Source organism: Actinomadura sp. WMMA1423, from assembly GCF_006547145.1.
Lineage (GTDB): Bacteria > Actinomycetota > Actinomycetes > Streptosporangiales > Streptosporangiaceae > Spirillospora.
This window is the reverse complement of the sequence record NZ_CP041244.1, coordinates 7,840,799-7,898,469: the sequence shown is the minus strand read 5'-3', so window position 1 is coordinate 7,898,469 and position 57,671 is coordinate 7,840,799. Positions and strand designations below refer to the sequence as shown.

The 57,671-nt window shown below is 74.7% G+C and carries 38 protein-coding genes and 1 other RNA gene (2 of these 39 running past the window's edge); 16 read left to right on the top strand and 23 right to left on the bottom strand.

Annotated features, from left to right (window positions below; all coding sequences use genetic code 11):
• Together FKD65_RS36585 and FKD65_RS36580 are read left to right on the top strand one after the other, a co-directional pair.
• Positions 1–781: the 3' end of a serine/threonine-protein kinase gene (locus FKD65_RS36585; RefSeq protein ID WP_141583490.1), read on the top strand. 908 nt of this gene lie to the left of the window's left edge; the window shows 781 of its 1,689 coding nt (coding positions 909–1,689); its start codon lies off the left edge, out of view; its stop codon occupies positions 779–781.
• 16 nt (positions 782–797) lie between these two features.
• Positions 798–3,530, top strand: coding sequence for an ABC transporter substrate-binding protein (locus tag FKD65_RS36580; protein WP_141583488.1), 2,733 nt, complete (start codon positions 798–800; stop codon positions 3,528–3,530).
• Between the two features lie 69 nt (positions 3,531–3,599).
• On the opposite strand, the gene FKD65_RS36575 is transcribed toward FKD65_RS36580, so the two are convergent.
• Both FKD65_RS36575 and FKD65_RS36570 read right to left on the bottom strand, forming a co-directional pair.
• The gene (locus tag FKD65_RS36575) at positions 3,600–4,964 is read right to left on the bottom strand and encodes a cell wall metabolism sensor histidine kinase WalK (RefSeq protein WP_240809771.1); all 1,365 of its coding nucleotides are present in this window, start codon (positions 4,962–4,964) and stop codon (positions 3,600–3,602) included.
• The gene (locus FKD65_RS36570) at positions 4,961–5,614 is read right to left on the bottom strand and encodes a response regulator transcription factor (protein ID WP_141583486.1); all 654 of its coding nucleotides are present in this window, start codon (positions 5,612–5,614) and stop codon (positions 4,961–4,963) included. Before FKD65_RS36570 ends, FKD65_RS36575 begins: the two co-directional genes overlap by 4 nt.
• Positions 5,615–5,889: 275 nt before the next feature.
• Here FKD65_RS36570 and FKD65_RS44585 point away from each other — a divergent pair, with 275 nt between their 5' ends.
• Positions 5,890–6,066 carry a hypothetical protein gene (locus FKD65_RS44585; protein WP_168221295.1) on the top strand — a complete coding sequence of 59 codons (177 nt, stop codon included), beginning with the start codon at positions 5,890–5,892 and terminating at the stop codon, positions 6,064–6,066.
• 107 nt (positions 6,067–6,173) lie between these two features.
• On the opposite strand, the gene FKD65_RS36565 is transcribed toward FKD65_RS44585, so the two are convergent.
• Genes FKD65_RS36565 through FKD65_RS46415 form a run of 3 tightly spaced genes read right to left on the bottom strand, consistent with a single transcriptional unit; the run spans position 6,174 to position 9,216 of the window.
• Complete coding sequence (locus FKD65_RS36565) at positions 6,174–6,983, bottom strand: inositol monophosphatase family protein (protein ID WP_141583484.1); 810 nt, start codon at positions 6,981–6,983, stop codon at positions 6,174–6,176.
• The gene (locus FKD65_RS36560) at positions 6,980–7,888 is read right to left on the bottom strand and encodes a ferrochelatase (RefSeq protein ID WP_141583482.1); all 909 of its coding nucleotides are present in this window, start codon (positions 7,886–7,888) and stop codon (positions 6,980–6,982) included. Before FKD65_RS36560 ends, FKD65_RS36565 begins: the two co-directional genes overlap by 4 nt.
• A gap of 47 nt (positions 7,889–7,935) precedes the next feature.
• Positions 7,936–9,216, bottom strand: coding sequence for a lytic transglycosylase domain-containing protein (locus FKD65_RS46415; protein WP_141583480.1), 1,281 nt, complete (start codon positions 9,214–9,216; stop codon positions 7,936–7,938).
• 142 nt (positions 9,217–9,358) lie between these two features.
• Here FKD65_RS46415 and FKD65_RS36550 point away from each other — a divergent pair, with 142 nt between their 5' ends.
• Positions 9,359–10,669 (top strand): D-arabinono-1,4-lactone oxidase, encoded by a 1,311-nt coding sequence (locus tag FKD65_RS36550; RefSeq protein ID WP_141583478.1) that lies wholly within the window; start codon positions 9,359–9,361, stop codon positions 10,667–10,669.
• Here FKD65_RS36550 and FKD65_RS36545 read toward each other — a convergent pair.
• Positions 10,666–11,604: a hypothetical protein gene (locus FKD65_RS36545; RefSeq protein ID WP_141583476.1), complete on the bottom strand. Its 939-nt coding sequence runs from the start codon at positions 11,602–11,604 to the stop codon at positions 10,666–10,668. The two genes, FKD65_RS36550 and FKD65_RS36545, sit on opposite strands and share 4 nt — an antisense overlap.
• A gap of 435 nt (positions 11,605–12,039) precedes the next feature.
• On the opposite strand from FKD65_RS36545, the gene sepH reads away from it, so the two are divergent.
• Positions 12,040–13,869, top strand: a complete 1,830-nt coding sequence (gene sepH, locus FKD65_RS36540) for a septation protein SepH (RefSeq protein ID WP_205718375.1) — start codon at positions 12,040–12,042, stop codon at positions 13,867–13,869.
• Here sepH and FKD65_RS36535 read toward each other — a convergent pair.
• Positions 13,841–15,283, bottom strand: coding sequence for a PH domain-containing protein (locus FKD65_RS36535; RefSeq protein ID WP_141583474.1), 1,443 nt, complete (start codon positions 15,281–15,283; stop codon positions 13,841–13,843). The two genes, sepH and FKD65_RS36535, sit on opposite strands and share 29 nt — an antisense overlap.
• Entirely contained in the window at positions 15,280–15,840 is a 561-nt protein-coding gene (locus tag FKD65_RS36530) for a PH domain-containing protein (protein ID WP_240809770.1), read from the bottom strand. The genes FKD65_RS36535 and FKD65_RS36530 overlap by 4 nt, the downstream gene beginning before the upstream one ends.
• A 317-nt stretch (positions 15,841–16,157) precedes the next feature.
• Here FKD65_RS36530 and FKD65_RS36525 point away from each other — a divergent pair, with 317 nt between their 5' ends.
• Together FKD65_RS36525 and FKD65_RS36520 are read left to right on the top strand one after the other, a co-directional pair.
• A complete protein-coding gene (locus tag FKD65_RS36525; protein ID WP_141583471.1) occupies positions 16,158–17,150 on the top strand; it encodes an ATP-binding cassette domain-containing protein in 993 nt (330 codons plus the stop codon).
• Positions 17,147–17,956: an ABC transporter permease gene (locus FKD65_RS36520; RefSeq protein WP_141583469.1), complete on the top strand. Its 810-nt coding sequence runs from the start codon at positions 17,147–17,149 to the stop codon at positions 17,954–17,956. The genes FKD65_RS36525 and FKD65_RS36520 overlap by 4 nt, the downstream gene beginning before the upstream one ends.
• 193 nt (positions 17,957–18,149) lie before the next feature.
• Here FKD65_RS36520 and FKD65_RS36515 read toward each other — a convergent pair whose 3' ends face one another.
• Positions 18,150–19,523 carry an NAD(P)/FAD-dependent oxidoreductase gene (locus tag FKD65_RS36515; RefSeq protein WP_141583467.1) on the bottom strand — a complete coding sequence of 458 codons (1,374 nt, stop codon included), beginning with the start codon at positions 19,521–19,523 and terminating at the stop codon, positions 18,150–18,152.
• Positions 19,524–19,917: 394 nt separating this feature from the next.
• On the opposite strand from FKD65_RS36515, the gene FKD65_RS36510 reads away from it, so the two are divergent.
• The 3 genes from FKD65_RS36510 to FKD65_RS36500 all read left to right on the top strand — a co-directional run bounded on the left by FKD65_RS36510 (position 19,918) and on the right by FKD65_RS36500 (position 25,013).
• Positions 19,918–20,502: a YbhB/YbcL family Raf kinase inhibitor-like protein gene (locus FKD65_RS36510; protein ID WP_141583465.1), complete on the top strand. Its 585-nt coding sequence runs from the start codon at positions 19,918–19,920 to the stop codon at positions 20,500–20,502.
• A gap of 268 nt (positions 20,503–20,770) precedes the next feature.
• Complete coding sequence (locus tag FKD65_RS44575; protein ID WP_168221294.1) at positions 20,771–22,651, top strand: hypothetical protein; 1,881 nt, start codon at positions 20,771–20,773, stop codon at positions 22,649–22,651.
• A 103-nt stretch (positions 22,652–22,754) separates the two neighbouring features.
• On the top strand, positions 22,755–25,013 hold the full coding sequence (locus FKD65_RS36500; protein ID WP_141583463.1) for a bifunctional SulP family inorganic anion transporter/carbonic anhydrase: 2,259 nt from the start codon (positions 22,755–22,757) through the stop codon (positions 25,011–25,013).
• A 44-nt stretch (positions 25,014–25,057) separates the two neighbouring features.
• Here the strand turns inward: FKD65_RS36500 and FKD65_RS36495 are convergent, their stop codons facing one another.
• From FKD65_RS36495 to FKD65_RS36460, 8 genes are all read right to left on the bottom strand, one after another.
• Complete coding sequence (locus tag FKD65_RS36495; protein WP_141583461.1) at positions 25,058–25,261, bottom strand: hypothetical protein; 204 nt, start codon at positions 25,259–25,261, stop codon at positions 25,058–25,060.
• 250 nt (positions 25,262–25,511) lie between these two features.
• A complete protein-coding gene (locus FKD65_RS36490) occupies positions 25,512–27,953 on the bottom strand; it encodes a glycoside hydrolase family 5 protein (protein WP_141583459.1) in 2,442 nt (813 codons plus the stop codon).
• Positions 27,954–28,068: 115 nt separating this feature from the next.
• Complete coding sequence (locus FKD65_RS36485) at positions 28,069–29,097, bottom strand: hypothetical protein (protein ID WP_141583456.1); 1,029 nt, start codon at positions 29,095–29,097, stop codon at positions 28,069–28,071.
• 66 nt (positions 29,098–29,163) lie between these two features.
• An RNA gene (rnpB, locus tag FKD65_RS36480) (RNase P RNA component class A) lies at positions 29,164–29,561 on the bottom strand.
• 80 nt (positions 29,562–29,641) lie between these two features.
• Entirely contained in the window at positions 29,642–30,985 is a 1,344-nt protein-coding gene (locus FKD65_RS36475) for a TrpB-like pyridoxal phosphate-dependent enzyme (RefSeq protein WP_141583453.1), read from the bottom strand.
• A 51-nt stretch (positions 30,986–31,036) separates the two neighbouring features.
• On the bottom strand, positions 31,037–32,140 hold the full coding sequence (locus FKD65_RS36470) for a bifunctional RNase H/acid phosphatase (RefSeq protein WP_141583450.1): 1,104 nt from the start codon (positions 32,138–32,140) through the stop codon (positions 31,037–31,039).
• The gene (locus tag FKD65_RS36465) at positions 32,137–32,880 is read right to left on the bottom strand and encodes a zinc ribbon domain-containing protein (protein WP_141583448.1); all 744 of its coding nucleotides are present in this window, start codon (positions 32,878–32,880) and stop codon (positions 32,137–32,139) included. The genes FKD65_RS36470 and FKD65_RS36465 overlap by 4 nt, the downstream gene beginning before the upstream one ends.
• The gene (locus FKD65_RS36460; protein WP_141583446.1) at positions 32,877–33,698 is read right to left on the bottom strand and encodes a Nif3-like dinuclear metal center hexameric protein; all 822 of its coding nucleotides are present in this window, start codon (positions 33,696–33,698) and stop codon (positions 32,877–32,879) included. The genes FKD65_RS36465 and FKD65_RS36460 overlap by 4 nt, the downstream gene beginning before the upstream one ends.
• 195 nt (positions 33,699–33,893) lie before the next feature.
• Between FKD65_RS36460 and FKD65_RS36455 the strand changes: the two genes are divergently transcribed.
• From FKD65_RS36455 to FKD65_RS36440, 4 genes are all read left to right on the top strand, one after another.
• Complete coding sequence (locus FKD65_RS36455; protein WP_240809769.1) at positions 33,894–34,364, top strand: pyridoxamine 5'-phosphate oxidase family protein; 471 nt, start codon at positions 33,894–33,896, stop codon at positions 34,362–34,364.
• A gap of 45 nt (positions 34,365–34,409) precedes the next feature.
• On the top strand, positions 34,410–34,754 hold the full coding sequence (locus tag FKD65_RS36450) for a DUF6191 domain-containing protein (protein ID WP_141583442.1): 345 nt from the start codon (positions 34,410–34,412) through the stop codon (positions 34,752–34,754).
• A gap of 52 nt (positions 34,755–34,806) precedes the next feature.
• A complete protein-coding gene (locus FKD65_RS36445) occupies positions 34,807–35,205 on the top strand; it encodes a hypothetical protein (RefSeq protein ID WP_141583439.1) in 399 nt (132 codons plus the stop codon).
• 1,176 nt (positions 35,206–36,381) lie between these two features.
• Positions 36,382–37,377 carry a M48 family metalloprotease gene (locus FKD65_RS36440; RefSeq protein ID WP_141583437.1) on the top strand — a complete coding sequence of 332 codons (996 nt, stop codon included), beginning with the start codon at positions 36,382–36,384 and terminating at the stop codon, positions 37,375–37,377.
• A 4-nt stretch (positions 37,378–37,381) separates the two neighbouring features.
• On the opposite strand, the gene FKD65_RS36435 is transcribed toward FKD65_RS36440, so the two are convergent.
• Entirely contained in the window at positions 37,382–39,559 is a 2,178-nt protein-coding gene (locus FKD65_RS36435; protein ID WP_141583434.1) for a hypothetical protein, read from the bottom strand.
• Between the two features lie 243 nt (positions 39,560–39,802).
• Between FKD65_RS36435 and FKD65_RS36430 the strand changes: the two genes are divergently transcribed.
• Positions 39,803–42,517, top strand: coding sequence for an ATP-binding protein (locus FKD65_RS36430; protein ID WP_205718374.1), 2,715 nt, complete (start codon positions 39,803–39,805; stop codon positions 42,515–42,517).
• Here FKD65_RS36430 and FKD65_RS36425 read toward each other — a convergent pair.
• The 5 genes from FKD65_RS36425 to FKD65_RS36405 form a co-directional block, all read right to left on the bottom strand.
• Entirely contained in the window at positions 42,501–42,914 is a 414-nt protein-coding gene (locus tag FKD65_RS36425; RefSeq protein WP_141583429.1) for a RidA family protein, read from the bottom strand. The genes FKD65_RS36430 and FKD65_RS36425 overlap by 17 nt on opposite strands.
• Before the next feature lie 44 nt (positions 42,915–42,958).
• The gene (locus FKD65_RS36420) at positions 42,959–43,690 is read right to left on the bottom strand and encodes a DinB family protein (protein WP_141583426.1); all 732 of its coding nucleotides are present in this window, start codon (positions 43,688–43,690) and stop codon (positions 42,959–42,961) included.
• Between the two features lie 56 nt (positions 43,691–43,746).
• Entirely contained in the window at positions 43,747–44,970 is a 1,224-nt protein-coding gene (locus FKD65_RS36415) for a glycosyltransferase (RefSeq protein ID WP_141583424.1), read from the bottom strand.
• A gap of 61 nt (positions 44,971–45,031) precedes the next feature.
• Complete coding sequence (locus FKD65_RS36410) at positions 45,032–49,318, bottom strand: beta-ketoacyl synthase N-terminal-like domain-containing protein (RefSeq protein ID WP_141583421.1); 4,287 nt, start codon at positions 49,316–49,318, stop codon at positions 45,032–45,034.
• Positions 49,315–56,136 carry a type I polyketide synthase gene (locus FKD65_RS36405; RefSeq protein WP_141583419.1) on the bottom strand — a complete coding sequence of 2,274 codons (6,822 nt, stop codon included), beginning with the start codon at positions 56,134–56,136 and terminating at the stop codon, positions 49,315–49,317. The genes FKD65_RS36410 and FKD65_RS36405 overlap by 4 nt, the downstream gene beginning before the upstream one ends.
• A gap of 275 nt (positions 56,137–56,411) precedes the next feature.
• Here FKD65_RS36405 and FKD65_RS36400 point away from each other — a divergent pair, with 275 nt between their 5' ends.
• On the top strand, positions 56,412–57,671 hold the 5' portion of the coding sequence (locus tag FKD65_RS36400; protein ID WP_240809768.1) for a bifunctional (p)ppGpp synthetase/guanosine-3',5'-bis(diphosphate) 3'-pyrophosphohydrolase. It continues 519 nt past the right edge of the window; the window shows 1,260 of its 1,779 coding nt (coding positions 1–1,260); it begins with the start codon at positions 56,412–56,414; its stop codon lies off the right edge, out of view.

The following is a 57,671-nucleotide window of genomic DNA, read 5'->3' as shown; positions in this document are numbered from 1 at the left end:
GGTGCCGCCCGCCCCGCGGCCCCAGCCGCACCAGCAGCCGCACCAGCCGATCACCCCGCCGCCGATGCCGCTGCACCAGGGCGGCATGGGCGGGATGGGCGGGATGGGCGGCCCGTCCACGCCGCCACCGCAGCCGATCACCCCGCCGCCCATGGCCATGTACCAGGGCGGGGCGATGCCGCCCCAGCCGCACACGCCGCCGCCGATGCAGATGCCGCCCGGCCCGCAGTACGGGCCGCCGCCGAAGCAGTCCAGCTCGGCCGGGCCGATCATCGCGATCGGCTGCGGCGCGCTGGCGCTGATCGTGATCCTGGTGGTCGTGGTGCTCGCCATCATCGGCGCCAACAGCGACGACGACCCGCCCGTGACGCCCACCTACTCCCCGCCGAACACCTACACGCCGAGCGAGACGCCGACCACGAGCACCACGGGCGGGCTGCTCGGGAACTTCACCGGCGACGGCAACCAGCCGGCCGCCAAGGCGGGCCACACCCGGTTCAACGCGAAGTTCTCGCTGCTCTACTCCAGCGGCGTCGCGACCTACAGCTACCCCTCCGGCGCGCAGGACAACTGCTACACCCGGCTGTCGCTGATCTCCGGCGACGAGAGCAGCTCGAAGGTCGAGTACCGGGAGACGCCGATGGCGGGGATGAACCCGTCGGAGTGCGCGTCCGGGTACGTCACGTTCATCCCGTCGTCCAGCACCACGCTGCGGTGGGAGTGGCGCCAGCTCCAGTCCGAGACGACCCCGACCGCGTACGGGACCGTGTCCAAGTCATGACCGAGACCTCCAGGGCATGACCGAGGTCGCCCCTCTCCGCAAGGGCGATCCCGAACGGCTCGGCGCGTACCGGCTGACCGGCCTCCTCGGGGAGGGCGGTCAGGGCGCCGTCTACCTCGGGGAGGACGAACCGGGCCACCGGGTCGCCGTGAAGCTGCTGCACGCGCGCTTCAGCGGCGACCCGAAGGCCCGCTCGCGGTTCGCGGCCGAGGTCGCGGTCGCCAAGCGCGTGTCGGCGTTCTGCACGGCCCGCGTCCTGGACTCCGACGTCGAGGGCGACCGCCCGTACATCGTCAGCGAGTACATCGACGGTCCGGCGCTGTCGCGGGTGCTGGCGCAGGACGGCCCGCGGCGCGGCGCCGACCTGGACCGGCTGGCGATCGGCACGATGACGGCGCTCGCGGCGATCCACCAGGCGGGGGTCGTGCACCGCGACTTCAAGCCCGCGAACGTACTGCTCGCGCCGGACGGCCCGCGGGTGATCGACTTCGGTATCGCGCGGGCGCTGGACGCCACCGGGACCATGTCGAGCACGGCGGTCGGCACGCCCGCCTACATGGCCCCGGAGCAGATCTCCGGGGCGCGGGTCGGCCCGCCCGCCGACGTCTTCGCGTGGGGCGCCACGATGGTGTTCGCGGCGAGCGGGCGGCCGGCGTTCGGGCAGGACTCGATTCCCGCGGTGATGCACCGCATCCTGAACATGGCGCCCGACTTCGGCGAGCTTCCCGAGCCGCTGCGCGGCATCGTGGCGAACTGCCTCAGCAAGGACCCGGCGCTGCGCCCCGCCTCCCAGCAGGTCCTGGCGCACCTGCTGGCGCTGGCGGGGAGCCTGCCCCAGCCCGGCGGCCCGCGCGACGGCGCGGACGCCGTGATGCTCACCCAGGGGGTACGGACGGCGGCCGCGGAGTCGGCGCGGCTGCGGGCCCGGACGCCACCGCAGGCGGCAGCGCCCTTTCAGGTCGGACCGCCGGTGCCGCAGACGCCGCCGCCCATGCCCGGCCCGGCCTGGCCCTCCCCCGTCCCGCCCCACGACGGGAGCACGCCCAACACGTGGCCGTCCGTCTCCGCTCCGGGCGTCGACTTCACCAAGCCGTCCGGAACCGGCAAGCGGCCCGGCATCGGCGTCCTCGCGAGTGTCGGCGGCGCCGCGCTGGCCGTGCTGACGCTCGCCGCGGCCTTGGCCTGGGTCCAGTTCCGCGGTGACGGCGACGACCGCGGCACGACGGCCACGGGCGGACGGGTCGGCGGGACGCTGCCGGTCGCGATGGGGACGCCGGGCACCGCGAACGGCGAGATCGACCCGTCCCACGCCGTCGCCGGCACCGAGCGCTTCCTCGCCAAGCAGCTGTTCACGGGCCTGACCGAGGTCGGCGCCGACGGCGTCGCGCGCAACCGGCTCGCGGCGGCGCTCAAGCCGGACGCGCAGTGCCGGACATGGGACATCACGATCAAGGGCGGGACGACCTTCAGCGACGGCGAGCCGGTCGACGCGCAGGCGTTCGCCCGCGGCTGGGCGCGCAGCGCGGCGGAGAAGACCGGCGCCGCGGCCTACCTGATGAACGACATCGAGGGGTACTCCTCGGTGGAGGGCGGCGGGAGCGAGGGGCTGTCGGGGGTCAAGGTGGTCTCGCCGACCGCGCTGTCGGTCACGCTCACCGCTCCCAACTGCGACTTCGGGGGCCGGCTGTCCGAACCGGCGTTCATGCCCGCGCCGCAGGCGGCGGGCAGGCCCGACAACGCCGCTTTCAACACCCGTCCCGTCGGCAACGGCCCGTTCAAGGTGCAGGACTACCGCACCGGGGCGTCGGTCTCGCTCGTCCGCAACGACTCCTGGGCGTTCGGCAGGACCAAGCTGGACGGCGTGACCGTGACGCTGAGCGGCGACGCGGCCAAGAACCACGTCATCTACACGGCCGGGCAGTCGGACTGGTACACGGTCGGGACCGAGGACCTGGCCACGGTCCCGAGAACGGGGCTCGTCTCCGGTCCCCTGCCGTACACGCGGATGCTCGTCCCGATCACCGCGCGGGGCCCGATGGCGTCGAAGGAGGCCCGGCAGGCCGTCTCCTACGCCCTCGACCGCGGCAGGCTCGGCCAGGCGCTCGGCGGCTTCCCGAAGGTCGCGCACGGCATCGTCCCGGTGGCCGTCCCCGGATTCGGCAAGCCCGGCGTCTGCCCGTCCTGCGACGCGACGGACCCGGTGAAGGCCAAGGCGCAGGCCGCGTCGGCCGGGTTGAGGACGGGGTCCGCCATCCGGCTCTACTACCGCGAGTCGCCCGTCGACCAGCGCCTCGCCCAGGTCGTCAGCACGCAGCTCAAGTCGGTGCTAGGCCTCCGGGTCGAGATGAAGTCCTACCCCTTGGCCGAGTTCACGAAGTACCGCGACGATGTCGCGTCCAAGGACGCCTCAGGGCTGGCCTTCCTGCCCTACGGCCCTGACTACCCGGGCGCCTACACGATGCTGTGGCCGCTTCTGGGCGGCGCCAAGAGCACCGGCGCGGACTTCTACAACCTCGGCAAGTGGAGGAACGCCGCCTTCGACGGGACGATCTCCCAAGCGCTCAGGACCCCGGCGCCCGCCGAGCGGACCCGGCTGTTCGGGCAGGCCGAGAAGACCGCGCTGGACGACATGGCGCTCATCCCGCTCCTGAACGACGCCCGGGTCGCCGTGGTCCGGCCGGGCAAGTACGTCGGGCTCGGGCTGGACTACGACGGCGACCCGACCGTGGCGGCAGCCGCGCTCAAGTAGCCGTGGCGGCAGCCGCGCTCAAGTAGCCGTGGCGCCGCCGCTCCTGTGCGGGTCAGGACGGCGCCGGGCTCACACGGCCGGCTGGCCCGGCGGGAGCCGGACGGTGACGATCAGCCCGCCGCCGGGCCGCGGGACCGCGTAGACGGCGCCGCGGTGCGCCAGCACCACCGACCGGACGATCGACAGGCCGAGGCCCGCGCCCTTGGCCGACTCGACGCGGTCGGCGTTCAGCCGCCGGAACGGCTCGAACAGCCGCTCCACCTCGTAGGCGGGCACGACGGGCCCGGTGTTCTCCACCTGGACGGTCGCGTAGCCCTCCAGCATGCCGGTGCGCACCCAGAGCTCGCCGCCCTCCTCGACGTTGTGCTTGATCGCGTTCTCGACGAGGTTGGAGACCAGGTGCTCCAGCAGCACGGGGTCGCCGAGGGCCGTCCCCGACGTCAGCTCGGGGTGGACGGCGACGTCGTTGTCGTGGTCCCGGCGCGCCGACTGCTCCAGCACCGTCGCCGCCACCTCGGCCAGGTCGACCGGCGTGCGCGCGGTCAGCTCCCGCTCGCTGCGGGCGAGCAGCAGCAGCCCCTCGATGAGGCGCTCGTGCCGGGCGTTGGTCGCCAGCAGCGTCCGGCCGACGGCGCGCAGGTCGTCGGAGACCTCCGGATCGCCGAGCGCCACCTCCAGCAGCGTCCGGTTGATCGCGAGCGGGGTGCGCAGCTCGTGCGAGGCGTTGGCGACGAACCGGCGCTGGGTGTCGAACGCCTGCCCGAGCCGCTCCAGCATCGCGTCGAAGGTGTCGGCCAGCTCCTTGATCTCGTCGTCCGGGCCCTCCAGGGCGATCCGCTCGTGCAGCGTGCTCTCCGACAGCCGGCGCGCGGTGGTGGTGACCCGCTGGAGGGGGCTGAGGGCGCGGTCGGCGACGAACCAGCCGAGCACCAGCGTGATCACGCCCACCCCGCCGAGCGCGAGCAGCGACCGCCCGACGAGCTGCCTCATCGTCTGCTCGACGAACTGGCGCTGGAGCTCGGCCGACTCCTCGGCGGAGATGCCGAGGCCGATCACCTTGACGTTGCCGAGGATGTTGGCCATCAGGACCGACATCACGAACAGCAGCAGCGCGCCCGCCATGAAGAACAGCAGCCCGTAGAGGAGGGTGAGGCGCAGCCGCACGCTCATCCGGCCGGGCAGGGCGGACACCTGGCCGAGCGGCCCGCCGCCCTCGCCGCGCCACATGCCCTTCGGGGCCGGGTACGGCTGGGGGACCTGCTGCGGGCCGGGCCGCCGCCAGCGGCCGCCGCGCCGCGACCCGGCGTCCCCGGCGTCGCCTGCGACGGCGGTCGGCTGGGTGGCGCGAGCGTCGCCCTCCCCGGGCGGGTTCGGGCGGGCTCCGTTCCCGGCCGGGCCGCCGGGACGGTTCTGGGGTGCGGTCTCCTCGGTCACAGCCGGTATCCCACCCCTGGCACGGTCTCGATCACCGGTGGGTCGCCGAGCTTCTTGCGCAGGGTCATCATCGTGACCCGGACGACGTTGGTGAACGGGTCGATGTGCTCGTCCCATGCCTTCTCCAGCAGGTGCTCGGAGCTGACGACGGCGCCCTCGGCGCTCAGCAGCACCTCCAGCACCGCGAACTCCTTGCGGGTGAGCTCCACGGGGCGGCCGTCGCGCGAGACCTCGCGGCGGGCGGGGTCGAGGGTGATCCCGGCGCGCTCCAGCACGGGCGGGAGCGGCGCCGCCGCGCGCCGGCCGAGGGCCCGCACCCGGGCGATCAGCTCGGCGAACGCGAACGGCTTGGCCAGGTAGTCGTCGGCGCCGATGGACAGCCCCTCGACCCGGTCGTCCAGCTCCCCCGCCGCCGTCAGCATGATGATCCGGGCCGGGTAGCGCTGCGAGACCAGCTGCTTGCAGACGTCGTCGCCGTGCACCTTGGGCAGGTCGCGGTCCAGCACGATCACGTCGTACTCGTTGACCCCCGCGCGCTCCAGCGCGCCCGCCCCGTCGTAGGCCACGTCCACGGCCAGCGTCTCGCGGCGCAGGCCGGTGGCGATCGCGTCGGCGAGCACGCGCTCGTCCTCGACGACTAGAACACGCAAGGGTCCCCCTCCCGGTCGGGGCACGGCCGGCCCCGGCTTCGAACACGCCGTGCTCCGAGCATGCCCGCGCTTCGCGCATGCCCGGTCCACCGCGTCCGCCGTGCCCGCTTCAGATATGCCATGGAAGCCGTAAGACGCCCGTAAGCAGGTGTTCCTCTTCTGGTACGCCAGATCGTGATCTCACCGACGCAAGAATCCGCGAAAATTGCATCGGCGGACAGGTTTGACTTCAGCCTAGGCCTGGGTAGGCATGGGCACGATCCGGGAGGAGGCCCATGGGCGAGTTGTCACGCATGATCCAGCAGCGGCTCGACGACGCGTACGCGTCGCTGCGGAGCGCCCACGCGGATGGTGACACCTACCTGGCGGACATTCGCCAGGAGGAGATCGAAGACCTGCGCCGGATCGCAGCGAACAACGACATCGGCGTCGAACCGCCCCGCTGCGACTGACCCGCCGTCGCAAGGCGCTGTCCGAGACGGGGAGCCCGGGACCCGGTCCCGCGCTCCCCGTTCCGGTTCCCGAGCGGCCCCGGTTCCCGTGCCGGGCCCGTCCCGCCTCAGTCCCTGGTCGGGTCGAGGGGGGCCAGCACGTCGTGCAGGGCCTCGAAGGTCCCCGGCCCGGCGGCGATGGTGAGCTCCGAGCCCGGGGCCGCGCCGTGCAGGCCCTCGACGCGCCCGCCCGCCTCGCGGACGATCAGCCCGCCGGCCGCGATGTCCCACGCCTGGACGCCGCGCTCGTAGTAGGCGTCGGCCCGCCCGGCGGCGAGCGAGCACAGGTCGACGCAGCACGACCCGCCCCGGCGGATGTCGCGGATGTTCGGCAGCACCCCGGTGAGGACCTCCGCCTGCCGTGCCCGCCGTCCCGCGTCGTAGCCGAAACCGGTGGACACGAGCGCCCTGCCGAGCGGCACGTGCGCGTTCACTCGGAGCTCGCGCTCGCCCGACTCGGTGTGCTGCAAGGCGCCGCCGCCGCGCACCGCCGTATAGGTCTCGCCGCGTAGAGGGATCTCCACCACCCCGGCAACGGCCTCCCCGTCGACCTCGGCGGCGATGCTCACCGCCCAGTCGGGCAGGTCGTAGAGGTAGTTCACCGTCCCGTCGATCGGGTCGACCACCCAGCGCACGCCGCTCCCGCCGGCCTGGGTGCCGCCCTCCTCGCCGAGGAAGCCGTCGCCCGGGCGCACCGCCCTGATCCGCTCGATGATCAGCCGTTCGGCGGCCCGGTCCATCTGGGTGACGACGTCGGTGGGCGACGACTTGGTCTGGACGACGTCCGGACCGCCCGCGGGACGCTCGTCGACCAGCATCCGGCCCGCCTCGCGGGCGGTGGCGACGGCGAGCTCCAGCAGCTCGTCGGCCAGGCTCATGAGACCTCTTCGAGAAGGAGGCGGGGCAGGGCGGCGAAGCGCGGGTCGCTGCCGGGCGTGGCGGCGCGCACGAAGTCGAGCCCGAGCTCGGAGGCCCGCTCCGCGGCCTCGACGTCGAGGTCGTACTTGACCTCCATGTGGTCGGAGACGAACCCGATCGGCACCACGGCGACGGCGCGGACGCCCTGGCCGTGGAGCTCCTCCAGGTGGTCGGTGATCTGCGGCTCCAGCCACGGCTGGCTCGGGGGCCCGCTTCGGCTCTGGTAGACGAGGTCCCAGGGGGCCCCGGGGGCGACGCGCTGCGCGACCGTCTGCGCGACCGTGTGCAACTCCGCGGTGTACAGCTCCTGGTTGGGCTGGGACAGGGGCACGCTGTGGGCGGTGAAGACCAGCCGCGCGCCCTCGGGCAGGCGGCTCAGCGCGTCCTTGGCCGCGTCCACGAACGGCTCGACGAAACCGGGCCTGTCCGCGTAGACGGGGAGCTTGTCGATCTCGGGGGCGCCCGGGACCTCCTCCCGGGCGCGCGCGATGTCGTCGAGGTACTGGTCGTTGGTCGAGTAGCCGCTGTAGGCGGACGTCACGAACGCGGCGGCGTGCCGGATCCCGTCCTCCTTCATCTGGCGGACGGTGTCGGCGAGGTAAGGGGACCAGTTCCGGTTGCCCCAGTACACCGGCAGGTCCACGCCGTGGGCGGCGAAGTCGGCTTCGATGGCGGCCTTGAGGTCGCGGCACTGCTGGTTGATCGGGCTGACCCCGCCGAACAGGAAGTAGTGCTCGCCCACCTCCACAAGGCGCTCCTTGGGGATGTTGCGCCCCCTGGTGACGTTCTCGAGGAAGGGGAGCACGTCCTCGGGCCCCTCCGGCCCCCCGAAGGACAGCAGAAGCAACGCGTCATACGACGTCATGCGTCCATCCAACCAGCCCCGGCCGCCGCCCCTCGTCAGGGGTGGTCTCACTCGTAGCGCGCCGAGTACGCCTTCGCCAGGTTGAGGACCTTCTGGACGTACCAGTCCGCGTGGTTGTACTGCCAGACGGCCCGGTAGAGCTGCTTCCCGCCCCGGCCCGCCCCGTTGGCGCACAGGTACTTGGCCGCGCCCGGGATGGCGTCGTAGGGGTTCATGATGTCGGCCTTGCCGTCGCCGTCGCCGTCCACCCCGTACCCCTTCCAGGTGGAGGGCAGGAACTGCATCGGGCCGAGCGCGCCCGCGCTGGAGCGGCCGGCGTTGCGGCCGTGGTCGCTCTCGACCTGGCCGATCGCGGCGAGGACCGTCCAGGACAGGCCGGGGCAGCTCTTGGCCGCCTGCTTGTAGAGGTCCAGGTAGCTGCCGGGGCGCCCGCCGTCCGCGGGCGTCTGGTACTTGCCGTCGTGCAGGTTCAGGACGCTGGTGCCGGGTCCGAGGATCGTGCTGACGGCCTTGACGACCTTGCCGGGGCTCACCCCGGGCGCGTTGACCAGGACCGCCACGTTCGGGACGAGCCCCATCTCCTCGCCGGACCTCCTGCTCACGAGCATGTCGATGCCGGGCAGACCGAGCGGCCCGGAGCCGCCCATGGTCAGCTTCGGCATCGTCCGCCCCACCACCGGGTACTGGTAGCCGCGGTTGAGCTGGAGCTGCTGGGCGGCGGCGGGCGACACCACGAACTGGTCGCCGGCCAGGGCCCCCCAGAGGTCGGTCTTCTTCGCCGTCGCGGGCGGCGTCCAGGAGCGGAACGCCGAGGGGTCCACGGCGAGCGCGTTCACCTGGCGGCCCTGGAGCTGGACGGCGCCGCCCGCGACCGCCGCCACGTCGCGGACCCTGCCGAGCTTCGCGATCCGGCTGATCTTGGCGGCGGGGATCGAGCCGGTGCCGACGGCAAGCACGTCGGGCGGCACGACGCGCCGCAGCGGCGCGACCTGGCCGCCGGTGGCCACGTTCACCGGGTCGCCGGGCCGCACGCTCGGCGGCGCCTCCTGCGGCGGGTCGCCCCCGGCCGGCTCGGCCTTCTGCGTGGTCAGCGCCGCGTAGACGCCGCCGGAGGTGCTGGCGACGGCGAGGACCGCTATGGCGCCGATGAGGAGCGGCAGCGCCCGGCCGCCCCGCGGCGGCGGTGGCGGCGGTGCGCCCTTGCCCCGCGGGTCCCGCTTCTTCTTCTCGGGCCGCTTCTTCTTCTCGGGCCGCGGCCTCGGCGCGCGGGCGGCGGGCGCCTCGCCGCCGCCGGTCGCGCCGGTGCGCGGAGCTGAAGGAGGAGCCACAACATTTCCCCACGAGTGTCGCTACGGACGGTTGACCTGCCGTGGTTACCGGATCGTACGGTATCGCCGACTCTGTGCCCCCGTTCGGGCTCCCGAAAAATGTGAACTTTCCTCACGATCGATTCCTGAGTAGAGTCACCGCATGTCCCCAGCGACCAACCCGAAGTGGCAGAACTGGGCGGGAAACCAGCAGGCCGCACCGCTGCGCGCGACCACACCGCGCAGCGCCGACGAGGTGGCCGCCGCCGTCCGGTCGGCCGCCGGCGACGGCCTCACGGTCCGCATGACCGGCACAGGGCACTCCTTCACCGGCGCGGCCGTCGCCGAGGGCGTCCTGCTCCGCCCCACCGCGCTCACCGCCGTCCGCTCCGTCGACACCGCCACCGGCCTCGTCACGGTCGAGGCGGGCCTGCCGCTGCACGCGCTCAACCGCCTTCTGGAGGAGCACGGCCTCGCGCTGGCCAACATGGGCGACATCCAGGAGCAGACCGTCTCGGGCGCGCTGCAGACCGCCACGCACGGGACCGGACGCGACGCCGCCGGGCTCGCCTCCCAGGTCGAGGCCCTGGAACTCGTCCTGGCCGACGGCACCCTCACGACCTGCTCGCGCGAGGAGCGCCCCGACCTGTTCGCCGCGGCCCTCGCCGGACTCGGCGCGCTCGGCGTCGTCACCGCCATCACCTGGCGGACCGTCCCGGCGTTCCTGCTGCGCGCGCAGGAGGCGCCGATGAAGTGGGACGAGGTGCTCGCGCGCGTGGACGAGTTCGACGCCGCCAACGAGCACTTCGAGTTCTACTGGTTCCCCCACACCGAGGGCTGCCTGACCAAGCGCAACAACCGCGTCGAGGGCCCCGCGCAGCCGCTTTCCAGGTTCAAGCACTGGATGGACGACCAGTTCCTGTCGAACACCGTCTTCGGGGGCGTCAACAGGGTCACCCACCGGGCGCCCGCCACGGTGCCGTTCGTGAACGGCATCTCCGCCAAGGCCCTGGGGGCCCGCACCTACAGCGACACCTCGTACAAGGTCTTCACCAGCCCCCGCACGGTCCGCTTCAAGGAGCAGGAGTACGGGATCCCGCGCGAGGCGCTCGTCCCCGCGCTGCGCGGACTGCGCTCCCTGTTCGCCAAGCGGGACTGGCGGATCAGCTTCCCCATCGAGGTCCGGCTGCTCCCCGCCGAGGACGCCTGGCTGTCGATGGCGCACGGGCGCAGGAGCGCGTTCATCGCCGTGCACGTCTACCACCGCGACCCGCACGAGGACTACTTCCGCGGCGTCGAGGACCTGCTGACCGGGCTCGACGGGCGCCCCCACTGGGGCAAGCTCCACACCCGCGACGCCGCCTACCTCGAGAAGGCGTACCCCAGGTTCGGCGACTTCCGCGCCCTGCGCAACGAACTGGACCCTGACCGCCGCTTCGCCAACCCCTACACGAGGCAGGTCTTCGGCGACTAGCCGCCGGGGGTGGTGCGGGTCTGCGGGTCGGCGCCGCCCTGGCCGCCGTCCTGCGGGCCTCCGGTGGTCGCCGGGGGCTCCGGTGTCGTCGGCGCCGTGGTCGGCGGGGCGGTCGTGGGCGCCTGGGTCGGCTGCTCGGCCGGCTCCGACGTCCCAGGCGCCGGAGAGCTCGGGCCGCCGGAGGGGCTCTCGCCCGTGGGCGTGCCGCTCGGCGAGGTGCCGGGCTGCTCGCCGGTGCCGCCGGAGGGATTCTGCGAAGGCGTGTCGGCGGGGCGCTCATCGCCCCCGCCGCCGACGACCTTGGTGACGGTCAGGCCCTTGCCGCTCGCACCGCCGACGGGCTTGCCGGTGCCCGCCTCGTAGACCGTGATCCCGGCGATGACGACGGCGAACACCGCCGCCGAGGAGACGACGAGCTTCACCCAGTGCGCCTTGGCCCACTCGACCGTGCTCTGCCAGGCCGAGCGGCGAACGACCTGGCGCACCGCGTCCTCACCGGCCTCCTCGGCGAGCGCGGCGGCGACCGTCTGCGTCGGGTCCAGGCGCGTGGCGCCCGGATCGCCGCCCGGGTCGAGCCGCGTGGCGTTCGGGTCTCCCCCGCCGGGCAGCGGGTCGAACCGGGTCGCGTTCGGGTCGCCGGACCACACCGCGGTCCGGGTCGGGTCGGCGCTCCTCGCCTCGTCCGCGGCGCCCTCGGCCGCGTCCCGGCGGCGGACCGCCGACTGCAGGTGCGTCAGCTCCTTGATCTGCGCCCGGCCCTGGTCGAGGTAGTGCTTGCCGACCGCCGACCCCGCCGTCGAGATCACGCTCATCAGCGCCGCGCCGATGATCGTCCCGTACACGCCCAGGTAGGACGCGCCCAGGGCGGCGACCGCCGTCGCCGTCGCGCTGGCGATGAGCTGCGTCGTGCTCAGATCCGGCAGCTTGCGCGGCATCGCCTGAAATCACCCCTTGCCTCTCGCCATGGACACCCCGAAGAGGAACTGATCGGGAGCACGCGCGTGTTCCTGCCCACGACGTGACGCTCGCAACGTCGAATCGGCGGGAGGTTCGCGGCGCCGCCGGCGGGCGCCGTCGGGAACGGTGTGGAAAAGGATGGACAAGAATCGCGCAGAGCGCCCCCTCGCCGGTCGCGACACCGGCAAGCTTGGTCAGGTGCCCTCTTCTACCTCGTGAAGGGGGCTTCGAGAGCGGCGATGTTCGGACATGCCGGGTACGGTGCTGGCAGCAGGTGTGTCCGAAAGAGAGACTCGGGAACCCGGGGGAAGGGCACGCATGCGCCCTCGGTGGGCATCGGACGGCCGGCCGGTGAGAGCACGGCCGCGGTCCGGCGTCCTCCGTGCCGTCTGGACAGGGCAGGAAGGACACGCATGCAGGAGCTGCGCCTCGTCGCGGTCAGCGAGGACGGTACGTACCTCGTCCTGGCCACCGCGGGCCGAGGCACCCGGTTCACCCTGCCCGTCGACGACCGGCTCCGCGCCGCGGTCCGTGGGCACTTCTCCCGCCTCGGCCAGTTCGAGATCGAAGTGGAGAGTCCCTTGCGCCCCAAGGAGATCCAGGCCCGCATCCGGTCCGGGGAGACCGCGGAGGAGATCGCCGAGTCGGCGGGCATCCCCGTCGAACGCGTCCGCTGGTTCGAGGGTCCGGTCCTGCAGGAACGCGAATACATGGCCCAGCAGGCGCAGCGCGTCACCGTCCGCCGCCCGGGCGAGTCCACCCCCGGCCCGCCGCTCGGCGAGACCGTCGAGGAGCGCCTCGGCCGCGGCGGCGTCGACCTCGAAGAGGTCGAGTGGGACTCCTGGAAGTGCGAGGACGGCACCTGGCGCGTCCGGCTGTCCTTCTTCGAGGGCGGCCGCCCGCACGCCGCCGAGTGGACGTTCGACCCGCGCCGCCGCCACGTCACCCCGCTGGACGAGGTCGCCGCCCGGCTCACCTCCGTCGAGTGGGACGACGACGCGCTCTCCGACACCGTGACGCCCCTCGTCCCGCGCCGTCCCGCGATGAAGGTCGTCTCCAGCGACCGCGAAAGCGCGCCGCGCGACCTCGCGCCCTACGGCCGCGACGTCGCCCCGCACCCCCGCGACGTCGCCTCCCAGGAGCGTGGCATCGCCCCCGGAGGGCGCGAGTTCACCGCCCGCGGCCTGCCCGCCGAGTCCGAGCAGCCCGGAACGCCGGAGCCGCTGCGCGCCGCGGAGCCCCGCACCTACATCGTCGAACGCGGCCGCATGCTCGATCCCCGTCCCGCGTTCCGCGAGGCGCCCGAAACGCCCTCGCTGCGCGAGGCCGCGCTCCCCCGCCCGCCCGCACAGGGCCGTGAGGCGCCCCCTCCCGGCCCGCCGGCCGAGGAGGCGGCACAGACCGCGCCCCCTGCCGAGGTGCGCGCGGACGAGGCCGTGGCGCCCGGCCAGAGCGACGAGCCGCGCGACGCCGCCGGGTTCGAGCCCGCGGAGCCGGCCGAGGCCGTCGAGAGGCATGGCGAGGCCGCGACCGAAGCGGCGTCCGAGAGCGGCGAGGCCGAGGCGGTCGCCGAGAGCACCGCGCAAGAGGAGGCGGCGTCCGCCGAGGACGTCCAGAAGCAGGAGGACGAGGCCCCCGTCCTCGAAGAAACCGAAGCGGCGTCCGAGAGCGGCGAGGCCGAAGCGCCCGAAGAGGTCCGGCAGGAGGAGCACGCGTCCGGCGAAGCGGCGGAGGCGGCTCTTCCGGAGGAGGCGTCCGAGGCGGCCGGCGAGCTCGAGGCCGACGAAGCACCCGAGGTGGACGAAACGCCCCAGGCGGACGAGGCGCCGGCGGTCGCGGCGTCCCAGGCCGCCCCCTCCCCGGAGCGCAGCGAGCCCGCCGGGCCCGCCGAGGCGCCGGCGGCCGCCCGGCCCCGCGTCGAGGCCGACGCGCCGCGTGTCCCCGAGGGCGAGCGGGAGGCCGCGCCGGTCCGCAGGCCCGCGCCGTCCCGCGAGCCCGCCGCCGAGAGCAAGCCCGCGCCGCAGCGGCAGCCCGCGCGGCCGCCCGCCAAGAAGAAGCCCGCGGCCCGGCCCACCATGCCCGCCGCTCAGGACAAGCCGGCCACCGGCTCGCCCGCCGCCGCCGCTGCGGCCGCCGAGTCCTCGGCTCCGCAGCGTCCGGCCCGGCGCCGCAAGGCGAAGGGCAAGCGCGCCTCCGTCCCCTCCTGGGACGAGATCATGTTCGGTGCCCGCCGGCCCGAATAGGCTCGGTGCCGGCACCGGGCGGCCGGTCCAGGAACGGGGTCAGCCAGGCGGGGGTGATGGCGGCGGCGAGGGCCACGGCGTCCTCCTCGGACATGTCCGTCGCCGAGCAGCCCCCGTCCCCCGCGCCCACGGCGGCGAAGAGGGTGGCGAGGCCCAGCCTGCGCTGGAAGAGCGTCTGGCGGACCCGCCAGCCGATGACCGCCGAGTGCTCGACGACGACCTGCCGGCGGCGCAGCGAGCCCGACCGGACGGTGAGGCGCTCCCCGTCGGTGGCGTGGCCGAGCTGGCGGTAGCGGTCCAGGCCCAGCGGCACCGCGAGGACGGCGGTCACGGCGCACGCGCCGGCGACCCAGGGCTGCCCCGCGAGGACGGCGAGGACCGCGACGCCGGCCGGGACCGCCACGGCGCGCACGACCCGGCGGCTCCGCGCGGCCGGCGGGTGCGCGGCCAGCGGGCCCGGGACGTTCCCGACGACGCGGGCGGCGAGGGCCTCGGCGGCCGCCCGGGGAGCGGCGGGCAGCAGGCGCCCCCGCTGGGCGGCGTCCCCGAGCCCGGTGACGAGGGCGCCGAGGCGGGTCACGCCCGCCGCGCGCTCGAACGGGTTGTCGGCGAGCTCGACGCCCCGCAGCCGGCGCCGTTCGAGGGAGACGCTGCGGCGGGTGACGAGCCCGCGCTCGGCGACGAGGGAGCCGTCCCGCTCGTGGACGGTGAAGTCCCAGTTGAACAGGGTGAAGGCGATCACCGACATGACGGGCATGGCGACCAGCGTCAGGATGATCAGCACGAGGACCAGGGCCGTCGGCAGCCCCACCACGTCGTGGCCGAGGCTCTCCACCCGCTCCCGCGTGATGAGGCCGAGGTCGTCGCCGAGGTTGTAGACGGTGCCGAGGAGGCTGCCGGCCAGCGCGAACGGCGTCAGCAGGTAGGCGCCGCTGAGCGGGGCGTACAGGTACCAGCGCCGCCGCATGCGCCCGAGGACGCGCCTCGGCGGGACGGGGGCGTCGCGGGCGAGCAGGACGCCGCGCAGCCGCTCGGCCTCCGCGCGGGAGACCGCGTTCAACTCCCCCTCCCCGCCGTCCGCCCCGGCGTCGATCTGCACGACCGCCAGCCCGAGCAGCCGGTGCGGGAGCGAGGCGCTGATGTCCACGCCCCGGATCCGGTCGCGCGGGATGCTCTTGACCGACCGGCCGATGAGGGCGCGCCGGAACTCGATCCGGTCGTCGTGCAGGCCGTAGGTGAACGTCACCCAGTTGGCGACGTGGAAGAGCAGCCCGAAGCCCAGCCCCACGAGCGTGAAGTAGAACGCCGTGGACAGCCCGCCCACGAGCAGGCCCGTCGCGCCGGCGGCCAGGAGGGCGACGAGCTCGCGGACGGCGCCGACCACGAAGGTGAGCGGATGCAGGCGTGCGGTCACGTCGCGTCGTCGCGGAGGTCGTGCGCGCGGTGCGCGAGGTCTTCGGCGAGCCGCGTCGCCACGTCGACGGGCAGGCCCGAGACCTCCGAGGAGCCGGCATGGGAGGCGGTGCTCACCTCGATGGTGGCGAGGCCGAGCATCCGCTCGATCAGGCCCTGCTTGCTGTCGACGGTCTGGATGCGCCCCACGGGCACCAGCAGCCACTCGCGGCTGAACCAGCCCGTCCGGGTGTAGACGACGTCGGCGCTGACCTCCCAGCGGTGGACGCGGTACCGCCAGACGGGCGCGACCGTGACCATGAGCAGCCCCGCGGCGCCGACGAGGTAGGGCAGCCAGCCGATCCGACCGGTCAGCCAGCCGGGGAGCGCGTCCCAGCCCGCGTCGCCGGCCCAGGCGGCCACGCCGAGGGCGAGGCCGAACGCGAGCCCCCACAGCAGCAGGTACTCGATGGCCCAGTGCGCGATCGCGCGGGGCGAGACCCGGTGCTCGGGCGGCCGCAGCCGCGGCGGGTGCGGCCCCCCGCCGTCCCTCCGGCGACCGCGCCGCACCGACGTCACACCGCGAGTCTAGAACGCCCGAAGCGCCCTTCCGCCGTCCCGAGGCCGCGGAAAGACCGGTGAAGCGGCGGCACGATTCCCGGCGCGGCGTCGTTTCTGTCAGTAGCGCGTGCGAGATTCTCGGTACCTCACACGTGATCCGCCGCGCGCGAGATTGTCAGTGGGGCATGCAAGGTTTGTGGCGTGGTTCACGCTGCCGACAGAGCCCTGCCTGGGGCGGCGGGAAAAATCGGATGCACTTGACCCGGACTCCGCCTACCTTGCTGGTCCCCGGCCGCGGGGCCCCGGCGTCCGGCAACCGAGTCCTAGGAGATCCCATGACCTACGCGATCCAGGCCGACGGCCTGGAGAAGCGGTTCGGTGAGACCAGGGCGCTGGACGGCGTCTCCCTCACCGCCGAAGCCGGGACGGTCCTCGGCGTGCTCGGGCCGAACGGCGCCGGCAAGACGACCATGACCCGGATCCTCGCCACGCTGATCGAGCCGAGCGGCGGCACCGCCCAGGTCGGCGGGTACGACGTGGTGAAGGAGGCGCACAAGGTGCGCCAGCTGATCGGGCTGACCGGCCAGTACGCCGGGGTCGACGAGATGCTGACCGGCACCGAGAACCTCGTCCTGATCGGGCGGCTGCTCGGGCTGCCGCGCCGCGAGTCCAGGTCGCGCGCCGCCGAGCTGCTGGAGCGCTTCCAGCTGACCGAGGCCGCCGAGCGCGCGGCCAAGACCTACTCGGGCGGGATGCGTCGCCGCCTCGACCTGGCGGCGAGCCTCGTCGGGCGCCCGCAGATCCTGTTCCTGGACGAGCCGACCACGGGCCTCGACCCGCGCAGCCGCAACGGGCTCTGGGACATCGTCCGCGGCCTGACCGACGACGGCGTCACCGTGCTGCTCACCACGCAGTACCTGGAGGAGGCCGACCAGCTGGCCGACGACATCATCGTCATCGACCGCGGCCAGGCCATCGCGCACGGCACGTCCGACATGCTGAAGGCCCAGGTCGGCGGGCAGGTGCTGGAGGTCAGGCCGGTCGACGCGGCGAACGTGGCGGCGGTGGAGCGGATCGTCGGGGAGCTGGCCGAGGCCGTCCCGGAGGTCCGCGACGACCTGGTCAGCGCGCCGATCACCGACCCGCAGCTCATGCCGGCCGTGGTCCGCCGTCTCGACGAGGCGGGCGTCGCCGTCGGCGAGCTGTCACTGCGCAAGTCCAGCCTGGACGAGGTGTTCTTCGCCCTCACAGGCCACCACACCGACGACATCGACGCCGAGGCCGGCGAGCTGGAGAAGCAGGCCGACAAGGAAGGTGCCTCAGCATGACCACCGCGACGCTCGCGCCGCAGGAGCTGTCCAGGCGGATCGCGCCGGGCACGGCCGTGCGCAACACGGTCACGCTGGCCTGGCGCAACCTGGTCCAGATCAAGCACAACCCGATGGAACTGCTCGACCTGTCGATCCAGCCCATCATGTTCGTGCTGCTGTTCGCCTACGTGTTCGGCCCGCCGATGGCGGGCAGCGTCGAGGCGTACCTGCCGATCGTGATCCCCGGCATCATCGCCCAGAACGCCCTGTTCGCCGGGATGAGCACCGGGTTCGGGCTGAACACCGACATCACCAAGGGCGTCTTCGACCGGTTCCGGAGCCTGCCGATCGCGCGCAGCGCCCCGCTCGCCGGGCGGATCATCGCCGACACCGTCAAGCAGGCGTGGTCGATGGCGATCCTGCTGCTGGTCGGCTTCGCCATCGGCTTCCGGGTCGAGACGAACGTCCTGGCGGTGGGCGCGGCGTTCCTGCTGCTGCTCGGCTTCGCGATCCTGTTCTCCTGGACGTCGGTCTTCATCGCGATGAAGGTCAACGAGCCGGAGAAGGTGCAGATCTTCGGCTTCGTGGTGATCTTCCCGCTGAGCTTCCTCAGCACCGCGTTCATCCCGTCCACGAAGGGCATCCCCAGCTGGCTGGCGTTCTGCATGGACAACAGCCCGGTGACCCAGCTCGTGGAGGCCATGCGCGGCCTCCTGGTCGGCGGGCCCGTCCTGGAGCACGCCTGGATCGCGCTCGCGTGGGGCGTGGGCATCTCACTGGTCTTCGCCCCCCTGTCCCTGCGCGCCTTCAAAAAGCGCGCCTGACCAGCGGAGACGAACCACGGCGGCCCTGAACACGGCACGGCCCTGAACACGGCACGGCCCTGAACACGGCACGGCCCTGAACACGGCACGGCCCGGTTCTCCCTGGAACGGGGGACGCCCCGGCGGTCGGGTGACCGCCGGGGCGTCCGGAGCTGACCGGTTCAGGCACGTTCCACCGGTTCAGGACTGCCGGTCAGGCCGCGTTCTCGGGCGCCTTGGCCTTCGCCTTGGCGTCGTCGAGGGCCGCGAGCTGGAAGTCGGCGCGCGGCTGCTCGATGGTCGCGAGCGAGACGGTCTCGCGCTTGAGGAACAGCGCGAGCGTCCAGTCGGCGATGACGCGGATCTTGCGGTTGAAGGTCGGGACCATCGCGCCGTGGTAGCTGCGGTGGAAGAACCACGCGGGCCAGCCCTTGAGCTTGATGCCGAGGGGGTTGGCCACGCCCTTGTGCAGGCCGAGGCCCGCGACGGCGCCGAGGTTGCCGTGCACGTAGGGCTTGAGGGTCTTGCCGCGCAGCGAGCGGACGATGTTGTCGCCGAGCAGCTTGGCCTGGCGCACCGCGTGCTGGGCGTTCGGCGGGCAGAACTGCCCGTCCTCGGTGAGGTCGGGGATCGCGGCGTTGTCGCCCGCGGTGAACGCGCGGACCAGGCCCTCGATGGTGAGGTACTCGGTGCCCTTCACGCGGCCGCGCTCGTCCACCGGCAGGTCTCCGTTCCGCACGACCGGCGACGGCTTGACGCCCGCGTTCCACACGAGGGTGCCGGCCGGGAAGCTGCTGCCGTCCGACAGCTCGATCTGCCCGTCCACCGCGGACTGCAGGAACGTCTTCATCTTCACGGCGATGCCGCGGCCGCGCAGCTGCTCGGCGGTCCACTTGCCCATGTCCGGGCCGACCTCGGGCAGGATGCGGTCGGTCGCCTCGACCAGGATGAACCGCAGGTCCTGCGGGGTGACCTTGCGCATGTACTTGGTCGCGTCGCGGGTCATGTCCTCGAGCTCGGCGACCGCCTCGACGCCGGCGAACCCGCCGCCGACGAACACGAAGGTCAGCGCCTTGCGGCGCAGCTCGACGTCGTCGGTCGACTCGGCGATCTCCAGCTGCTCCAGGATGTGGTTGCGCAGGTGGATGGCCTCCCCGACGGTCTTCAGGCTGATGCCGTTCTCGGCGAGCCCGGGGATCGGCAGCAGCCGCGGCACCGCGCCGGCCGCCATGACCAGGTAGTCGTAGGAGATCCGCTCGGGCGGCCCGGCCAGCGGCTGGACGATGGCCCATCGCTCGTCGTGGTTCAGCTCGGTGACGCGCGCCTTGCGGACGGTGCACTTGGGCAGCACCCGGCGCAGCGGGACGACGACGTGCCGCGGGGAGATGTTCCCGGCGGCGGCCTCGGGCAGGAACGGCTGGTACGTCATGTACGAGTTGGGGTCGACGACGGTGACCCTGACCTCGCCCCTCCTCAGCTCCCGCTTCAGCTTCTTCTGCAGGCGCAGAGCGGTGTACATGCCCACATAGCCGCCACCCACGATGAGGATGTGGGGAGCGCCAGGGGTCCCCTCGGCGGTCCTGGCCATTGCGGCCCTCCAATGTCACGGTCGGCTTGTGAAGACATTCACAAACTAGCGGATGGAACGTGCCCTTCACCAACCAGGAACCAGGAAAGAACCGGTGAACTTCCCGTACAGGTAAACGAAGGGCCCGTATCGGGTGTGAAACCCGCCACTACTTCCCCAAAATCACCATGAGGTGGGGCAATGCGCGCATGACCAACGTCACAGGAGACCCGGCGGGGCGGCGGTTCCCCGAGGCGCGCCGAACCGCCCGTCCCACCCCCGAGAAAGCCCTATGGTTGGGGCGGACGAGGAAGGGGGCGCCGGCGGCGGGACGCGCGCGGCCGAGAGCGGGGGCCGGGACGACAGGCGCCCCGGCGGCGCGCGGCGTAGCATCTCGCCCTGGAGCGTATCGATGATGAGCAGAGACCGGCGTTCGGTCATGGCCGCGGTGGGCGCCCTCGCACTCGCCGGGGCGCTGGGCGGCTGCGGGCTGATCGGCCAGCCCCAGAACAAGAGCGCCGAGCTGTCGGAGTGGTTCACCGTGACCAGCCCCGTCTTCCGGGATGGGCGGGAGTTGCCCCCGAGGTACGGCTGCACGACGTACCCTGGCGGGCAGGGCAAGACCCCGCCGCTCCGGTGGTCGGGCACGCCGGCCGGAACCAGGTCGTTCGCGATCGTGATGGACGACCCGGACGCCTCCGGCGGCGCCAGGGTCCACTGGGTGATCGCGGGCATCGACGGAACCGTCAACGAGCTGGTCGAAGGCGCCCGGCTGGACCGGACCGTCGAAGGGTTGACCACAGGCAAGAAGGCGGGCTACTCGCCCCCGTGCCCGCCCAAGGGAGACAAGCATCGGTACCGGTTCACCATCTACGCGCTGGACGACCCGGCACCGTTCCAGAACGGCGCGGCCTTGAAGGACTCGCTCCCCGCCATCGCCAAGCACACGGTGGGACGCGGGCGCATCACCGGGAACTTCGGCGGCGAGCGGGCGCGTTGACCGTGGAGCCTGAGAGCACAGGGTCAGGGCGGACCCCACCGGGGGCCGGAGTCGTCAGGGGTGTGCGGGTCGGCGAAGTTGGCCGATCGGCACGCGCCGTGTGAGGGTAAATGTGCGCGAAGGGTGTGACAACGGTCATAGCGGTCGGAGAGAATCGGGTTAAGCCAAGGCGGCGGAAACCCGTGACTATCCGGACGCTGGCGACAAACGGGACGGACCCGCGGTCCGCGCTGGCGACTCTCGCCGGGCCAAGGCATTGGGTGGTGGCATGACTTCTTACATCGTGGTCTTCGGCCTCATTGTGGTCGTCGTCCTCGTGGTCGTCCTCGTGGCCCTCGGCCTGCGGGCCAGCAGGGCTGGGGGTGATGACGACGACGACTGGATGGACGACGAGCCGCAGAAGCAGCCGCGCGGCCGCAGGGCCATCCCCCCGCCGCAGGAGCAGATGGGCGGCCAGGAGGACTACGGCCCCGGCTACGACGACGGCTACGACGGCGGGTACGAGGGCGGCTACGACCGCGCTCCCGAGCCCGCCGCTCCCGACCGCCGCGTCGCCGGCGGTGGCGGCGGCCCGCTCGCCGCTCCCACCTCCGCTCCGGCCCCGTCCGCCCCGCCGCCCCCGCCTCCGGGCCAGGCGTCGGACGAGATGGAGGACGACGACTACTGGGCGACGATCACCTTCGACAAGCCCAAGTTCCCCTGGCAGCACGACGAGGGCGGCGCGCGTCCCGACGCCGGCCCGGCCGCCGACCCGCTGAACGCGCCGCAGGCTCCCCCGCCCGAGCAGCCGCCCGTCGAGCAGCCCGGCCTCACCCAGCCGGTCTCCTTCGGCCCCGACGGCAACGTCCTCAACGGCCTCGGCGGCGGGACCGGCCCGCAGCAGACGCCTCCGGGCCCCGGCGGCTTCCAGGGCGGCTCCCCGTTCCCGGCGGGCGACCCGAGCGCGACGTCGCTCGACCCCATCCCGGCCGACCTCGCCGGGCCGGGCGGCCCCGGACCGCAGAGCCCCTTCGGCGGCCCCGGCGCGCCCGACCAGCCGGTCTACGGGGGCCAGGAGCCGCAGCCCGCCTACGGCGCCGCGGACTACGGCCCCGGCGACCCGTCCTACGGCGGCCAGGACCAGTACGGCGGTGACCAGTACCCCGGTGACCAGTACGGCGGCGGCCAGGACCAGTACGGCGCGGACCAGCCGCAGTACGGCGTCCCCGAGCAGCCCCAGTACGGCACCCCGGAGCCGTCCTACGGCGACTACAACTCCGACCCGCTCGGCGGCCGCCCCGCCGCCGGTCCCCCGCCCGGAGGCCGCCAGGACTTCGACATGCCGCTCGGCTCGTCCGGCCCTGGCGGGGCCCTCGGCGGGGACCCGCTCGGCCTGCCCCTCGGCCGTCCCGAGGAGCCGCCCGCGCCGCCCGCACCGCCCGCCCCCTCCGCGCCCGCCGCTCCGGCGGCGCACGGCGGCCCCGGCGGCGGTTCCGACACCGACGGCCACAAGCTCCCGACCGTCGACGAGCTGCTCCAGCGCATCCAGTCCGACCGGCAGCGGTCGGCTCCGTCGTCCGACACGGGCGGTTCCTACGGCGGCTCCCTGAACGACCCGCTGAGCGACCCGCTCGGCACCGGCTCCTACGGGACGACCCCGCCCGGCGGCCAGGGCACCGGCAACAGCGGCCCGTGGCCGGCGCCGACCGGCGGCCAGGGCGGCTACGACGCGGGAACCGGATCCGGCCAGGGCTACGACCCCGGGATGGGCGCTCCGTCCGGGTACGGGCAGGGCCAGCAGAGCGACGGCTACCCGACCGCCCCCGCCTACGGCGACTCGCAGCGCTACGACGACCCGCTCGGCGGCGGCCGCGAGTCGTTCGGCGGGTTCGGCGGCGGCGCCGAGGGCGGCTCCGGAGGCGCCGGGGCCTACGGCGACTTCAGCGGCAGCAGCTACAACGGCGGCGACCCGCTGGCCGCGCCCCACGACCAGGGCACCGGCGGCTACAACGACCCGAACTCCACGCAGGCGTACGGATCGGGTTACTACGGCGGGACGTCGCAGCCGCAACAGCAGCAAGGCGGCTACCCGCAGGGCGGCCAGCGGGACGACAACCCCCCGTACAACTCGCGCCAGCCGGCCGACGACTGGGAGAACTACCGCCGCTGACCTCCGCACACTGAAGCGCGTTGGGCCGAGGGCCGCCGGATCCGTCCGGCGGCCCTCGTCATGTCCGGGTCGAGGCACCGCCGGCTCTGGTTGAATACAGTGTGTGACTATCAAGACACCGAGTGTGTCCACCATCCGGCGCGACCTGCTCGCCTCGTTCGTCGTCTTCCTGGTCGCGATCCCGCTCTCGCTCGGCATCGCTGTCGCCTCCGGCGCGCCCGTCGCCGCCGGGCTGATCGCCGCGGTCGCCGGCGGCATCGTCGCGGGCCTGATCGGCGGCTCGCCGCTCCAGGTCAGCGGGCCCGCCGCCGGGCTCACCGTCCTCGTCGCCGGGCTCGTGCAGACCTACGGCTGGCGCGCCACCTGCACGATCACCATGCTCGCCGGGCTGGTGCAGATCGTGCTCGGCGTGAGCCGGGTCGCGCGGGCCGCCCTCGTCGTCTCCCCCGCCGTCGTGCACGGGATGCTGGCCGGCGTCGGCATCCTGATCGTCCTCGCCCAGGTGCACGTGGTCCTCGGTGGCAGCCCCCAGCAGTCGGCCGTCGCGAACCTGCTGGAGCTGCCGGGGCAGCTCGCGCAGCCGCACACGCGGTCGGCGCTCGTGGCCGGGCTGACCGTCCTCGTGGTGCTGGGCTGGTCCCGCCTGCCGCGGATCGGGGCGCTCCGCCTCATTCCGGGCCCGCTGCCCGCCGTGGTCCTGGCCACCGTCCTCGCCTGGGCCCTCGACTGGCGGGTACCGCGCGTCGACCTGCCGTCCTCGCTGCTGAGCGACTGGGGCCCTCCCGTCATGCCGCAGGGGACGCTGTTCGGCATCACCGGCGCGATCCTCTCCGTGGCGCTCGTGGCCGCCGTCGAGTCCCTGCTGTGCAGCGTCGCGGTCGACCGCGCCCGCCCGGCCGGCGTCCCGCCCGCCGACCTCGACCGCGACCTGCTCGGCCAGGGCGCCGCGAACGCCGTCTCCGGCGTGCTGGGCGGCCTGCCGGTCACCGGCGTGATCGTCCGCAGCACCGCCAACGTCGAGGCGGGGGGCCGTACCCGGCTGTCCCCGATCCTGCACGGCGTCTGGGTCCTGGTCCTGGCCCTGGCCTGCGGGCCGCTCATCGAGCAGGTCCCGCTGGCGGCGCTCGCCGCGCTGCTGGTCGTGCTCGGCGTCCGCCTGGCCGACCTGTCACGGGTCCGCGATCTGCGCCACCACCGGGAGGCGCCCGCCTACTTCGTCACCCTCGGCGGCGTCGTGCTGTTCGGGCTCGGCGAGGGCGTCCTGCTCGGCATCGGGGTCGTGGCGGTGCTTGCCCTGCGCCGGCTGACCCGGCTCTCGGTCCGGACGGAGCAACTCGTCCTCTCCCCCGACGACGTCCCCTCCGCGCCGCGCTGGCACGTGGTCGTCGAGGGCACGTTCACCTTCCTCGGCGTCCCCCGCGTGGCCCGCGCGCTCCAGCAGATCCCGGCGGACTGCAGCGTCGATCTGGACCTCAACGTCGACTTCATGGACCACGCCGCGTTCGACGCCGTCCACCGGTGGCGGCTGGCACACGAACGCCAAGGGGGGAGGGTCGACATCGACGAGGTTCATGAGGCTTGGTATGAAAGAGCTGTGACAGGCGATATGTCCCAACCGGCCAAGACCCCGCCTCCCGCCCGCTGGTGGGCGCCGTGGTCGAATCGGCGGCGGCGCTCCGAGACCGAGCTCGACGCACCCGAGATGTCCCCGGCGGACGTCCTGCTGAACGGCGTGCGCGAGTACCACGGGCGCACGGCCCCGCTCGTCCGGCCGATCATGGCCGAGCTGGCGATGGAGCAGAAACCCCAGCATCTGTTCATCACCTGCGTCGACTCGCGCATCGTGCCCAACATCATCACCGCGAGCGGCCCCGGCGACCTGTTCATCAACCGCAACGTCGGCGCCCTCGTGCCCCGGCACGGCTCCCGGACGCCCGACGACTCCGTCGCCGCGACCGTCGAGTACGCCGTCAACGTCCTGGACATCAAGACGATCACGGTCTGCGGCCACTCCAACTGCGGCGCGATGGCCGCGCTGCTCGCCGGCGGCACCGAGGTCGAGCACCTGGAGGGCCTGTCGCGCTGGCTGAAGCACGGCAACCACAGCCTCGCCCGCTTCCTCGCCGAGGACCCCTCCGGCGACGAGCAGCCCCTCGCCCGCCTCTGCAAGATCAATGTGATGCAGCAGCTCGACAACCTGCTGACCTACCCGTGGCTCCAGGAGCGGGTCGACTCCGGCGACATCCAGCTCGTGGGCCTCTACCTGGACCTCGGGACCGCCACCGTCGAGGTCTTCGACCAGTCCGGCGGCACCTTCGCCCCCGTCGCGGACGATGCCCCGCAGCCCCGGACCCTGACATGAGGGCGCGGGCCGTCCCCCGGCAGGACGGCCCGCGCTCCAAGCTCCTACCAGCGCCCGACGAGCTCCTCGTCGCTGCGCCCGTAGTCCCGCACGTACATCCCCGTCACGCGGCGCGCCCGGCGCGAACGCCGGTCCGACGCCGGAAGGAACAGCGCGTCGCGCCGGCTGGCGCGCGAGAAGTCCCACAGGTACACCAGGCTCCCCAGCATCCCGGCGACCACGATGGCCACGAACACGATGACGATCATCATCGCTCCTTTCCCACGGGACTCAGCACCCCGGCCCCGCCGCCCTCACCGATCAGGGCGATCAGCTCGTACCTGAACGGTATGCGCCCCGTATGAAACCCTCTGTGTCCTGTGACCCGTTTCAAGAGAGTCTCTGTCCCCACCCCACACCCACGGGAAATTACACACCCGGCCGCCCGTCCCCTGGGAAGACGGGCTCCGCGCCCGCCCGACCGCTCGCAGGACTTCCGCTCGGCTCCCGCCCGCGGCCTCAGCCGATCGTCAGGCGGTACGAGCCGCGGGCACAGCCGGTGACCCGCCAGCCGCCCTCGACCCGCCGGGTCTCGACGCGGTCGACACCGGAGCCCGCGGGGGCGGGCCGGTCCTCCCCCGGCACCCAGACGTCCAGGCCGCAGCCGCCGCCCGACGCCCTCCCGGCCAGGGCGAACTCCCGGGGCCCCGCGGCCTTCTCCCCCGGCCTGCCGCCGGGCACGGAACGCAGGGACGTGAGGACGCCGGGCGCCGCGCGCGGGTAGGCGCGCGAGAGCTCCTGGACGGCCACCGCGTCGCGGGGCAGGAACCGGCCCGTCGCGCAGTCGAGGTTGTTGAGCCCGTCACCGGTCGGCTCGACGCCGTTCTGCGGGTCGCCGCACGCCTGCTTCCACACCCAGAACGCGCCGCCGATCCGGTGGCCGTCCTCCTTGCGGGCGTAGCGGCGCAGCTTCCCGGCCACCGCGTCCGCGTCTCCCCAGAAGCCCCATTCGCCGCTCCACACCGGCAGGTCGCGGGCGGCCCGCCGGGCGAGGACGAAGCCGTGCTCGACCGAGGTCATGACGGGCAGGCCGAGCGAGGCGTCCATGGTGATCGACTCGGCGTACAGATGGGGTGCGAAGACGATGTCGGGATCGGAGGCGAACGAGCCGCGCGGGAGCGGGTCGAACCCGGTGCCGGACCAGAAGATGCTCGGCTCGACGAACAGCGGGTGGGGCCGGGCCTCGGCGGCGCGGATCGCCCGCAGGACGCGGTCGTAGAACCGGCCGAGCAGCAGCGTCGAGGTCAGCGGCGCCTGCTCGCCGAAGCCCGGCTCGTTGAGCGGATCGAACCCGGCGACCGCGGGATCGGCGCCGAAGCGTGCGGCGAGCATGCCCCACGCCTTCACCAGGCGGCTCTGCACGCCGTCGCGGTCGTAGTAGAAGTTGGTGAACGCCCGGTTGCCCGCGGGCGAGATGTCGCGCCCGGTGAACTGGCAGCGGGGCGCACCGTCGGTCTTGGTCGCCCAGGCGGGCGCGCCGTCGTAGCCGTCCATCCTGGACGTGCCGAGGGGGCAGGAGGTTCCGGCGGGGGTGGGAGCCTTGCTCCAGCCGTCCTGGTGCATGTCGATCACCGTGTACATACCGTGCCGCTTCGCCCAGGCCACGGCCTGGTCGATCTGCCGCAGGTAGCCCTCGTCGTACCGGGCGGGGCGCGGTTCGATCCGCGACCACGAGACCCCGAGGCGCACCACGTTCAGGCCGAGCGCGGCCATCTGCGCGAAGTCGTCCTCGCTGAGGGGCAGCGCGACCGGGACGTCCGGGCGCGGCGCGTAGAAGTCGACCAGCTGGTTGACGTTCACCCCGCGCAGGAGAACCTGCCGTCCCTCGGCGTCGACGATGCGGGGGCGCTCTCCCCGGACGGCTCGAAGCGGCGAAGGCTCCGTCCCGCGGGCGACGACCGCGGACCCGGCGGCGGCCGGCTCGCGGGCGGCGGGTACCGGTTCCGGCCGCGCGAAGGCCACCGCTCCCGTGGTCGCGGCGAGGACGGCCGCGGTGAGGAGCGCGAGCACCGGGACGGTCCGCTTCACCGGCCATCGGAGAGCGCCGCGGGCGGCGAGGAGGGCGAGCAGGCCGGGCAGCCAGCCGAAGGCGATGCCGAACGACGCGCCCTCGGCGAGCCTGACCCACGACGCGGCCGGCGTCTGCAGCGGAGTGCCGGGCCCGTCCAGGACCACGAGCCCGGCGACCTGGACGGCGCCGAGCGCGAGGCCCGCCCACATCCCGGCCAGCCACCCGCCGAGGAAGGCGCCGGTGGCCCCGCGGGAGCGGCGAGCGAAGGTCCGCTGGGTGCGGGCGAGCGCGAGAAGGAGGACGAGCAGGCCCGCGGCGAATCCGGCCGCTCCGCCCTGCGGGGACGCGGACGGCAGCCCGGACGGCAGGTCACGCGACCAGTGCGACGCGACCCAGGGCCCGGTCACGGCGACCACCGCCACGCTGACGGCCGCGAACGGCCAGTGCGCCCCGTGCGCGGGCTCCTCGCCGCCGCGCTCGCCGGCGCGCCAGGGCAGGGTCATCGCTGCGGGCACCAGCCCGTACAGGGCCGCTTTCGGAACGGTGAAGCTCGTCGCCCACAGCAGATCGGCGACGTTCGCCTCGGGTGCGGTCGCCGCCTCCGCCATGACGGCCTTCGCGACCACGGCGGCCAGCACGAACCCCGCCCAGACCGTCGCGAACCGCGCTCGCCGTCCCAGATGCCCGAAGGCCGCGGCGACCAGCCCCGTGCCCAGCAGCAGCAAGGGAACGTAGACCGCCAGAGGCGCGGCCTGCCACCGGGCGGCCGGCATCCAGCGGCCGGGCGCCCCCAGCAGCGCGAAGTACCCGACCGGGTCGATCAGTGCCCCGCCGAGGACGAGCACCAGGACCGCACCCACGACCGTCGGCACGAGCCGCCGCGAACCCATGCGATCTCCTAGCGCCGGGGAGCGCCAAAATACATGAACAAGTCTCACATTTGCCAGACCTCGTCTGCATCCCCGCAACGAGCACCCGCCAGCGCACCGGTCGAGCGAAGCGCTCTCAACTCACCGTTTCACCCGTGATCGGCGGCGAATTGGCTCCGTGGCCGCGGGCGGCGGGGTGGATTTCGGCGGGTTTGATGGTGAGTTTGCCGATGTGGCCGGTGGTGGTGACGGCCCAGGCGGTGCTCGTCGAGCCGATCGCGGTGGCTATGGGGGTGTCCGGGAGGGCGGTGGCGTTGATCAGACGGCCTGTGGGGATGTCCCAGAGCTGTAGCGCCCTGCCCACTGTGCCCGCCAGGGCGGGGCGGCCGTGGATGAGCCCGACGGACGGGTTCTTCAGTTCGAGGTCGCCCAGCCCCGGTCCGCAGGGTTCCCGGCGTCCCAGGTCCCAGAGTTGGAAGTCGCGCCAGTCGACCTTGAACAGGGCCACGGGACGCAGGTTCAGCATCCAGGGCCCCCATCGGTACCCACGGACCAGAAATGGCGGGCCTACCGGTTTGTCAGAAGTCGGATCCCACAATCTGGTGATGTGTTCGGGGCCGTCATGGCTGAGCCAGAGACAGGGCCGTCCGCCGATGGACATCGGACTGGGATCCGCCCATCCCTCAGGTGCGGTCCAGATGCGGAGCACGTGGTCCCCGTTGCGCCATTCGCGGAACCTCGCGGTGCGTTCATCGCAGGTCAGAATGGTCAGGCGGCCGTCCAGGACCGCAGGGCCCACCTCGAAGAACGCGCCGTCGTCCTCGGGGACGGCGTCCTCGATGAACTCGAAGCCATTCGGGGTCACCCGTTTGACGCAGTACCCGCTGCCTCGGGGTCTCTTGTAGAGGATGTAGGTGCCGTCCGGGCCGCTGAAACCGGTGAAGTGGTCCGCGGGAGCATTCCACCACTGCTTGTAGTGGTAATGCGCGTCGATGACCTCGCCGGAGGCGGCGTCACGCAGATCCACACGGTTATGACCGTCGCTGTCGCAGTACATCCCGGTCAAGAAGATCCGGCCGTCGAGGTCGACGACCTGCAACGCGCCGGCGTCGTGAGCCGAGCGGTCTTCCGCGTGGCCTGGATGCGCCCAACGCAACTGTCGCATGGGGCCACTATCCTCCCGCCGCCCATGGGCATGCGCTCCAAAGCGGGCCGCAGACGGGAGAAGCGGCGGACGAGTCGGCCTGTAAGCCGGGTTCTGTGCCCGCCGTCCCTTGCGGGGCGGCGGGTGACGGCCATCCATCTCGGGCCGCCGTTGCCGGCGGTCTCCAGCGGTCTACCCGCAGGCTCGGGCGGGCCGCCCTCAGGCACCTGCGCGGGGCCTCTTGCGGGGGCCCCTTCTTGACCTTGCTCCGGGTGGGGTTTACCTAGCCGCCCACGTCACCGTGGGCGCTGGTGAGCTCTTACCTCACCGTTTCACCCTTACCACCGGCGGACCGGTGGCGGTCTGCTTTCTGTGGCACTGTCCCGCGGGTCACCCCGGGTCGGCGTTACCGACCACCCTGCCCTGTGGAGCCCGGACTTTCCTCGACGGGGATCGCTCCCCGACGCGGCCGTCCGGCCGGCTCGTCCGCCGTCCATCAAGGTTAGCGGGTGCGCGAGTGACTTGCGCGGCCGCTTGATCAAGGTCCGCAAGTTAACTCGCGGACCTACGGGAGGGTGCTCAGGGCCTCGTCCAGGCGGGTCTCCGGGAGGGTGTGGTCTTCCATGCTTCCGGAGAGGAAGCGGTCGTAGGCGGCCATGTCGAGGTGGCCGTGGCCGCACAGGGCGGTCAGGATCACCTTGGGTTCGCCGGTCTCGGCGCAGCGGCGGGCCTCTTCGACGGCGGCGGCCAGGGCGTGGGTGGGCTCCGGGGCCGGGACGATGCCCTCCGTGCGGGCGAACAGGACGCCTGCCTCGAAGCACTCGCGCTGGTGCTTGGCGGTGGCGTCGAAGATGCCCAGGTCGTACATGTGGGACAGCAGCGGGGCCATGCCGTGGTAGCGGAGGCCGCCCGCGTGGATCGGGTCCGGGACGAAGTCATGCCCGAGCGTGTGCATCTTCAGCAGGGGCGTAAAGCCGGCGGTGTCGCCGAAGTCGTAGGCGTAGCGGCCGCGGGTGAAGGACGGGCACGCGGCGGGCTCCACGGCGCGGATGACCGGATCCATGCGGCCCTGGAGCTTCTCGCGGAGGAACGGGAAGAACAGGCCCGCGAAGTTGGACCCGCCGCCGGTGCAGCCGACGATCAGGTCGGGGGTGTCGCCGACGAGGGCGAGCTGTTCGAGGGCCTCCTCGCCGATGACGGTCTGGTGCAGGAGGACGTGGTTGAGGACGCTCCCCAGCGCATAGCGGGTGTCCTCGGGCGCGGCGGACTCCACGGCCTCGCTGATCGCCATGCCGAGGGAGCCGGGCGAGTCCGGGTCGTCCGCGAGGATCTTCGCGCCGGACGAGGTGAGCGGCGACGGGCTGGCGTGCACCTGGGCGCCGAACAGCTCCATCATCGAGCGGCGGTACGGCTTCTGGTCGTAGGAGGCGCGCACCATCCAGATCTCGCAGTCCAGGGCGAACTGGGCGCAGGCGAACGCGAGGGCGCTCCCCCACTGGCCCGCGCCGGTCTCGGTCGTCAGGCGGCGGACGCCCTGGCGCGCGTTGTAGTAGGCCTGCGGGACGGCCGTGTTCGGCTTGTGCGACCCGACGGGTGAGACGCCCTCGTACTTGACGTAGATGCGGGCGGGGGTGCCGAGGGCGCGTTCGAGGCGGTGGGCCCGGATGAGCGGGGTCGGGCGCCACAGCCGGTAGACCTCGCGGACCTCCTCGGGGATCTCGATGTAGCGCTCCCCGCTGACCTCCTGGGCGATGAGCTCCATGGGGAACAGCGGCGCGAGGTCGTCCGGCCCGACCGGCTCGCGCGTCGCCGGGTGCAGCGGCGGGGGCGGCGGGGCGGGCAGGTCGGGAACGACGTTGTACCAGCGTCGCGGCAGCTTCGACTCGTCCAGCAGGATCTTCGTGTTCACAGTGGCCTCCCGGGTCGCAGGCTAGGGGCCCGGAAACCGGAAGGCCAGAGGTCAGGCGGGGAGGTGATGCGTGTCGTTGAAGACACGAAGAGTGGCGGGACCGTCGGCGTACCAGTCGATGGACGTCAGCGCCGCCACGTCGAGGTGCATCCGGTAGAGGGACGCCATGGGCGCGCCCAGAGCGTCCTTCACCAGGAGCTTTATCGGGGTGACGTGCGAGACGACCAGGACCGTCTGCTCGCGGTAGCGGACCTTCAGCTTGTCCAGGGCCGTGCGGACGCGCCGGGACACCTGGGCGAAGCTCTCCCCGCCCGGCGGCGCGGCCTCGGGGTCGGCGAGCCACGCCTTCAGCTCGCCTGGCCAGCCCTTGCCCGCCTCGCCGAACGTGAGGCCCTCCCAGTCGCCGAAGTCGGTCTCGCGGAAGCCGTCCTCGACCCGGACGTCCAGGCCGGTGACGGCGGCGACCTCGGCGGCGGTGTCGCGGCACCGGGACAGGGGCGAGGTGACGATCGCGTCGATCCCGCGGTCCTTGAGCGCGAGCGCGGCGGCGCGTGCCTGGGCGAGGCCGTGCGCGGTGAGCGGGACGTCGCCGATCCCGGCGAAGCGCTTCTCGATCGACAGCGGTGTCTCGCCGTGGCGCAGCAGGAGCGTGGTCGTGGGGGTGGACGAGGCGGGCCTGGGCGGCGGCTCGGGCTCGCCCGGCGTCTCCTCGACCTTGCGGGTCCAGTGCTCGCCGCGGGCGGCGGCGTCCATGGCCTCGTTGGCGAGCCGGTCGGCGTGCGCGTTGCGGTTGCGGGGGATCCAGCCGTAGGACACCGAGCCCAGCGCGGCGGCCAGCTCGCGGGCCTCCAGCGCCAGCGGCACCATGTCCGGGTGCTTGATCTTCCAGCGGCCCGACATCTGCTCCACGACGAGCTTGGAGTCCATCCGGACCTCGACGCGGGCGGACGGGTCGATCCCCGCGGCCGCGGCGAGCCCGGCGATCAGGCCGCGGTACTCGGCGACGTTGTTGGTGGCGTGGCCGATCGACTCGGCGACCTCCGCGAGCACCTCGCCGGTCAGCGCGTCGCGGACGAGCGCGCCGTACCCGGCGGGGCCGGGGTTGCCGCGCGAGCCCCCGTCGGCCTCGACGACCAGCTTGCGGCCGGCGCTCACAGACCCGACTCGGGCGTCCGGACGAGGATGCGGCGGCACTCCTCGCAGCGGATGACCTCGTCCTCGGCGGCGGCCCGGATGCGGTTCAGGTCGACGGTGTTCAGCGCGAGGTGGCAGCCCTGGCAGGCGCCCCGGAACAGCTTGGCCGCGCCGACGCCGCCGAACTGGCCGCGCAGCTTCTCGTAGAGGCCGAGCAGGTCGTCGGGGACGTCCTTGGCGACGGCGGTGCGCGCGGCGCTCGACGCCCCGGCCTCGTCGTCGATCTCCCGCTGGGCGGCGTCGCGGCGCTCGGCGAGCGCGGCCAGCTCCTGCTCCGCGGCGGTCCGCTCGGACTGCAGCGCCGAGACCCGGCCCTCCGCCTCCTCGGTCCGCTCCATGATCTCCAGCACGACCTCCTCCAGGTCGGACTGGCGGCGCTGCAGCGACTCGATCTCGGCCTGCAGGCTGCTGAGGTCCTTGGCGGAGGTCACCTGCCCCGAGTCGAGGCGCCCCCGGTCCCGGTCGGAGCGGGTGCGGACCTGGTCGACGTCCTGCTCGGCCTTCTTCTGCTCCCGCCGCAGGTCGCCGACCTCCGTCTCGGCCGCCACGATCGCGTCGCGCAGCTCGGTCAGGCGGCCCTCGAACCGCTCGATCTCCGCCAGCTCCGGCAGGGTGCGGCGGCGGTGCGCCAGCCGGTCGAGGGAGCTGTCGAGGTCCTGCAGGTCGATCAGGCGAAGCTGGGCTTGCGGTGCGGCTTTCACTTGGCTCCTTCGTCGTGAAGGGTCCACGCGTCGGTGACGAGCGTGGACACCCGGGTCTCCAACTTGCCCGCTTCCGGGGACGACTCGGCCAGGAGCCGCTCGGCGTCGGCGAGCCAGGGCCACTCGGTCGCCCAGTGCGCGGCGTCCACCAGGGCGGGGCCGCCGTGCTCGGCGAACTCCGACGCGGGGTGGTGGCGCAGGTCGGCGGTGAGGTAGGCATCGACACCGGCGGCCCGCGCGGTGCCGAGCAGGGAGTCGCCGGCGCCGCCGCAGACGGCGACCGTGCGGACGGTGCGGTCCGGGTCGCCGGACGCCCGCACCCCCCAGGCGGTGGACGGCAGCCCCGCGGCGGCGCGGCGGGTGAACTCCCGCAGCGGGACCGGTTCGTCCAGTTCCCCGATGCGGCCGAGGCCGCGGGCCGGGTCGTCGTCGGCGGGGACCATCGGGCGCAGGTCGCCGGTGAGGCCGGCCGCCCGCGCCAGCGCGTCCGACACCCCGGGGGCGGCCCGGTCGGCGTTGGTGTGCGCGGTGTGCAGCGCGATCCCATTGGTGATCATGCGGTGGACGAGCCGGCCCTTGGGCGTGGTGGCGGCGACCGAGTGCACCCCGCGCAGCAGCAGCGGATGGTGCGTGACCACCAGGTCGGCCTCCCACTCCAGCGCCTCGTCGACCACGGTGGCGACGGGGTCGACCGCGAACAGCACCCGCCGCACCTCCTGGGCGGGATCGCCGCAGACGAGGCCCACGGCGTCCCAGGACTCCGCCCATGCGGGTGGATAGAGATCCTCCAGGGCGGAGATGACATGGGATAGGCGCACGTCCCGCAGGCTACCGCGCCTCGGCGCTCCCAACGAGCCACCGAGCGTCACCCTGGGATGCCAAGGTCTGTAACGATATGGGACGGGACAGTGCACGACCGAGGGAGGAACGCCATGTCGGCCGCCGGCGCCGCCGCGGAACCGGAGCCCATCCAGCCCATCCGACCCGTCGAACCTAAGGCGGAACGTCCGTACATGCCGGGTTACGGCATCCAGGGGCCGCACGAGGGGAGCGGCCTGCTGCCGTGGTCCTGGGCCGTGGAGCGGCTGCGGGCCGCCCGCAACTTCTGGGTGTCCACGGTCCGGCCGGACGGGCGCCCGCACTCGATGCCGGTGTGGGGCGCCTGGTCCGGGGAGGCGCTGCTGTTCAGCAGCGCGGCCCCGTCCCGCAAGATGGTGAACCTGCGGGCGAACCCGCAGGTCGTGGTCACCACGGAGGAGGCCGAGAACCCCGTGGTCATCGAGGGGCGCGCCGAGATCCTGACCGAACCGCGCGATCTACAGCGGTTCATCGACCTGGTCAACTCCAAGTACGCCACGCGCTATCGTGTCGATTTCCTGGACCCGGAGGTGAACGCCACCGTCGCGGTGCGGCCACAGTCGGTGTTCGGGCTCCGCCAGGGAGATTTCACTGGTTCTCCCACCCGGTGGTCGTTCGTAACCTGAATGTCCGCTGGGATCATTCTGGAGACTCATCGCGTTGGAGAGTGTGTGAAGTCACCCTTTCGCCGCCGCAAGCGCGTCAAGGGCCGTCCGATGGGCCACCGCCCGGACGCGGCCGAGCCGGAGGCCATCGAGTGGCCCCGCGAGGGGACGGGAAAGTCGTCCCTGATGGGGGCCATCCGGGGCGACGGCGAGACCGGCGCCGGTTTCGGCGGCGGCATGTTCGAGGACCTCGCCTCCGCCTTCGAGGGCTCCAAGAAGGTCAAGCAGGAGGAGCAGGAGCGGCAGAAGGTGCTGCGCCAGGACGACCACGAGCAGACCGGATCCGGCAACGTCCGCGACGACCTGGACTCCGGCAGGATCCGGATCCGGCGCAACCCGCCGCCCGTGTGACCGCTCCGGATCGTTCTCGAACATAGGTTCGAGTCCGGGTTATCCTGCCCTCGTGAGCACCTACGTTCCGCCCGGCTGGCCCTCGCAGGTGCATCCACCGGGCACCGACCGTTTCGAGGACACCGCCCTCGCCTGGCTGCTCGAGCTCGTCCCGCCCGAGTACCGGCGCTACGGCGTCCTGCGCCGCTACCCACTCGCCCTCGCCCGGATGGCCCGCCACCACGTCGACGCGTCCGTGGAGGCGGCCCGGGAGGGCTTCCGCACGGCCCGCGTCGATCTCGGGGCCGTCGTCCCCCCGCACGGCATCGAGTCCGTCCTGGACGCCTACCGCCGCGAGGGCGCCCGCCTCGTCGCGCTCCTCCAGGCGATCGAACTCGTCGAGACGGCCCTGCGCGGCCTCGCCGAGCCGGACGATCCCACCCATCGACGCCCCTTCACCCCCAAGCTGTGACCGGCGTGTTGACGCTGTGTCGTGGCGTGCGCAAGCCTTGATCTGTTCCTTACGGGAGGCGGGGTTCCGGTGAGCGCACCACCTGGGTGGTACCCAGACCCGGAGTTGATGGGCCGCGAACGCTACTGGGACGGCCAGACCTGGACCGGGCGGTCGCGCCGCTTCGACTCCCGCGCCCGCCGCCGCGCCTCCCTGAGCGCCGACCCGCCCCCCGAGGCCGCCCCACCGCGCCCCGCGCCCCCGCGCCCCCCGGCTCCGCAACCGCCGGCCGCCTCACCGCAGCCGCCGCAAAGGCAGGAGTCACCTCCCCCCACGGCGACACCTCCACCCGCGCACACCCCGGCGCCGCGAACACCCACGGCGCCACCACAGCCGCGCCCTTCCGAGCCACCGCAGACGCCGCCGCCCCCGAGCGGGCCGGCCTCGCCCCCCACCCCGGCGCCACCAAAGCCCCCGCCCTTCCCCCAGCCGCTTCGCTCCGGGCCTGAGTCACCTCACCGTGCGGCGACGCCTCCATCACCGCCCACCCCGCCACCCGCGCCCGAGACGCCACCGGCTCCCCAGCAGCCGCGCTCCGGACCCGAGTCACCCCACCGCACGCCACCGCCCACCCGGCCACCTGCGGCCGAGGCCCCACCGGCTCCCCAGCCGCCGCGCTCCGGGCCCGAGTCACCCCACCGTGCGGCGCCTCCGCCACCACCGGCGGTCCAGACGCCGCCTGCTACCCGGCCGCCCTCGCAGGAGCCTCGGCTCGGATCGGCCGCGTCTCCGCCGCCGAGCCTTGGCAACCCGTCCGCAGCACGGCCGCCGGCGCCACCTCCGCCCCGGCCCGCGTCAGCGGTCGAGCCGCCCACTCCTTCCCAGCCGCCGCCCCCGGCGGAATCTCGGCCGGGGACACCGGCGACTCCCCCGCCGAGCCTCGGCGCATCCCGGGCATCGCGCCCTCCGGCCAGGCCGCGGCCGGGCCCACCGCAACAGGGCCCACCGCAACAGGGCCCACCGCAGCCTGTGCCGCCGCAGTCGACGGGCGCGCCGTCGTCTCCGCCTCCCTTGGAAGAAGCGCGGTTCGAGTCGCCCGCGCCTCCGCCGCCGAGGCTCGGACGGCCTCGCGCGCCGTGGTCTCCCGCGCCGGCTCCGCCGCTCCCCGTGCAGACGCCGCCCCTGGAAGAGGCCCGGATGGAGACGCCGGCGCCGCCGGATCTTCGCAAGCCCCGCGCCCCGCAGCCCTCGGCGCCGCGCCCCGCGCCGGCGCGCCGGCCGCCTTCGATGGAGGACCGGGCGGCGCAGGTGCCGCGTGAGGCCGCTTCCGGCCAGGCGCCGGCGGGTGAGCCGGTCCAGCGCTACCTCCCGCCGGGGCAGCCGCACGGCACGCCGTCCGGACGGGCCGGTGTCGCGATCGCGCTGGTCGTGGCGGTCGAGGGTGTCGCGGTCGCCGCCGTCGCGTTCGCCCTGCGCTCCGTCTGGCCGCCCTGGGGCTCGGTCGTGCTGGCCGCGTTCTGGGCGGCCCTGCTGCTGGCGCCTCTGACGGCACGGCGCTCGTACGCCTACCGGGAGCCGGACGACGCCGAGCGCGCCCGGGTGGACCACGCGTGGCGCAACGTGCAGCAGCACGCCGGCGTCAGCGGCTACCGGCTCGTCATCGTCGAGTCGGACGCGTTGAACGCGTGCAGGCCGTCGGTGCGCACGGTGGCGGTCACCTCGCACTCGGCGCGCTCGCTGCCGCCCGAACGCCTCGCCGCCGTCCTCGCCCACGAGCTCGGGCATCTCCAGGGGTGGCATGCGGTGCCGGCGTTCGTCCACGCGCAGGTGACGCTTCCGCACCGCGTGCTGCGGTGGGCACTGCGCACGGTGTGGTCCCCGATCGGCCCGATGTGGAAGCGGGCCGTCGAGTGGCACCGGCCGATCGGCTTCCTGGTGGTGTTCCTCCTGGCCGCGGTCGCCTCGGTGGTGACGGTCCTCGCCGCGGTCCCGGCCGCGCTCGCCTACGCCGCCTCGCTGGGGGCGGGCCTGCTGAGCGCCGGGGGCGAGGCGCGGGCGGACGAAGCCGCGGCGCGCATGGGCTTCGGCGCGGAGCTGGTCGCGGCCGTGGAGCACCGCATCGAGCACCAGCCGGACGGCCTTCCGCTCCCCCTGGTACGGCGGGCGCAGGCGCTGCGCCGCCGGCTCGGCTGAGCCGTCAGCTCCTCCCGCCGAACAGCGGCGGCGGCCCCTGCCGGGGGTCGCCCGGCGGGCGCGGGCCGGTCTGCTGGCCGGGCGGCGGGCCCGGCTGGGACGAAAGCGGCGCCCGCGGCGGCGGCAGTACGGGCGGGGCGGCCCACTGCGGGGCGGACGGCGTCCCCCATTGCTGGGGCGGGGCCTGGGTCAGCGGGCCCGGCGCGGTCAGGGCCGGGCCGGGGGCGGGCAGCGCCTGCGGTGCGGGCGGGTCAGGGAGGGGGCCGTTGGTGACGCGGTCCAGGGTGATGATGGCCGGGTCGCATTCGACGGGCGTGATGGTGCGGCCGCCGCCGGGCGCCGACTCGACGAGCAGCAGGGCGTGGTCGGGCAGGTGCTGGAGGGTGACGGGTTCGACGACGTACTCGTACACGCGCTGCGTGGTGTCGGCGTCGCTCCAGTTGGTCCCCTCCGCGTAGGAGTAGGCGGCCGACCAGTTCCGCGACGTGGAGGTGGAGGTGCCCACGGTGTCGCTCCGGCTGGTGGAGCCGCCCCGGTTGCTGCCGCGCTGGTAGGACGTGGAGCGGTCGGGGAACAGACCGAACATCTCGCCGCCGGAGTAGGTGGTGCCGGACGAGCGGCTCGTCCCCCAGCTGCGGGACGTCCCCGTCGTGCGGCTGGTGCTCTGGGTCTCGGAGTCGCCGGTGCCCTCGGTCTCGGTGTTCGTGTGGGACTCGTTCCCGCCGACGTTCTTGGTGATCTGCGACAGGACGAACCGGTGGTCGCGTCCGATGAAGTCGGCGGCGCGGGAGGCGTCCTCGTGGTTGCCGAGCCGCATGAACGCGACGGCGCCGCCGCCGATCATCTCCGCGGAGGTCTCCCGCAGCCGCCGGAACAGCAGGGTCAGCGGGACGCCGCGCCGCTCGCAGGCGTCCGACAGCCGCTCCAGGTGGCGGCGGGCCAGCTCGTCCGCGCCGGCGACGACCAGGGCGGGGGTGGAGTCCCACGACGCGGTGATGCGGTGCGTCACCCACTGGACGATGAGGTCGGTGAGCAGCTCGGATCGGACGTTGCGGGCCTGGCTGTCGAGCGCGACGCAGGTCAGGTAGCCGGCGCCGTCCTTCACGGCCGGCGTGGTCCCGAGGTCCTCCAGCGGGTGGACGTAGGACTCGATCCGCGACAGGTTCGCGTGGACCTGCCGCCGGTACTCCACGGTGAACAGCTCGTTCGCGATGTGCCGCCGCTCCTCGCGGGCCAGCGCGCCGCCGTCGTCGGGCTCGCCCATGAGCGCGCGCAGGGCCGCCGCGATCCGGCCGAGCGTGACGTCATCGCCGAGCGCGCCGCACACCCTGGTCAGGATCCGGTCGTCCATGCTGCGGTCGGCCCGCGCGGCGTCGGGCGTCCCGCCGTGCATGGACTCGACGATCGCGTCCACCAGGTCGCGGGGCGGCAGGTCGGCCAGCAGGCTGGAGGAGGCCTGGCGGCTGGGCAGCAGCTGCGCGTCGACGCCCATCCACGCCGCCTGGGCCAGCTCCACGAGTTCGCGGCTGACGACCTCGCGCGACAGGTCGAGCACCAGCAGCGGCTGGACGGCGAGGGTGGACGTCCCGTAGGTGGTGAGCAGCGCCTCCCACGCCCACAGCGTCCCGCCGAACACGTCCAGGCGGCGGCCGGGGCGGGGCGCCGCGCCCCACTCGGGCAGGTCGTCCAGCCGTGCGCGCTCCCCGGCGTCGTGTGCCTGCTTGCGCGCGTGCCACTGCCGCGCCCGGTGCTGGTAGCCGCCGATGATCTGCTGCTGGGCCAGCTCGTGGGCCTGCCGGGCGCTCTGCCGCTGCCGGACGGCCCACCACGTCAGCACCGCGCCGGGGGCCAGCACGACGAGCGCCAGCAGGAGCGAGCCGATCGAGAGGGGCGAGCGCAGCGTCGCGGAACCGCTGGCCGAGCAGGCGCCGAACAGCACGAGGACCACCGCGATCCCCGCGCTCACCGGGAGCGTCCGGCCCAGCCGGCGCTGCGCCAGCCGCTCGGTCATCGCGACCCGGCGCGCGAGGTACTCGGGAAGGGCCTGCTGCTGGGGCGGGGCCTCGGGGAAGGGGCGCCGGAACCACCAGCGGTCGCGGAACACCCAGCCGAGGCGGGGGTCGGGGGTGAAGAGCCTCTCGCGGCGCGACAGCAATCCCCCGTGGTCGACCGGACCGCCCATCACGATCTGAAACCCCCGTCCTGCCCCGGTTGCCGGCGCGCTCGCCACGCCCGTCCCGCACTGCTCGCGATGCCGCAAACAACCCAAGCAGATTGACACGGAACTTGTCAGGCCCAACGTGAGGAATCGACCTTCACAAAGGTGACCTTGCTCAATAGCCTGACTGGCCATGACCCTGGAGCGAGGCGGAATCGCGCAAGAGGCCGGCCGGCAGTCCCGCCGGGGCCGCTGACCATGTGGGACGTGGTGCGCGGCCTGCCGGTGTGCCGGCTGGCGGAGGTCCCCCGCCCGGACGAGACGCACGGGCGCGACGAGTGGCGCGACCAGCGGCTCGCGGCGCTGGTGTCGGCCTACCACGCGGGCAAGGACCCGGTCCTCGTCGGCTGGCGGCGGGCGGAGGCGTTCGGCCCCACGGAGGTCTTCGTCGGCGGGGACGGGCTGGTCGCCGACCGCGACGGCGACTCCGCGACCCTCAGCCTCCCCGCGGGCGGACGCGGGACGCTGCTGACCGGGGGCGTCGCCGAGGACTCGATGCCGCACTGGGTGAGCATCGGCGGCATCGCCGACGGCCTGCTCGTGGAGGACCCGCCGCCGGAGGAGCCCGCGAGGCCCTCCCTCGAGGACGGCCTGCTCTCGGTGTGGATGCAGCCGTTCGCGTGGATGCTGGTCGCCGAGCCCGTCGACCCGGACGAGGCGCGGCACCTCGCCGACGACCTCGCGGACCGGCAGCAGCGCGCCCGGGCGATGGCCGAGATGTCGCCCGAGGACTCGGTCGCGGCCCTCCGGCTGGAGAAGCGGCACCGCGAGCTGCGCCAGGCCGCCACGTCCGGCCTCTGGCGGGTGCACCTGGCGGCGGGGGCCGCCACGCCCCGGGCCGCCGCGCGGGTCGCGGCGCTGCTGTGCGCGTCCGCCGATCTCGGCCACCTCCCGTACGCGCTGGTCCCGGGGGCGGCGGGGCCGTTCGAGGCGGGCACGCAGCTCGTCGCGGCGCTCGCCCGCCCGCCCGTCCGGGAGGTCGCCGGGGTCCGGTTCGTGATGCGGCCGGAGTTCGACGTCACGCCCGAGTCGCCGGACACCGGGGTCCGCCTGGGGCGGGTCCTGGACCGCAACCGCCGCGACGTGGGCCCGATCTCGGTGCCGCTGTCCAGCCTGAACCGGCACACGTTCGTGTGCGGCGCGACCGGCGCGGGCAAGTCGCAGACCGTCCGGTCGCTGCTGGCGTCCGCGTCGGCGGCGGGCCTGCCGTGGCTGGTGGTCGAGCCGGCGAAGGCCGAGTACCGGCTGATGGCGGCGCGCCTCCCGGACGCGGAGGTCGTCACGATCCGCCCGGGCGACGCCGAGGCGATCGCGGCCGGGATCAACCCGCTCGAACCCTCGATCGGCCCCGACGGGAGGCCGTTCCCGCTCCAGACGCACGCCGACCTCGTCCGGGCCCTGTTCCTCGCCGCGTTCGAGGCCGACGAGCCGTTCCCGCAGGTGCTAGCGGCGGCGCTGACCCGCTGCTACGAGCGCCTCGGCTGGGACCTCGCGCTCGGCGAGCCGACCGTCCCGGGCACCTCGCCCCGCTACCCGGCGCTCGCCGACCTCCAGGCCACCGCCGAGCAGGTCGTCGACGAGATCGGCTACGGGCAGGAGATCACCGACAACGTGCGCGGCTTCATCCGGGTCCGGCTGTCCAGCCTGCGGCTCGGGACGACCGGGCGGTTCTTCGAGGGCGGCCACCCGATCGACTTCGACGCGCTGCTCGCCCGCAACGTCGTCCTGGAGATCGAGGACGTCGGGGACGACCGCGACAAGGCGTTCCTGATGGGCACGGTCCTGGTCAGGCTGGTGGAGCACCTGCGGCTCCGGCAGCGCCGGGGCGGCCCGGGCGGGCTGCGGCACCTCAGCGTGTTCGAGGAGGCGCACCGGCTGCTGCGCCGCAGCGAGCAGGCGGGGCCCGCCTCGCACGCCGTGGAGACGTTCGCGAGCCTGCTGGCGGAGATCCGCGCGTACGGCGAGGGCCTGATCGTGGCGGAGCAGATCCCCTCCAAGCTCGTCCCGGACGTCATCAAGAACACCGCCGTCAAGATCGTCCACCGGCTGCCCGCGAAGGACGACCGGGACGCGGTCGGCGCCACCATGAACATCACCGAGGCCCAGTCGCAGTTCCTCGTCACGCTCACGCCGGGCGAGGGCGCGGTGTTCACCGACGGCATGGACTACCCGCTCCTGGTCCGGATGCCGGACGGCTCGCACCTGGAGGAGTCCGCGCCGCCCACGGCCTCGCCCCGCGTGCTCGTGACCCCGCGCAGCGGCACGTGCGGGGCCGACTGCCGCGAATCGCCCTGCACGCTGCGGGACATGCGCACCGCCCAGCGCGCCCTGGCCGACCGGCCGGAGTTCGTGGTGTGGGCGGAGCTCGCCGCCGCCGCCCACCTGACCGGATGGGGCGCCCCGCGCCCACCGTCCTCCTCGCTGAAGGGGCTGCCGCCCCGGCTCCGGGACTGCGCCGTCTCCCACGCGGTGGACGCGGCCGTCGCGTCCCGTGCCGCGCCCGCCGGCCTGGCCGACCACCTGGTCGCGATGCTGGGGGGCGAGGCGTGCGCGGGCGACGAGACCGGCTTCTTCGCCGCCCCCTACCGGTGGTGCCTCGTCCTGGAGCTGCTCGGCGAGGCCCGTAAGGCGGCCCCCGACGCGGGACGCCATCCGCTGAGCGCGGAATGGGAGGCCCTTCACGGGCGCGCCATCCCGGGCGGCACGCTCACCGAGCAGTTCGACGCCGTCAACGCCTGGTGGGAGCGCGGCCAGCGCGACATCGGCGCCCGCGACCTCGCGGTCTGGGGCTCCGGCCGGACGCTGGAGACGGCGGTGGGCGCCCTGCGCACCGACCCCGACTGGTCCGACCGGCTCCGCGACGCGGCGTCCGGCCTCGGCTACCTCGGCGGCCTGCTCGACTCCTTCACCGCGACCGAATGACCTCGCCCCCGCCCTTCGCCCTCCGCGCGTCGACCTCGATCTCGATCTTCATGCGGGGGTCGGCGAGCCCGCACACCAGCATCGTCGCGGCGGGCCGCACCTCGCCGAAGGCGCGCCGCAGCGCCGGCCAGCACGGCTCGAAGTCCGCGCGGTCGGGCAGCAGGTACCGGACGCGCACGACGTCGGCGAACGCGCAGCCCGCCTCCGCAAGGGCGGCCTCGATGTTGCGGAGGCACTGCTCGGCCTGCTCCACCACGTCGTCGGAGATCGTCATCGTGGTGTAGTCGAACCCGGTCGTGCCCGAGACGTACACCCGGTCGCCGTCCACCACGGCGCGGGCGTATCCGATCTGCTCCTCGAACGTCGAGCCGCTGAGGATCGCGCGTCGTTCCGTCATGGTCGAGATTATGAGGCCCCCGGGCCCCTGGAGTGCTCGCGGGGTCAGGCCGCGTAGTTGCGGAGGACGCGCAGGGCGTCGGCGCCGTGCGGGCCCTCGGCGGTGAGGCCGGTCTGCGCGGGGGTGAGGCGGCGTGCGCCGAGCCGGCAGAAGTCCGAGGCCGGGCCGCTGATCCGGGACGGGGCGGCGGGGTCGCCGAGCGTCCACCGCGATCCGTCCGGGGCGGTGAGGTCGCAGAAGACGGGGGCGTCGGGCAGGCCCTCGACGGAGAAGGCGTAGGGCAGCGTGCGGTGGGCCAGCCAGGCGATGTGGCGGAGCCGCTCGGTGTCGGGGTAGGGGACGCCCAGCGGGACGGTGATGTCCAGCGCGTGCGCCCAGTGCTCGGCGAGCCGGGTCGTCGCGAGGGTGCGCGGGGACAGCGACATCCGCACCCACGGCAGGCGCGTGCCCGGCGGCTGGTCGCGCAGCGCGTCCGGGGTGGCGAGGGCGGCCGCGCGCCAGCGCGCCAGCAGGTCGGCGGCCGGGGCGCCGCGCTCCGCGGCGACCATGTCCGCCGCCATCCCGTCCACGGTGGTCTCGGCGGAGGGCAGGAAGGCCTCCCGCCCCTCGGACGGCCCGCTGATCATCTCCTCGGTCTGGGCGAGGTGCAGGACGACGTCGGCGACGCTCCACCCCTCGGCGCCGGAAGGCCGGTCCCACTGCTCGTCCGTCAGGGACGCCAGCACCGCGTCCAGCCTCCGGTACTCCGCGTCCAGGTCGTCGAAGATGTCCGTCATGGCGGCACGCTACCGAGTTGTGCCCGGGTTCGCGCGCCCTTCGGTGGCGGAAGCGATCACGCCAGCTTCTCCAGACGGTCGGCGGCTTCGGCGGCGCCGCCCGCCGCGGCGAAGGACTCCTGGACGCGCCCCGCGGCGGCGCGGTGCGGGCCGTCCGCCAGGACGGCCGTGAGGGCGGCCCGCAGCTCCTCCGGCCGGACGCGGTCGGGCGGGACGGCGATCCCCGCCCCGGCGGCCTCCACCAGACCCGCGATGACCGGCTGGTCGTCCCCCGTCGGCGCGACCACCAGCGGCAGGCCCCGGGACAGGGGCTCGCACACGGTGGCGTAGCCACCGTCGCAGACGACCGCCGACATCCGTTCGAGCAGCTTGCGGCGCGGGAGGTGCCTGCGGACGACGACGTCCGGCGGCACCTCGCCCACCGCCGCGGGCGACGCCTCGATGACCGCCTGGACGTCCAGGTCGCGGACGGCCTCGGCCGCGGCCCGGACGAACCGCTCCCCGGACGGGTCGTCGACCGCGCCCCCCGTGACCAGGACGGCGGGGCGGCCGTCCAACCGCTCCCATGGGAAGGCGCTGGGGGTGGGGCGCCCGAGGACGGGCCCCACGAAGGCGAAGTGGTCGGGGAAGACGGAGGTGTCGCCGAGCAGCGCGCCGGTGGCGAAGACCAGGACGAGGTGGTCGGAGAAGCGCAGGTCGAGCAGGTCGTCGATGCCGTTGTCGAGCTGGAACCCGCCGATCCCCTCGCGCACCCGCCGCTCGTCGTCCGGGCGGTCGGCGAGCGGCCGGGTGAGCTCCACCGGCGTCGCCGCGAGCGTGGCCCAGGGGATCTCCCGGCGCCGGGCCGCGAGGGGCGCGGCGAGGGCGAGCTGGTCGCCGACGACCGCGTCCGGGCGGAACCGGTCGATCGCGGTCTCGACGCCGGGCAGCATCGCGTGGCCGAGCGGGACGGCGAACTCCTCCCACAGGGAGCGCAGGAAGGCGGGGCCGTCCGGTCGCGGGCCGTCACCGTCCGGCCGTGCCGCCGCGTCGTCGCCGGCGCTGAAGATCCGCGCGCCCGGGCGCAGCAGCGGTTCGAGGGACGCGCGGTGGCCCGTCCAGGCGATCTTGTGGCCGCGCCGGGCGAGCTCGGCGGCGACCGCGGCGGCCTCAGTGACGCGCCCGGCGCCGCCCGGCCCCGGCGGCGGGACCGCGAACAGGAAGCGGCGGGACGGCGCGCACGCCCGCGCGACCCCCGGATCGCCGAGCAGGGACGGGACGCGGACGCGGCGGGCGTTCACCGTGCTGCTCCGGCCTGTGCTGCTCCGGCCCGTGTCCGGGTGCCGGTGTGGTCGGCGTCGTTCATGCTCGGGTCTCCTCCATGTCGGCCGCGCCTGACGCGGCCGTCCAGGCCACGACGTGTCCTTCGAGTTCGCGGGTCTCCACCGTGGTGACCGTGCCGCCCGCCGCGATCAGGAGCCGTTCGGCGTCGGCGACGGTCACGACGAGTTCGGGCCGCTCCGCGCCGCTGCCCATGCCCGGTAGGAGGGCCTGCAACACCGCCTGCTTGGCCGCGCGTATCCGCGCGTCCTCCCCTTCCCGGGCGAGCCCGATGCCGGCGGGCTCGCGGCCGGCCCTGGCCAGCGCCACGCCCAGGTCGGCGTCCGAGGCGATCGAGAGGGTGAGCGGCTCATCGAACGGACCCGTGGCGAGGGGTCCGTCCCGGACGGTGAGTTCGGCCGGGAAGAGCGGCCCGTGGCCCTCGCGCCAGAGGTGGTGGCGGACGGCGTCCTTGGCCGCGATCCGTCCGAGCAGCCACGGCCCCTGCTCGGTCGGCGGGAGGGCCTCGTACTCGGCGCGTTCGACGGCGCACAGGTACTGGCGCATCAGCAGGTCGCGGGAGGCGGTGCCGTCCCACCGCTTGCGGGCCAGGCACCAGCCGCCGGGTTGCGGCTCCCCCGTCCCGGAGACCTCCGGGGTGAACTTCATTCGCCAGAGCGCCTCGTCGGTGTAGAAGCGGTGGGCGGTCCATCCGTCGATGCGCGCCCAGACGGTTCCGTCGTCCGTGGCCATCTCCACCGAGCAGCGCATGGTCGTGTCGGTCAGGGACTGGTTCCAGATGGTCGTGTCGAGGTGCTCCCCTGGGGGCGGTGTGGGTCCGTAGAGGGCGACCCTTTCGATCCCTACGGGGAACACGGTCTGGTTGGTGTCGCCGTACACCTGGAGCCAGTGGGCGCAGAGCTGGCCTGCGCTGTCCAGGAGCGCGCCTGGCGTGGGCAAGGAGGTCAGGACGGCCCGCACGCCGTCCTCCGCGAGGGCCGTGATCTCGGTGACTCCGCGGAAGAGCGGCCCCTGGAACATCCAGCGCTCCTCGTAGAGCCGTTCGGCGGTGACGATGGGCGGCCCTTCGATGGTCAGCGGCGTGCGGTCCGGCCGGGGCGGCGCGGGGTGGCGCTCGGCGAGCAGGACCGTCCCGTCCGCGTGGCCGTGGACGACGACCTTCACCTTGCGCGGACGTCCCGCCGCGTCGATGAGGTAGGCGCGGATCTCGGCGGCGGTCGGCGGTGCCGCGACGAGCCAGCGGACCGCGCGGACGTTCTCGAACCCGACCACGACCAGGTCGGGCAGCAGCTCGCGCGCCGCCGCGGCCATGACCTCCAGCAGCCCGGCCAGCGGAACGATCGGGAACCTGTCCGACATGTCGGGCCAGTCGGGGGGCTGCGGGACGAGGCAGTGGTCGCTCAGCCACGGCATCGCCTCGACCGAGAAGGCGCGGGAGACGTTCAGCTCCGCGGCGACCGGCGACACGTCCTCGCCGGGCGCGCTCTCCCCGGGCGCGTTCTCACCCGGCGCGGACTGGGCCGCGGGCCCGCCGCCGAGCGCCTCCAGGACCGACTCCGCCCCGCTCGCCGCGTCGTCGAGCAGGGCCTCCAGCTCGGCCATCACCGGATCGTCGGCGGGCAGCGGCGGCACCCTCCGGGCGAGCCGGAGCGGCTCCACGGCCCCGCCCAGCCTGATCATCGGCGTCCCGAGGTCCAGGCGCATGCCCGTGGCGGCCGGCGGAGGCGGCGGCGACGCGCCGTAGCCCTCGGCCCAAAGCGCGGCGACGACGCGGCGGAGCTGGGCCATCCCGTCGCGCTTCGGCACGTTGACGGCCATCGCGAGGTGCTCGCGGCCGCCGAGGCGGTCGGCGACGAAGCCGGGGAGCCCGCCCGGCCCCACCTGGACGAACACCCGCACGTGCGCCGCGCCGTAGAGCTCCTCGACCAGCTCGCTGAACCGGACGGGTTCGAGCAGGTGCCGCCCGACCAGCTCGCGCACCTCGGCCGGGCGGCGCGGGAACGGCGCGACCGTCGTCGCCGACCACAGCGGGACGCGCGGCTCGCGGATCTCCAGCGACTCCAGCGAGCGCCGCACCCGCTTCTCGCACGCCCCGGCGAGCGGGGTGTGGAGCCCCGACCGGAACGGCAGCTCCTGCCCGAGCACCCCTTCGGAGGCGAGCCGCCGCAGGATCTCGCGGACCTCCGCCGACGGGCCGCAGACCACCGACTGGTGCGGGCAGTCGTCGTGGCTGACGACGACGCCGGAGTGCCCGCCCGCGGCCTCGCGCGCCCGGTCCGCGCCGCAGCCGAGCGCCGCGTACGCGGCGTCCGGAACGTCCAGGGGCTCGCCGTCGAGGGCGCCGAGGAGCGCCTCGACCGCGTCCGCGTCGCAGACCCCGGCCGCGGCCATCGCCGTCCATTCGCCGAGGCTGTGGCCCGCCGCCACGTCCGGCTCGACGCCGAGCTCCGCGAGCGCGGCGGTCAGCAGCCGGCCGACGCGGACCACGTCGGCCGCGTGCCCGGCGACGTCCGTGCGGCCGGTCAGCTCCGGCTCGGGCATGCCGAAGTGCGCGGCGACGTTGGCCACGCGCGGGTCGAAGGCGGGTTCGAACCCGGGGTAGAGGAACGCCAGCCGCCCGCCGTCCGCGAGCAGGGGGCGGGGCGAGAACCACACGTCGCTGCGGCCGCGCCAGGCGGTGCCGCGCTGGACGACCGCGCGCGCCAGGTCGAGCCTGCGCGGGGTGGGGCCGACGATGGCGAGGCGGTACGGAAGGTCGGGGGCGTCGTCGCGGACGCCGGCGAGGAGCTCCTCGTCGGGGGCGGACAGGACCTCGGCCAGTTCCTCGGTCGTGCGCGCGGCCAGCCGAAGGACGCCCTCGTCCGACCGCGGCGCGTCGAGCCGGCGCCGCCGGGGCCTGCGGGCGGCGGGCGGCTCCTCGAGGACCACGTGGGCGTTGGCGCCGCCGAACCCGAACGCGTTGACCGCCGCCCGGCGGGGGCCGCCGCCCCGCTCCCACTCCGCGGCCTCCCGGACGAGCCGCAGCCGGCCGCCCTCCAGTGCCGGATGCGGGTCGTCGGCGTGCAGCGTCGGCGGCAGGACTCCGTCGCGCAGCGCGAACGCGGCCTTGATCAGCCCGGCGATCCCGGCGGCCGGCATCGCGTGCCCGATCATCGACTTGACCGTGCCGAGACCGATTGGCGGGCCGGCGGTCCCGAAGACCCGGCGCAGCGTCGCCAGCTCGGCCTCGTCGCCCGCCGGGGTCGCGGTGCCGTGCCCCTCGATCAGCCCCACCGCGCCGGGGGCGGACGGGACGAGGCCCGCGTCCCGCCACGCCCGCTCGACCGCGAGGACCTGCCCGTCCACCGGCGGGCTCGTGACGCTCGCGGCGCGGCCGTCGCTGGAGGAGCCCGCGCCGAGGATCACCGCGTGGACACGGTCCCCGGCGCGCTCGGCGTCGGACAGCCGCTTCAGCAGGACGACGCCCGTCCCCTCGGCCAGGAGCGTCCCGTCGGCGGACCGGTCGAACGGCCGGATCGTCTCGCTCGGGCTCAGCGCCCGGAGCCGGTTGAAGACGCTCCACACCGTGGCGTGGTGGGCGTGGTGGACGGCCCCGGCCAGCATCGCGTCGGTCTGCCCGCCGCGCAGCGCCCGGACGGCGTGCTCGACCGCGAGCAGCGACGACGCGCACGCCGCGTCCAGGGTGTAGGCGGGGCCGCGCAGGTCGAACCGCTCGGCGACGAGGGAGGCGGCGAAGCCCGGCAGCTGCCCGGCGGTGTCCGGTGCGTCCGGGCCGAGCCGCTCGCAGAACGCCCGGCGGATCTCCGCCAGCCGCCGGGGCCCGAGTTCGGGCACCAGCTCGCCGATGATGCCGGCGACCTGGTGGGAGGTCCTGACCCGCTGGTCGGACCGCGCCAGTCCCGGCGTGATGTAGCCGCCGCGCCCGATGACCACGCCGATCCGCGACCGGTCGGGCAGCCGGTCGGCGCCGCCCGCGTCCGCGATCGCGTCCCCGGCCGCGCGCAGCGCCAGCAGGTGGTCGGGCTCCATGCCCCGCACCGCCGCGGGCGCGATGCCGAACCTGGCCGGGTCGACGACGGCCAGCTCGTCGACGAACCCGCCGCGCCGGCAGTAGAACCTGTCGCTCTCCGGCTCCCGGCCGTAGGCGTCCGGGTCGTAGTAGAGCGCGGGGTCCCAGCGGCCGGGCGGCACGTCGCCGATCGCGTCGAACCCGTCGAGGACGTTGCGCCACAGCTCGGCCGCCGACCCCGCGCCCGGGAACACCGCCCCCGCCCCGACGATGGCGATCGGCTCCCCCGCCTCGCTCACCGGACGGCCCCGGTGAGCACGACCCGTGTCTCGTCCCCGAGGGCGATCTCCCTGAGCAGGGCGGCGGCCCCGGTGTCCGGGTCGATCGGCCCGATGCCGCGCCGCGCGTACTCGCGCGCCCGCTCGGTCGACGCCCTGCTGCCCACGACGCCGCCCACGCCGGGGCCCGTGGCGGGGCCCATGCTGGCGCCCGCCCACGGTCCCCAGTCGACGACGAGCACCCGGCCGCGCAGCCGCGTGCGCCACGCGTGCGCCAGCGTGCCGCACGCGTCGCCCGCCGCGGCTCGGTCGGCCTGCCCGGCGCGGCCGTGCACGCCGGCGATGCCGCCGAAGACGACGAAGAACCCGAGTTCGGGGCGGACGGCCTGGGCGAGCGCGGCGGCGCCGTCCACCTTCGTCCGGTACACCCGCGCGAACGACTCGGGCGTCTTGTCGCGGATCAGCCGGTCCTCCACGAGACCGGCGCCGTGGACGACCCCGTCCAGCCGGCGGTGCCGGCGGTAGACGTCGTCCACCACGGCCCGTACCGCGGCCGGGTCCCGCACGTCCGCCGCGTGGTACCGGACGGAGGCGGCGTGCTCGCGCAGCGCGGCCAGCGTGCGGCGTATCCCGCGTTCGGCGAGGATCCTGCGGACCGTCGCCTCGATCTCGGCGGGACGCTCCTCGCCCTGCGCGACGAGCGCCCGGCGCAGCGCGGCCTCGTCCTCGGCGCAGGGGAACTCCGGGGCGCCCGCCGGCTCCGGGGTGCGGCCCACCAGCTCGACGTGGCAGCCGCTCGTCCGGGCGAACTCCAGGGCAACCCGCGCGGTGATGCCCCGCGCGCCGCCGGTCAGCAGGACGACGCCGTCCGGCCCGAGGCGCAGCGCGCCGGCCGGGTCTCCAGCGGGCGGCTCGGCGGGGACCATCTCCAGCCCGTTGCGCAGGCCGCCCTCGTGCCCGACCACGACCGGGGCCTCGGCGGCCAGCAGCTCGGCGAGGATCCGCTGCGCGATCGCGCGCGGGGTCTCCCTGGTGTCGACGTCCAGCGCGCGGACCAGCGTCTCCGGATACTCCAGCGCGACGGTCCTGGCCAGCCCCCGAAGGCCCGCCCCCGGCACCGGGTCCCCGATGGCGCCGCCGCCGAACCGGTGCCCGAACGTGCCGCCAGCCCCGCTCGCGAGCACCAGCCACCGCAACCCGCCGTCCAGCGCCTGCCGGACGCCCTCGAACGCCTGCGGCAGCACGCCCGCGGCTCCCGGTCGCAGCGCCCCGAGGTGGACGAGCCCGTCGCAGGGCCCGTCGACGTCCCGGGCGGGGCGTGCCCGCGCGCCGTGCCGCTCCAGCAGCCCGGCCAGTTCGAGCGCGACGCCGCACCCGTCGTCCACGACCAGGAAGGTCCTGCCCTCGAACGCCGTCCCCGAGTCGGGCGGCACCGGCAGCGCGTCCAGCTGCACGACCCGCGGGACCTGCCGCACCATCCGCGGCACGGGCCGGACCCCGGGCAGCTCCGGGGTCCTGACCCGGGCCTCGCCCCGCGCGGGCCGCGGAACGACGGCCTCCCGCACCACGGGTTCCTGGAGGGCGGGCTCACAGACGGCGGCCTCCCGAACCACAGCCTCCCGAACCACAGGCTCCCGAACCACAGGCTCCCGAACCACAGGCTCCCGAACCACAGGCTCCCGAACCACAGGCTCGCGAACCATGGGCTCACGGACGGCAGGCTCCCGAGCAACCGGCTCACGGACCGCGGGCTCACGCACGACGGGCTCACGAACTGCGGGCTCACGAACTGCGGGCTTGGGGACCACCGGGCGCGGGGGCTCCGCCGGCGCGTCCTGGTGGTCGGCGCCGGTCCGGGCGCTGACCACGGCGCGGGCGGCGGCGTGCACGTCCCGCGCTGCCCCGGTTGCCCGCTCCCCGCTGCCCGGCCGCTCCGAAGGCTCCTCCCCGTCCGGCCGCGTCGGCAGCATCTCACCAGGCAGGACGGGACGCGGCGCGGGGACCGACCGCGGTGCCGCGTCCCGTCCCGCCGGGGCCGCCAGGTGCCGCAGGACGACCTCGCGCTGCGCCGCGATCACCTCGCGGCTCGCGCGCAGGTACTCCAGGACGGCGGCCTCCGAGCCGCCCGGGGCGGGGCCCTCGATGCGCTCGGCGGGACGGAGCGCGCCCGCCGGGTACCCGCCGTCGGCGGTGCGGACGAGGCGGCCGTTGAGGGTCCATCCCGGCGCCGGGACGGGCTCCCCGGACAGCGGGCGGGCGTCGCGTCCGGCGAACAGGGGCAGCGGGTCGACCGGGACGCCGGCGGCGGCCAGCCCGGCGAGCGCGCGCAGCAGCGCCGCGAGGCCGTTCTCGCCGGGCGCGTCGCAGCTCACGGTGGTGTGCGGCCGGTCGACGAGGATCCTGCCGACAAGGCCCGTGAGGACCCGTCCGGGCCCCGCCTCGACGAACGTGCGGGCCCCCGCGGCGTACATCGCCTCGATCTGCTCGACGAAGCGGACGGGCGCGGCGAGCTGCGCCGCGAGGGTGCCGGCCAGCTCGGACGGTTCGGTCTCGTACGGCGCCGCCGTCGCGTTCGACCAGACGGGGAACGCGGGCGAGCGCAGGTCGCGGCCGAGCAGCTCGGCGTGCAGGCCCGCCGATGCGGCGGCGACGAGCGGGCTGTGGAACGCGCACGCGACCGGGAGCCGCTCGGCGTGCAGGCCCGCGTCCGCCAGGACGCCCAGCGCCCGCTCCACGCCCGCTGAGGTTCCGGAGACCACGACCTGGCGGGGCGCGTTGTGCTGGGCGACGACCACGCCGCCCACGTCGGCCAGCGCCTCGCGCACCTCGGCGGGCGTCGCGCTCACCGCCGCCATCGCGCCCGCGTCCGGCCCGGCAGCCGCCAGGGTCGCCTCCCCCCGCACGGCGCTCAGGCCGATCAGGTCGGCGTCGTCGAAGACGCCGGCGGCGCACAGCGCGACGAGTTCGCCGCAACCGTGCCCGGCGGCGAGGTCCGGGTGCACGCCGACCGCCGTGAGCAGCCGGTGCACGGCCAGCCCGGCGATGCCGAGGGCGGGCTGCGCGATCCGCGTGTCGGCGAGCTCGGCCCGGTGGCGGCGGGCGTCCGACCGGGTGAACGCCCTGGGCGGGAACATCGCGGCCGCGTACCGCTCGCCCGCGTGCCGCAGGAGCCGCTGGAGGCGGGGAAAGGCGACGAAGAGGTCGGCGAGCATTCCGGGCCGCCGGCTGCCCTGGCCGGGGAACAGGAACGCGACCTGCCCCGGATCCGCGGAGGCGCCCTGCTCGCCGGACGCCACGAAGACGCCAGGCGCCGCGCGGAACCCGGCCGCGTGCGCGAGCTTGCGCCGGAGGTCGTCCAGGTCCGAGGCCACGAGCGCCACCTGCACCGGCCCGTCGAGGGACGCGGCGGTCCTGGCGAGGTCGCGCAGCCGGGGCCCGCCGGACAGCAGGCCCGACAGCCGGTCCATCGCGGCGCGGGCGGCGGAGCGGTCGGCCCCACGGATCAGGAAGAGCTCGGCCGGCCACTCGGCGAGCCCGGACAGCGGCTCGGGGGCGCCGCCGTAACCGGACAGGACGGCGTGGAAGCTCGCGCCGCCGATTCCGGAGCCGCTCAGCCCCGCGTACCGCTCCCCCGGTCCGGCGGTCCACGGCCGGGCGCCGCCGCCGAACGCGAACGGGCCCTCCGGCGACCACTCCGGGTTCGGGCGGGCGAGGTGCAGCGTGCCCGGCAGCGCGCCCGTGTGGAGCGCGTACGCGGTCTTGACCAGCCCGGCGAGGCCCGCGGCGCACCCGGTGTGGCCGATCTGCGACTTGACCGACCCGAGCGTGACGCTCCCCGGCGCGGCCGTGCGGAACACCGCGGCCAGGGCCGCCAGCTCCGCCCTGTCGCCCGCCTCGGTGCCGGTGCCGTCCGCCTCGACGAGCCCCACGGCGGCGGGTGAGACGCCCGCGCGCTCGTAGGCGCGCTCCAGAGCTCGGCGCCGCCCTTCCGGACGCGGCGCGGTGAGGCTGAGGGAACGGCCGTCGCTCGCACCTGCGACCGACCTGACCACCGCGTAGATCCGGTCGCCGTCGCGTTCGGCGTCCGCGAGGCGCTTGAGGACCACGCACGCGACGCCCTCGCCGAGCGCGATCCCGTCGGCGGACGAGTCGAACGCGGCGCAGCGCCCCGCCGGGGACAGCGCGCCCGCCGAGGCTTGCAGCAGGTAGTCGTGGAGGCCGCCGCGCAGGTCGGCTCCGCCGCACAGCACCATGTCGCCGGACCCGGAGACGAGCTCCTTGCAGGCGGCGTCGAGCGCGGCCAGCGACGCGGCGCCGCCCGCGTCCACGGTGTGGGCCGCACCGCCGAGGTCGAGCCGGTTCGCGATCCGTCCCGCGATCACGTGGGTGAGGACGCCCGGGAGGGAGTCCGGGGTCGGACGCGGAAGCCGCTCGTCCAGCCCCGGGGGCACCTCGCCGTAGTAGGACGGGAGCGTCGCGCGCATCCCGTAGGCCACGCCGAGGTCTCCGCCCGCTCCCGCACCGAAGACCACCGACGTCCGGGACCGGTCGAACGGCCGGTCGGCGTATCCCGCGTCCGCCAGCGCCCGGGACGCGACCTCCAGCGAGAGGAGCTGGATCGGGTCGACGCCGCCGAGCGCTCCGGGCGGGATCCCGTGGGCGAGCGCGTTGAACGGCACGTCGGGAATGAACCCGCCCCGCGTCGACGGCGCCCTCACCTCCCCGGACGGCGAGCCGTCCCAGCAGACGGCATCGGCCGCCGGGTCGACCCCGCCGCCGTTGCTCACCGAGTCGACCCCGCCGCCGTTGCTCACCGAGTCGACTCCGCCGACGATGTTGGCCCAGTAGCGCGCGGCGTCACCGGCGCCCGGGAAGACGCAGGCCATCCCGATGACCGCGATGTCGACCGGGCACGCCGCCCTCACGGGCCCGGCGAAGCCCAGCTCCGCCGCGCGGGCGGCCAGGAACGCGGTCGCGCCCGAAGTGACCTGCTCGTGCAGGACGGCGATCCGGGTCGCGGCCGACCGCAGCGCGGCGACCTGCCCCATCGGGTAGAGGCCCTCGGAGCGCTGGACGTCCGCGTCCACCGGGGCGCCTCGGCGCACGCCCTTGCTCGCGACGCGCACGCGGGCGTGGTTCAGCTTCTCCAGGCGGCGCCACACCTCCTGCGGCGGCGTCCCGGCATGCTCCAGCTCGCGGCGGGTCTCCTCGAACGCCTGGACGTAGGGGGTGCGGGCGCAGCGGGTCGCGTGGCCGGGCGCCGACTCCAGCAGCACCGTCCCGCCGCAGCCGAGCGCGACGTCCTGGAAGCCCGGCTGTATCGCGCCCGCGCCGACCGCCTCGGCGGTGAACAGGTACGCGGTGCCCATCAGGACGCGGACGTCGGCGCCGCGCTCGGCCAGCGGACCGGCGAGCGCCGCGACCATGGCGGCGGACCGCTCGTCGTGGACGCCCCCCGCGAACACCACCGACAGCTCGCGCGGGTCGCCGTCGAAGGCCATCAGCCGCTCGACCTGCGCGTCCCACAGCGGGAAGCTCGCGCGCGCCGCGACGCGGCCGCCGCACTCCCCGCCCTCGAACACGAACTTGCGCGCGCCCTCCGCCAGGAACCGGTCCAGCAGTTCCGGGGACGGGACGTGCAGGTACGTGCCGATCCCGGCTGCCTCCAGCGGCGCGGCCTCCGCCGGGCCGCCGCCCGCGATCAGCGCGTAGGGCGGGGCGGCCTCGCGGATGGCGGCGAGGTGGGCCTCCCACAGCTCCGGCGGCGCGATCCCGAGGACGGCGGCGCCCCAGGGGCGGCCGCCGAGCCGGTCCGCGGCATCGCGCAGCAGCGCCCGCACCCGGCCGGGATCGGCCAGGCCCAGCGCGAGGAACGGCAGGCCGCCGTCCTGCGCGACCGCTCCGGCGAACGCGGGACTGTCACCGACCTGCGGCATGGGCCCCTGCATGACGACCGGTCCGCCGCGCGGCGCGAGCGGCTCGGCCCGGACGGCGGCCCGCAGGTGCGCCTCGATCTGCTCCCGGACGGCCCGCACCACTCCCCCGGCGGTCCTGTACCGCCCGGCGAGCGCGGTGGCGAGCGGCGCGTCCTGCCCGGCGGGCAGCGGCAGCCGCCCGGTCTCCGCCGCGCCCGGCCCGCGCAGGGCCCGATGCCCGTCGACGAGCGCGGCCGCGGTGCCGTCCAGCGCCGCCGGGCCGGCCGCGGTCCCGGCGGGCGGCTCCGCCTCCCGGACCAGCGCGAGCTGGACGTCCAGGACCACCCCGGCCGCGCCCCCGGCCACGGCGGCCGCGGCGGAGTGCGGTCCGATCCCGCCCGCCGCGTACACCGGGACCCCGGCCTCCGCCAGAAGGCGCTGGAGCAGGACGAACGTGGTCAGGTCGCCGACGCGCCCGCCCGCGTCGCAGCCCCGCGCGACGAGCCCCGCGTCGTGGGCGAGGTCCTGGGCGACGGCGACCGCGGCGGCGGCCTCCTCGGGGCTCATGACCTCGACCAGGAGGCGGCGCCCGCGGGCGAATCCGGCGATGTCCGGCGCGCCGTCCGTCCACAGCAGGGGCCCGTCGACCAGGACGGTGCCGACCGCCTCGGGGAGCTCGTCCGGCCGGATCCGGCACCCGGCGGGCACGCGGACGCCGAACGGTCCCCTCCACCAGCGGGTGACCTCGGTGAGGGCGGCGAGGGCGGGCGCCCGCTCGGCGCCGAGGTCCAGCACGCCCGTGCCGCCCGCGCGGCCCACGGCGACGGCGAGACGGGGCGCGGGCCTGCCGAACGGGGTGACCCCGATGATCTCGGTCCCGGCCCGCTCGCCGCGGCCGCCGTTCTGTCCGGCCCTGTCCGACATGCACTGCCCCCCGACGTCCCGCGCGGCACGGCGCGTGACCGGCGCGGCTCGCAAACAACGGTCCGACAGACTACGTTCGGCGACGCCCCGAACACGGGGACGACACACCCGGATGCGGGTTGTATGGCGGCACGGCAAAGGAGATTCGAACCTCCCTTGGCACGGCATGGGCCGGAGGTGGCCCTGCGGGGCTCTCGCCTCCGGACCACCACATCGCGCATAATGGCGATCACAGTCCGTGGCGGTGTGCCGTGGACGGGCCAGGCGGGGGCGCGATGGCGACGCTGAATCCGGCGACGGGACGGTTCCGCCTCCCGGCGCGGCGACGAGCGGCGGCGGGCGGCGGCCCGGACCCCGTGCGGGCCGCCCTCGCGCCCCTGCTCGCCGCCCACCGCATGAGCCACCCCACAGGCCACCGCACGAGCCACCGCACAGGCCACCGCACCGCCGGGCCGGGCGACACGCCCCCGCGGACCGCCGAGGCCGAGCTGCTGCGCGGGTACGCGGTGGCCGAACGCATGCACCGCGGCCAGCTCCGCAAGTCCGGCGCCCCGTACATCACGCATCCGCTGGCCGTCGCGCTGATCCTCGCCGGCATGGGCCTGGACACCACCACCCTGGTGGCCGCGCTCCTGCACGACACCGTCGAGGACACCCCGTACACGCTCGGGGAGCTCCGCGCCGACTTCGGCGACGAGATCGCGGTGCTGGTCGACGGCGTCACCAAGCTGGACGGCAGGCGCTGGGGCGACCGCGCCGAGGCCGAGACGTTCCGCAAGATCGTGCTGGCCGCGGCGGCCGACCTGCGCGTCCTGGTCATCAAGCTGGCGGACCGGCTGCACAACCTGCGGACGCTGCGCCACCAGCCCGAGCACAAGCGCGCCCGCTACGCCCAGGCGTCCCACGAGCTGCTGGTCCCGTTCGCGGAGCGGCTCGGCATCCACGTCCTCAAGCGGGAGATGGACGACCTCGCCTTCGCCGCCCGGCTCCCGGAGGCGCACGAGGCGACGCGGCGGGCCGTCCGGGCGGCGCTGAGCCGGGCGGGCCCGACGTTCGGGCCCGCGACGGCGCTGCTGCGGTCCTCGCTCGCCGAGCACGGCGTCAGGGCGCGGGTCGAGGTCAGGCCCTCCCACCTGTACGCGGTGCACCAGTCGTTCGGCGCCGGCCTGGCCGGGCTGCGGCCGTGCGAGGCGGCGCGGCTCCTCCTGCTGGTCGACGGCCCCGCCGGCGACTGCTACATCGCGCTCGGCGCCGTCCACGCCGCGCTGCACCCGGTGGCAGGCCAGGTCCGCGACTTCATCGCCACGCCGAAGGACAACCTCTACCGCTCGCTGCACACCCGCGTGATCAGCCCGGACGGAGACCCGTTCGAGGTGATCATCCGCAGCGAGGCGATGCACCCGGTCGCCGAGTACGGCATCGTCGCCCACATCAGGGACGCGGGCGGCGACACCGGCCCCACCGTCGCCGAGCGCCGCGACCTCGTGTGGCTGAGCCGGCTGCTGGCGTGGCAGTCGGGTGCTCCGTCCGCCGAG

Bases quoted from the DNA above. Each gene is read 5' to 3' on its own strand.
- FKD65_RS36510 (WP_141583465.1), top strand. From the start codon at position 19,918: ATGAGCAGAGACCGGCGTTCGGTCATGGCCGCGGTGGGCGCCCTCGCA.
- FKD65_RS36490 (WP_141583459.1), bottom strand. From the start codon at position 27,953: ATGGGTTCGCGGCGGCTCGTGCCGACGGTCGTGGGTGCGGTCCTGGTG.
- FKD65_RS36525 (WP_141583471.1), top strand. From the start codon at position 16,158: ATGACCTACGCGATCCAGGCCGACGGCCTGGAGAAGCGGTTCGGTGAG.
- sepH (WP_205718375.1), top strand. From the start codon at position 12,040: ATGCAGGAGCTGCGCCTCGTCGCGGTCAGCGAGGACGGTACGTACCTC.
- FKD65_RS36485 (WP_141583456.1), bottom strand. From the start codon at position 29,097: ATGCGACAGTTGCGTTGGGCGCATCCAGGCCACGCGGAAGACCGCTCG.
- FKD65_RS44575 (WP_168221294.1), top strand. From the start codon at position 20,771: ATGACTTCTTACATCGTGGTCTTCGGCCTCATTGTGGTCGTCGTCCTC.
- FKD65_RS36425 (WP_141583429.1), bottom strand. From the start codon at position 42,914: ATGACGGAACGACGCGCGATCCTCAGCGGCTCGACGTTCGAGGAGCAG.
- FKD65_RS36580 (WP_141583488.1), top strand. From the start codon at position 798: ATGACCGAGGTCGCCCCTCTCCGCAAGGGCGATCCCGAACGGCTCGGC.
- FKD65_RS36420 (WP_141583426.1), bottom strand. From the start codon at position 43,690: ATGACGGACATCTTCGACGACCTGGACGCGGAGTACCGGAGGCTGGAC.
- FKD65_RS36515 (WP_141583467.1), bottom strand. From the start codon at position 19,523: ATGGCCAGGACCGCCGAGGGGACCCCTGGCGCTCCCCACATCCTCATC.
- FKD65_RS36545 (WP_141583476.1), bottom strand. From the start codon at position 11,604: ATGCCGCGCAAGCTGCCGGATCTGAGCACGACGCAGCTCATCGCCAGC.
- FKD65_RS36455 (WP_240809769.1), top strand. From the start codon at position 33,894: ATGCCGGGTTACGGCATCCAGGGGCCGCACGAGGGGAGCGGCCTGCTG.
- FKD65_RS36435 (WP_141583434.1), bottom strand. From the start codon at position 39,559: ATGGGCGGTCCGGTCGACCACGGGGGATTGCTGTCGCGCCGCGAGAGG.
- FKD65_RS36405 (WP_141583419.1), bottom strand. From the start codon at position 56,136: ATGTCGGACAGGGCCGGACAGAACGGCGGCCGCGGCGAGCGGGCCGGG.
- FKD65_RS36565 (WP_141583484.1), bottom strand. From the start codon at position 6,983: ATGAGCCTGGCCGACGAGCTGCTGGAGCTCGCCGTCGCCACCGCCCGC.
- FKD65_RS44585 (WP_168221295.1), top strand. From the start codon at position 5,890: ATGGGCGAGTTGTCACGCATGATCCAGCAGCGGCTCGACGACGCGTAC.
- FKD65_RS36520 (WP_141583469.1), top strand. From the start codon at position 17,147: ATGACCACCGCGACGCTCGCGCCGCAGGAGCTGTCCAGGCGGATCGCG.
- FKD65_RS36560 (WP_141583482.1), bottom strand. From the start codon at position 7,888: ATGACGTCGTATGACGCGTTGCTTCTGCTGTCCTTCGGGGGGCCGGAG.
- FKD65_RS36495 (WP_141583461.1), bottom strand. From the start codon at position 25,261: ATGATCGTCATCGTGTTCGTGGCCATCGTGGTCGCCGGGATGCTGGGG.
- FKD65_RS36440 (WP_141583437.1), top strand. From the start codon at position 36,382: ATGGAGACGCCGGCGCCGCCGGATCTTCGCAAGCCCCGCGCCCCGCAG.
- FKD65_RS36550 (WP_141583478.1), top strand. From the start codon at position 9,359: ATGTCCCCAGCGACCAACCCGAAGTGGCAGAACTGGGCGGGAAACCAG.